Below are 57,671 nucleotides of genomic sequence, written 5' to 3' on the forward strand. Positions count from 1 at the left end.
TAGTGTTTTTAATTTCTGTATAAAAATTATGTTGACCTAATAAGGCTTCATGACCCTTTCTGCTTAATTTATAACCAGATAAATCTATGGTAAAGAATATGGAAAGTTTATCAATAATCCGTTGCAATTGCATATCTCCAAACCCGTAATACCCTTGGTAGTTAAGAGCGTAACCAAGTAAATGGTGATCAGATTTTATGGTATTGTTCTTTACTATTTCAAGAATGTTTTTCTCTAATATATTCAATCCGCTTTTAGAATCTGGAAAACGCTCTAAATGTGCCTTTAAGCAGTTGCTTAAATATACAAAGGATGAACTTTTAACAATAAATGGTTTAAATAAATTATGGTCTGTACCACAGTAAATTTGCCAAAGTGATACAGCAAGCTTTATATCGTCTTCGTTCAGTAAAATTCGTTCATCATAATGTTTTATTATTTCTGCTGAAGACAATTCAGATAGTCCAACTAGGTTTTTATTCCCTTGAATTCTGCCACTACACACAAGGTATATTGGTAAATCTATGTTCTTTTGGTGCATTAAGCTTATGACGGCAATCATATTGATATGACAAAACAAATCATATTCAAACCAAAGGATGATTTCGGAATATGCTTCTTTCCGATTTAATTTTTTTAACTCATTCTTAAATGTGTGCACATCTAATTCCAGCTGATACACAGAAGCAAAAAAAGATTTTCGGGTTTTAAAAAAAGCCTCCGAATCTATATCAACAAAAGTTGGGCCTTCACAGAGCATTTCTCCCCAAGTCAGTATGTCTCCTGCAAAATCCAACTCTAAAAGTTGTTTTGTTAAATGATTTCCATTCGTAATATGAAGCGTTTGTTTGTCCATATATCAACCACCAACACGTTTTACTTTAAATCCTTTGTCTTTAAGAATTTGCATGATTTTATCTCTATAATCACCTTGAATAATGATTTTATCATCTTTAAAGCTTCCCCCAACGTTCAAAGTCGTTTTTATATCTTTAGCCAATAGCTTAAAATCTTCTGTGGCACCTGTGTAGCCCTCCAATATGGTGATGGGCTTGCCTTTTCGCTTTTCATATTTACAAATAATGGGGTCGTCTTGCATCCAAATGCCTAATTCTTCAGAATTATTTTCATCGGAAGGGTCGGGGGTATGGTCTGGAAATAAATTTTTTAGTTGGTCTTTTAAGTCCATAGTCATTTTTTTAGTATACAGTTTCAGTCATAGTCGCAGTAACTGAAAACTGCAACTGTGACTGAAAACTTATTTTTTAATTAAGCCAAGCTCAATCAAACGTTCTGTTAAAAATTCACCCGCGGTAATATCATCGAACTGTTTCGGATTAGTGTCATCAATACAGCCTTCTAAAACATTTAGTTTCATTTCACTGATTGGGTGCATAAAAAATGGAATGGAATATCTCGATGTTCCCCAAAGTTCTTTTGGTGGATTTATCACACGGTGAATCGTGGATTTTAGTTTATTATTGGTGTGTCTGGAAAGCATATCACCTACATTGATCATTAATTCATCTGGTTCTGCAATAGCATCAATCCATTCGCCTTTATGGTTTTGCACTTGCAAGCCACGGCCTTGGGCACCCATTAAAAGGGTTATTAAATTAATGTCTCCGTGTGCTGCTGCACGAACGGCTTCTTTTGGTTCTTCTGTGATTGGCGGATAATGAATTGGGCGCAAAATGGAATTTCCGTTATGTATGTATTGATCAAAGTAGGTTTCTTCCAAATTCAAATGCAACGCCAAAGCACGCAATACGTACTTAGCTGTTTTCTCCAACATTCTATAGGTTTCTTTACCGATCTTGTTAAATTCCGGTAATTCTTCAACCAACACATTTTTTGGGTATTCGGCTTCACGTTTCATATCATTTTCAACATACTGTCCGAAATGCCAAAACTCTTTTAAGTCACCTTCTTTTTTACCTTTGGCACTTTCTTTTCCAAAGGATACATAACCGCGTTGCCCACCGATACCTGGAATTTCGTATTTCTGTTTGGTTTCTATAGGCAAGCTGAAAAAATTCTTTACTTCAGTATACAGATTTTCAACCAAAGAGTCATCTAAAAAATGACCTTTTAGGGCGACAAAGCCAATATCTTCATAGGCTTTACCGATTTCATCTACAAATTTTTGTTTTTTTATAGGGTCTTCAGAAATAAAATCATTTAAATCTACACTTGGAACTAACTTCATCAGGAATTTTTTTTCGATTTCCACAAATGTACAAAACATTGTAAAGATTTTATACCGCATTTTAAACCAATAATCACAAGGAATTCCCTATTTATATTATATTTGAAAAACTTTGAAAAAGTACTGATTAATGAGTAAATCCAATGCCTCACTAGGTATATCATACGATATAAAACATCTGGATCCGAGTTTAATAATGGGTTTGTATAAAAATATGCTGAAACCCAGAATGATAGAGGAAAAGATGCTTGTGTTGTTACGACAAGGGAAAATAAGCAAATGGTTTTCAGGTATTGGTCAAGAAGCCATTTCGGTGGGTGTTACCATGGCCATCAGGAGGGAAGAATATATTTTGCCCATGCATAGAAATCTTGGCGTATTTACCTCTAGAAACATCCCACTACATAGATTATTTGCCCAATGGCAAGGAAAGGCCTCTGGTTTTACTAAAGGCAGGGATCGATCGTTTCATTTTGGCAGTCAGGACTATAAAATTGTCGGTATGATTTCCCATCTAGGCCCTCAACTTGGTGTGGCGGATGGCATAGCACTAGCTTCAAAATTAAAGAAAAAACCATCCGTAACAGTTGTTTTTACTGGAGAAGGCGGCACCAGTGAAGGCGATTTTCATGAAGCGTTGAATGTCGCTTCGGTTTGGAAATTACCAGTTATTTTTTGTGTTGAAAACAATGGTTATGGCTTATCGACACCCACAAATGAGCAATATCATTGTAAAAATATCGCCGACAGAGCCGTGGGTTATGGTATGGAATCGCATATTGTAGATGGTAATAATATTATTGAAGTCTTCACTAAGGTTAATGCGATTGCGAATAACATGAGGGGCAACCCAAGACCAGTTTTGGTTGAGTTTAAAACCTTTAGAATGCGTGGACACGAAGAAGCGAGTGGCACCAAATATGTTCCACAAGACCTTTTAAATACTTGGGAAAAGAAAGATCCACTGATTAATTTTCAAAAATTTTTAATCGACGAAGGTATTTTGACAGATTCACTAGTGGAATCTATTAGAATCGACTTTTCAAGGGAAATAAATAAGCATTTAGATATCGCTTTTGCGGAGGAAGCAATGGCTTCAAATGAAACCAAAGAGTTAAATGATGTTTTTAAACCATTTGAATATAAAGAGGTTAATGAAAATCCCGAATTTAAAAACATACGTTTTATAGATGCCGTTTCAGAAGGTTTAAAACATAGTATGGAGCGTCATGAAGATCTTGTAATTATGGGTCAGGATATTGCGGAATATGGAGGTGTTTTTAAAATCACGGAAGGATTTGTAGAACAGTTTGGTAAAGAGCGCGTAAGAAACACGCCTATATGTGAGTCTGCCATTATTGAAACAGCCATGGGACTCTCCATAGCGGGTATAAAAAGTGTTGTAGAAATGCAATTTGCCGATTTCATTTCTTCGGGTTTTACAGCCGTGGTTAATTATTTAGCAAAATCACATTACAGATGGGGACAACAAGCCGATGTGGTTATACGAATGCCTTGTGGTGGGGGTATGGCCGCAGGGCCGTTCCATTCCCAGACCAACGAAGCTTGGTTTACCAAAACACCAGGACTAAAAGTCGTTTACCCTGCGTTTCCGTATGATGCCAAAGGATTGTTGGCAACCGCTATTAATGATCCGAATCCGGTATTATTTTTTGAACATAAAGGTTTGTATAGAACTATCAGTCAAGATGTGCCTGCCGAATATTATACCTTACCTTTTGGTAAAGCTGCTGTTTTAAGGGATGGCTTAGATGCTACCATTATTTGTTATGGAGCTGCAGTACATTGGGCTTTAAAAACCTTGGATAATAACCCAGATATTCAAGCAGATGTCATTGATTTAAGAACCCTTCAGCCATTAGATACCGCAACTATTTTTGCCTCAGTAAAAAAAACCAACAGAGCCATTATTTTACAGGAAGATTCTTTGTTTGGGGGTATTGCTAGTGATATCTCAGCACTCATTATGGAGAACTGTTTTCAATATTTGGATGCCCCTGTAAAACGGGTCGCTAGTTTAGAGACGCCAATTCCTTTTGCATCTCAATTGGAAGAACGGTATCTTCCGAAAAATCGATTTGAAGGAGAATTAAAATCACTTTTAAAATATTAATATTATTTTTATAATTATAAAAGGTTAATTATTTGAGAATCTCCATACTTATATGTGTTTTGTTATTGCTCAGTTGTAAAGAACAACGCTTTGAAGATAAGTACGATTGGCATACCATTGAGGTGACTGCTTCAGCATATAATTCAACGCGCCATCAAACAGATTCCAATCCATATATTACTGCGTATGGTGATAGTTTAAAACCTGGATTAAATTACATTGCCGTATCAAAAGATTTGGTTAAAAAGGGTTTAAAACACAACACTCCTGTAAAAATAGAAGGTTTTGATAGTATTTATTTTGTAAAGGACCGAATGCATTCACGTTGGAAAAACCGTATAGATATCTATATGGGACTTGATGTAAAAGCAGCTAGGCAATGGGGCAGAAAAAAGGTATCTATTTCTTATGGAATTCCTAAACCCATAGAAGAAAAACACACAAGTAGATAGTTTAGATATAATCCGTCTTTATTTTTTTTCCGTTTCTGATAATATAAAAGGATAGGTTTTAGTAAGTATAAGGTTTAGCGCCTTTCCAAACACCGTCTTTGCTATAATCAAAAGAATTGTTTCTTCTGTAAAACGACACGATTTCTTGGGTAATAGTATCAGTGTGGTTTGATATTTTTATATGTGAGTTCATTTTTTGATTGATGATTATTATTGATGAAATTTTTTGTTTCGAGAGACGTTACTTATCTGTAACGTCTCTTGCTGTTCCAGTTATAATTTTTAGTGTTTACTAAATGACCTGTGTTTTGATTGTTGTTTAAAGTTCTCATGATGTTTGTTTTTTAATTGATTTATATTGTATAGACGATAACAAATTAAAATTGTTACAGTACTATGTATAACATAATATTAAATTAACATAATATTAAGAATAGAGGAGGATTTGATATTATAAATTTATTAGTTGCAAGCTAAAAACAGTTTTAGGAATGGTTTTTGTGTTAAAACAATGCAAAAAGACATGTGCTTAGTTAAACGTTTCAGATAAAGGAATATCTTTGATAACTAATTAAGTTTATGGATTATAAATAAACCCAATTCATTTATAATATATTGAAACTGTGAAACTTTATTTTTCATTTTTTATATTACTGTTTTTCGTAGCATCTATGAATGCTCAAATTGATAGCAGAAATAACTCAATTTCAATACCAGCTATAGAGAGCCCTAAGGATTCTTCAAATTCAAAAAGTATATTGCCATCAAAACCGAATGAAAGCACTAATACCTTTAAAGGCTTATCAACACCAAAAACAACGCGTGAATTTAATTTTCCTAAAAAAGAATTTTCCATGACTGGCGGTGAGGTATTTGGAAATCCCGGGGAATTGTATACCAAGAAACTGGATAATCACATAGAAAGCACAAGGTTGTTAACTCCAGATGAAATTGAACAACGAAACGGTAGTAGAACCGATCAGTTTTTTGGGGATTTTAAAAGTAAGGCCAAGTTTGTGAATATTGCCTATCGTGACCATGGTGCTGTAGATGGGGATTTGATTCAAGTTAGGGTTAACGATGATGTTGTGTTGGCACGTGTATTTTTAACAAATAGCTTTTCTGGATTGAAACTCGATTTAAAGCCCGGAATAAATAAAATAGATTTCGTCGCTCTTAATCAAGGTGAATCTGGGCCAAATACTGCAGAATTCATCGTGGTTGATGATGCGGGGAATGTTGTATCTTCAAACCAATGGAATTTAGCAACAGGCGTAAAAGCAACTATTATCCTTATTAAGGAATAATGTTAACCAACAATTTCATCAATCAATTTTAATTCTTCTACTGTAAACTTTAAGTTATCCAAAGCTTTTACATTTTCCTTTAATTGATTGGTGCTACTAGCTCCAACCAGCACAGAGCTTACTTGTGGCTGTCTTAAAAGCCATGCAATAGCCATTTGCGATAATTTTTGTTCACGTTTCATAGCAATGGCATTTAACGATTTCACTTTTTCAATATTATTTTTTACAGTATCCGTATTTAAAAAGGAAAATGCTTTCTTAGCTCTGGAATCTTCAGGAATCCCATGAATGTATTTATCGGTCAGCATGCCTTGTGCCAATGGAGAAAACGCAATACAGCCAACACCATTTGATTCTAAAGTGTGTAGAAGGCCATCCTCAACCCAACGATCGAACATGGAATAGCGCGCTTGATGTAATATAAATGGTGTATTTAAACGTTTTAATATGTCTGCTGCCTTTTGGGTATCTTCGGGCTCGTAATTAGAGATCCCGACATACAAGGCTTTTCCTTGTCGAACCATATCTGCCAAAGCGCCCATAGTTTCTTCTAAAGGCGTGTCAGGGTCTGGTCTATGATGATAAAAAATATCAACATAATCCAATCCCATGCGTTTTAAACTTTGGTCTATACTGGCGATTAAATATTTTCTAGAACCCCAGTTTCCATAAGGTCCTGGCCACATATCATATCCCGCTTTACTGGCAATAAACAGTTCGTCTCTATAAATTTTAAAATCCTTTTTATAAATCGTTCCGAAATTTTCTTCGGCAGAACCATAAGGAGGGCCATAATTATTGGCTAAATCGAAATGGGTTATGCCCAAATCAAACGCACATCTCAATACCTCTCGAGCTTTTTGTAAATTATCCACAGACCCGAAATTATGCCATAAACCAAGCGAAATAGCAGGTAGAAGCACACCACTGTTCCCAGTTCTATTATAGGTCATTGTTTGGTAGCGTTCAGATGATGCTAAATACTGTTTTTGGTCGGTTTTGTCGTTAATTTGCATAGGATGATTTAAAAAGTAATTGCAGATAAAAGTATAAATTTATTAATTCAAAATGCATCACCAATAAAAAACTCTCGTAATTCATTAGATTTTAAATAAAATTTTAGCATCAATAATTCGTCATAAACCCTTTAAAGGTGTTATTTTTGCACGCTACCAATTAATAAATATGTCCGTATCAAAAACAGAATTAGAGGAAAGAATAGCTGGCAAAGATTTATATAGTTACCAAAAAGGAGCTATAGATAAAATTTTTAAGGCTTTTGAAGAATCTCCAGACGATTACCACTTATTATACCAATTACCAACGGGTGGAGGTAAAACCGTTATTTTTTCTGAAATTGTTAGACAATACCTAAAACATCATAAAAAAAAGGTGCTGGTAATGACGCACCGTATTGAGCTTTGTAAGCAAACATCTAACATGCTTACGGAATTTGAGGTTGTCAATAAAGTGATTGATAGCAAGGCCGATTTAAGTGATCAAGGTGAGTATAGTTGCTTTGTTGCTATGGTTGAGACCTTGAACAACAGACTTAACGATGATAAATTGGATATTTCTGATATCGGATTGGTCATTATTGATGAAGCACATTACAATTCCTTTACCAAACTATTCAAATTTTTTAGTCAGTGCTTTATTCTAGGGGTTACGGCAACGCCTTTAAGTTCTAGTATCGAATTACCTATGACCGACAATTACGATGAATTGATTGTTGGTGAAAGCATAGAATCATTAATAGAAAATGGTTTTTTGGCACGTGCCGAAATGTTCTCATATAACGTTGGTTTGACATCTTTGGTTGTTGGAGCCAATGGTGATTATACTGTTAAATCATCAGAAGATTTGTATACAGCTAACGATATGTTAACCAAGTTGATACAAGCATACGAAGAACGTTCCAAAGGCAAAAAAACCTTAATTTTTAATAACGGTATCAACACCTCGTTGCACGTGTATGACACGTTCAGAAAGGCAGGATATCCCATAGCCCATTTGGATAATACAAATACCAAAAAGGAAAGAGCCCAAATTTTAAAATGGTTCAAAAAAACACCAGATGCCATTTTAACATCCGTTAGTATTTTGACCACTGGTTTTGATGAACCTACCGTAGAAAGTATTATTTTAAATAGAGCCACAAAATCGTTGACGCTTTATTATCAAATGATTGGTAGGGGTTCTCGTGTTTTAAAAAACAAAAAGACTTTTGATGTTATTGATTTAGGTAATAATTTTCACCGATTTGGACCTTGGGGTGATGATTTAGATTGGCAACGTATCTTCAGGTCGCCAAATTATTACTTGGATTCGCTTTTAAGCGATGAGGATTTGGAAAGTAATTTTAGGTACGAAATGCCAGATGAATTGAGAGCCGAGTTCTCAAAATCCCAAAATGTACATTTCGATGTTCAAAAAACATATGTGGAGTCCATAAGAAACGGGGAGTCTTCAAAAGTGGTTTTGGAGCGTTCCATAGAACAGCATGCTAAAATTTGTATTGAAAACAGTGAAGATGTTTATGATGCGTTGGCATTGGCAAAAATGTTGGGTGATGATATAGATTTTAGGATTAATCGCTATACCAAGTGCATTAGTAAAAGTACCTTCAATTTTGTTGAGTGGCTAAAGGGCGAATACCGAAAAAAATTAAACGCTTATTTAAGGTCTAATTTCGATACTGTTTTTGAATCCATCCACGGATATCCTCCAGAAGACTAAATCCATAAGCCAATTTTTTTTATAATATTGCCTAAATAAGCGTATATTTGTGTCGTATATGCATGTTCAAGCATTTTCTATAATTTTTTGACAAACAGTTCCTCGTTGATAAGATTTTATATAAAATTAATTGCAGTGCAGTAAATTTTTAATAATTAAAAACCTTTACCGTAAACTATGGCAAAATCACAAGTAACTTTTAACAAGATTGAAAAAGAAAAAAAGCGCTTAAAAAAACGAGAAGACAAGCAAAAAAAGAAAGACGCTAGAAAAGCTGAAGCCAAAGAAAACCCCCAAGGTATTCAATTTGCTTATGTAGATTACAATGGTAATTTAACAGATACGCCACCAGATCCCTCCATGAAAATTAAGGTTGAGGCAGATAGTATAGAAATTGGCATTCCTAAGAAAGAAATCGGTGATGACGAACCTACTGCAAAAGAAGGCAAAGTGTCCTTTTTTGATACCTCAAAAGGTTTCGGATTTATTTTAGACAGTATCAACCAAGAGAAATATTTTGTTCATGTTAGTGGCTTACTTCAGCCAATAGCAGAAAACGATAGAGTCACTTATGAACTGGAACGAGGACAAAAAGGAATGAACGCCGTTCGGGTTAAAAAGATTTAATTTTTATCAAATTCATTACTTCCTAAGTTTTTATTCATTTTGAGAAATCATAGTGCCTTATGAGTTTGCATGCCATAGAAGAAGATCAGGAATATATCAATCTACAAACCGAATTAGTTAGGTTACAGCAACATATTAAAGGTACCAATCAACGTGTACTCATATTATTTGAAGGCAGGGACACTGCTGGAAAAGGGGGTGCTATCATGCGTTTCATACGTTTTTTAAATCCTAGATTATTCAGAGTCGTTGCCCTTTCCAAGCCGACCGAACGAGAATCAGGCCAATGGTATTTCCAGAGGTATATCGAGCATTTACCAGGACCGGGAGAAATGGTTCTTTTTGACCGTAGTTGGTATAACAGGGCTGTTGTAGAACCTGTAATGGGTTTTTGCACTAAGAAGCAATATAGTTTATTTAATAAACAAGTGGTTCAGTTGGAAAAAATGCTCATTGAAGATGGTATACACCTTTTTAAATTTTGGTTTTCCATTGATGCTGAAGAACAAAAAAGGCGTTTGGAAGACCGTGTTCATAATCCCTTAAAGCAATGGAAATTGAGTAGCGTAGATGTGGAAGCCCAATCTAAATGGGCCGATTTTACAAAATATAAGGAAGCCATGTTTAAAAAAACAGGAACACCACAATCGCCTTGGGTCGTTATTAAAGGAAATGAGCGCGATGTTGCTAGAAAAGAAGTGATTCGTTATGTGGTTAACAGATTTGAATACGACAAAAAAGGAGATACCAACGAACGTTTATCACTTGATAAATCCATAGTAACAGAAGTTTTCGATTTAATTACTTTAAAAGAATGTATAAATAAATAATTATAACATTCTATCCTTAAAACATCATGGCAATTCCACGTAAAACCATTCTTATTGTTTTAGCCTTTTTTGCTATTTATGTTATTTGGGGTTCTACATATTTGCTAAATAAAATCGCCGTTGGAGAACTTCCACCGTTTTTTTTAGCGTCATTCCGATTTATAACAGCAGGTATCATTATTTTTGTCATTGCTAAATCGATGAAGCTTAGGTTATCAATCAGCCGTAAACAACTTATAAATTGTGTGTTTTCTGGATTTTTATTCCTTGTGTATGGAAATGGCGTGTTTGTTTGGGCTTTAAAATATATTGATAGCGGCTTTGCTGCTTTAGAGGCATCCACACAACCGTTGTTTGTTTTATTGCTAATGCGCCTTATCGATAATAAAAAAATGAAAGCTAATGCTTTAATAGGTATAGCTTTAGGGATTATTGGCATGTACATTTTGGTAAGCCAAAAGGAGTTGGTTACTGAAGAAGGGTCCCTTTTGGGTATGTTTATGATTTTAACCTGTGTATTGAGCTGGAGCTATGGCAGCGTTTTTGTTTCGAAAGCAGATTTACCAGCCAATTATTTTGTGAGTACGGCCTATCAAATGATAAGTGCTGGAATCCTTTTGGCCATTACAAGTTTGGTCTTTGGCGAAACTTGGATATCTCCTTTAGAGTGGAGCGTGTCTGTAAAATGGTCCATGCTGCTTTTAAGTGTCTTTGGAAGTGTGGTCGCTTTTACCTCTTTCAATTATTTATTAAAAATGGTTTCCCCAGAAAAAGTATCGACTTCTGCCTACGTCAATCCTGTGATTGCTATAGTGCTTGGGTGGTATATTCTTGATGAAGCTATCTCTTTACAAACCATAATTGCTGCTTGTATTCTTTTAACAGGCGTGTATTTTATAACAACCAAACGGAAAATTAAAATAAGACCTTTTGGACGTTAAAAAAGCTATACAATTCATGTTTATAAGTGCGTTTGCATTTGCATGCATGAACAGTGCTGTGAAATACCTAGTGCATATGAATGCCTTTGAAATTGTTTTTTTCAGATCAATCGGTACACTTTTTTTAACCTTTGGCTATTTATACAAAAAAAAGATTCCAGCTTTTGGCAACAATAAAAAATTATTGACACTACGAAGTTTGGTCGGACTTATTTCCATGACGCTTTTTTTCATGTCAACTAAATACATCCCCATAGGTACTGCCGTATCTTTAAGATATCTAGCACCTATTTTTGCGGCTATTTTTTCTATTTTTTTATTGAAGGATAAAATTAAGCATTGGCAATGGCTTTTCTTTTTGATTTCATTTTTAGGGGTCTTGGTTTTAAAAGGATTGGATACACAAATAAATAACTATGGATTATTTTTGGCTGTTGCTTCAGCGGTTTTTAGTGGTTTAGTGTTTATTACCGTTAGCAAAATTGGTAAAAGCGAACATCCTGTGGTAGTGGTTCATTTCTTCATGTTTATTTCAACAATTGTTGGAGGGATATTGGCAATCAATAATTGGACAAACCCTGAGGGGTGGTGGGAATGGTTGCTATTGTGCAGTTTAGGGTTTTTTGGGTATTTCGGCCAGGTGTTTATGACAAAAGCATTTCAAGTAGCAACCACTAATCAGGTAGCCCCTTTAAATTATTTGGAAGTTATTTTTACGGTATTGGTAGGGATCTTTTTATTTGATGAAATTTACACTCTGTGGAGCATCGTTGGGATACTCATGATTATTTTAGGACTCGTTTTAAACTTTAGGTACAAAGCAAATACATTGGATTAAGTTGTACACCATGATGTGTATTTGTACTTTTGTCCGCCATTATACAAACAATAAATGACCTTTAAAACCCGAATCAACCAACTAAGAAGATGGTTTATGCAAAGCATAACCAAGCATATAGGCAGGAAGTATTCTGAACCAAACCTTGGTGACCTTAACATTGTTGATATAAAAAAAGTGTTGATTATAAGGCCGAATCACCGATTAGGCAATCAACTGTTATTAACACCCATTGTTCAGGAAGTCATTAATACCTTTCCCAATGGTGAGATCGATCTATTTGTTAAGGGTGGTGTGGCAAATCCGGTGTTTGAAAATTATAAACAAATCCATAGAATCATACAATTGCCCAAAAAACCATTCAGTAATATATTCACCTATGTAAAAGGGTGGGTGTCCATAAAACAGACCCAATACGATTTGGTTATCAACGGGGATAAAAATTCATCATCAGGAAGGCTGTTGACCCAGCTTTCTAAAGCAAGATTTAAGATTTTTGGAAATAATTATGAAGAATTAGAGTCAAAATACGATGACTACGAGCATATTTCAAAATACCCCGTTTATAATTTAAGACACTATCTAAATAAACTAGGTTTACCAGAAACCAATGCACCTATGCCATTATTGGATATCAAATTAAAGGATTCTGAAATAGCTATAGGCAAAACAATGTTAGATAGAATTGTAAAGAACCATAAAAAAACCATATGTTTATATACCAATGCTACGGGAGATAAATGTTATTCTGAAGAATGGTGGCATACCTTTTACTCACGTTTGCAGAATGAGTATCCAGATTATAATATCATTGAAATGCTCCCTATTGAAAACATCTCAAAAATCAACTTTAAAGCCCCTCACTTTTATAGTAAGGACATTCGTGAAATGGCTGCCATCATTAAAAATACATCTATATTCATAGCTGCCGATAATGGCGTCATGCATTTGGCAAGTGCTTCTTTAACGCCAACTGTTGGATTCTTCTCGGTGACAAGTATTACAATGTATGCGCCTTATGGTAATGGCAGTGTGGCATTACATACCAACGAAACATCTATAGATGATTGGTTTAAAGCCATAGGTAATATCCTCATTTTTTAACAAATCCTTATCACAACATTCTTTAGTTTACTTGAACATATTCGTAAATTGTCAAAAAAATTAAAGTTACATTAAATAATATAGATTAATATAAATCAAAGTCACCCTGAGTAACTTTGAGGCGTGTTAATTAATCCAAAAACAAAGCATACAAATATGAGTAAACAAGCATTATTAAACCCTTTTAGCGGTAAAAATTTAAATCTTAAAAACAGGATAGTGATGGCGCCTATGACGCGCAGTAGGGCCAATAATGAAGAAAATGTACCAACAGAGGAGCTTCAAGGTATTTATTATGAACAACGGGCTTCGGCTGGTTTAATCATTACTGAAGGTGCGCAGGTGTCGCCAAGAGCTGTTGGTTATATCAATACCCCAGGTATCCACACCAAAGCACAAGTAGAAGGTTGGAAAAAAATAACCAAACGTGTCCACGATAAAGGCGGGAAAATTTTCATTCAATTGTGGCATGTAGGTCGTGTCTCTCATTCCGATTTTCATAATGGTGAATTGCCTTTGGCTCCTTCACCAATCAATCCCCATGAAGAAGTATATACTAGCGAGGGCCTTAAAAAAACGCCTACGCCAAAGGAAATGACTTTGTCTGATATTAACGAAACCATAAATGACTTTAAAAATGCCGCAAAAAATGCCGTAGAAGCAGGATTTGATGGTGTTGAAATACATTCTTCAAACGGTTATTTATTCCACCAATTTTTTAGTGGGACTACAAATAAAAGAACCGACAATTATGGTGGCAGTACAGAAAACAAAGCTCGTTTTTTCTTTGATGTGCTAGATGCTGTTAAAGAAGTGATTCCTGAAGAAAAAATAGGAGCCAGGTTTAATCCGTCGTTAAACAATGTATTTGGTATGACCATGGATGAACAAACCATTCCAACATTTGAATACATTATTAAAAGATTAAACGATTACAATTTGGCGTATGTGCATTTATCAGAGCCGTTTACCGATGTTTCAAATATTCCGTATGCGGTAACAGAAATTGCGAAACATTTCCGACCTTTATATCATGGAACCTTAATGATTAATGCTGGGTTTACACAAGAAAAAGGAAATGCTGTGATAGAAGCTGGTGACGCCGATTTAGTTTCTTTTGGAAAGTTGTATATTTCTAACCCCGATTTGGTGGAGCGTTTTGAAAACAATATGCCGTTGGCAGACTGGAACCAAGACACGTTTTATACGCCCGGAACAGAAGGCTATACCGATTATCCAAAAGTAACAAACACACAATACGTATAACTAATAAATTGAATATTATGAAATTTACAAGAAAAGCAAACGCACAATGGAACGGTGCAGGAAAAGACGGTAAAGGCTATTTAACCACAGCTAGTGGTGTGCTAAGCAAGACACCATATTCATTCCACACCCGTTTTGAAGATGGTGAAAAAGGAACGAATCCAGAAGAATTAATCGGTGCGGCACATTCAGGATGCTTTGCCATGCAATTAAGTTTTTTATTGAATGAAGCAGGCTTTACTGCGACCACTTTGGATGTAGCTGCTGTGGTGACTTTTGAAGACGGCAATGTGACTAAAGTTGCTTTAACTTTGGAAGGTGACGTCCCAAATATTGACGCCACACAATTTCAAGAGATTGCAACAAAAGCGAAAGAAGTATGTCCGATTTCCAAACTTTTAAAAGCTGATATTGAATTAAATGCGACTTTAAAGTAGTAAATTAATTAAATATATATAACAGTCAATATATTAATAAGTTGGCTGTTTTTTTGTACATATTTTATGTAAAATACTAGGCATAATTTAAATAAAAAAACCTGACACAAAACATGTTGCATCAGGTCCTCCCTCTAAACTAAAATTAAAAAATAGACAAATTTTTATATTGGAAGTTCCAAATTTTTTATTAAAAATGTATCAATCGGCACCATCCAACCTCGCTCTATTCACGGCATATTCCGCAACCGTTTTCCCTTGTTCCATGCCCACGTTAGCATCAAACGTCCAATGGATACCCCCATACACTCTCGAGTTAGCTGCTTCTTCTGCCCAAGTCCATACTTGATCAGATTCCTCTGGAAACACATAGGACAGCACTTCGGCTGCCGCCGCAGAAAATGTACTGTGACCCGAGGTATAGGCAGGGAAATTTGGTGTCCCAATAATGGTTTTAAACCCATCAATCATTTCAATCGGTCTAGGGTAGTGGTAGTAATATTTGGCATCCCAACAGCTAATCCCAGCATCCATGATAGCCATATTTAAATAAGCAAAAGTTCGTGCCGAACGCAAGGGGTTAAATTCATAAGCCACTAAATACTCCTTGGTAATCCTGTTCCAGTGCCCTGGTGGTGTAAAGGTGGATAAACCATCTTGCCAAAAATTAGCTATACGTCTACGTTCACTGGTGACATTGGCAGCATAATCCTTTAAAATTTTAACATCTTCCAGATACTCTACGGAACCAATGGCAGGTGGGGGGCCTGGGCGAACCTCTTCTACATTTGCAACATTCCACATACGTACTTTGCCGTAAAGAGGTGTGAGTCCCACTGGTCTCACGGGATTTTCTTGATTGGTCCATTGCCAGCCAAATCTTTCAAATGCTGCTGCCTTTATAGAATCCGAAACTGGTTTTGGTGTCTGTGCTTTACTCATACCATCTGTAGCCGCTCTCGATAATGCTCTGGTCGCAATCTCATTTCCTATAAGTTTACCAGCATCAATGTCGCTTTGTACATTGCCACCTGATAAAAAAAGACTTTCCAAATGTTCGTTTTCTTTTTGTTGTAAATACTCCACTTCTAACGGGAACATGGCACTTAGGATTCTTCTTGAAGCACTGGCAATAACAGCACCATCAGAAGGATAAGAAGGAATGGTATTGACTGGGTAAGCGAACGCTATGGTGTTATCGTGTTGATAAGGTGCTGCTCTGTTGTATGCATATTTAAAATTCCAAGCCGATATCATTCCGTCATATTGCGCCACTGATAAATAGGCTAAGGCCCGAATAGCATAAGGCGGATTGGCAAATGGGAATGGGGGTGGCCCATTAGGATTTCCGGCGTTAGGCAAGGTGTAGGTACCATCAGCATTCGGGCCTGGAATGAGGTTGTATTTGGAAATTAATTCAACCGCTATCTCATTCCAGCGAATAATGGGATTGTTGGTCCAATATTCAATGGCTTTTTTCTGTTCAGGGGTTGTTTGTTGCATCGCTGATTTCATTGCTGCGATTTCTGCTAAGTATTCAACTGAATTTGTAGCACTTGGAGCATCTATAGTAATGTCGCCCGCAGTTGGCAGTATGTGTGACCAAGTGCCACCATTTTCATCTGTAGATGTAAAAGCATAACTATCAAAATTCATATAATAGGGGATATCCCTTTCACAAGCCGTTGTTAATATGGCCATTGCAAAAATTATGACAGCGATTTGTTTGTTTTTTATAATCTTATTGTACATGCTCGTTCTTTTTAAAATTAAACTGGTAAGTCACACCAAAACCTGTATTGTTGATTTTCCCGGTATTCATGCCATCAAAAACACGATTGTGATATGCCAACACGCCTAAACCTTTAATGTCCTTAAAATAGTATTGGGCAAATAATCCCCATCGGTCAAAATCAACCCTATTGGTAGGCTGTGGGGCATTATAAGCCCTAATGTTATCACCACTGGAAGAACGTTGTGCGGCATAAATTAATTCCAGTCTTAAGGAATTCCCTAATGCTCTAAAACCAATGACGCCTTCAAAACTCCATGCGTCGGGAACATCCATATACTTAGAATAGCGACTTCCATCACTGTAATAATAGTCTCTTTCAGCCTCCGCATAACCTCTCCATAAATGGGCAATACTGGTTCTAAAATACATATTGTTGTTCCATTTATGTTCCATGATACCTCTTACGGATAATTCTGGAGCACCAAAACCCAAACTATAAGGCATATAATCCGCTAGGTAATTGGAAGCAGGGGTAGAGAAGCCCACACTGGATAGTAAAAACAGTTCGCCGCCCGGCATCTTTTTTCTTAAAGCTTGATATTTTAACGATATTCCTAAATCTTGAAATCCTTCAACGCCTGCAAATTTACCTCCATTTGGTTCCGTCGATCTAGTGCTAACATGTGGAACGCCTACGTATAAGTTAGCATTCTTAAAAATCCCGACAGCAACCATAGGCAATATCGTTTTTCGTTGAACCTCTGCTATGGTGGCATTCTCCCGTAATTTAGAGCCTTCCCAATATTCATCGAAACTGCCAAAATCATAGTTTAAAAGTATGCAGATATCTCCCAAAGGCATCATAACCGCATCATTAGGCGTTTGGGCATAAGTATCATACACAGTAAATAATGGTAGAAAAAGGAAAATACCTCGAAAAAAGGGATGAGATGGCTTCATTGGAGCGGAAATTTTTTTAATCCAATGGTGAATTTTAAATGGTTGGTTCATTTAAAGTAATTAGTTAGTTGGTTTTATAGATAATTAAAAATCAAAGGATTTCTATTTGAGATTTTAATTATTCTAACTGCTAATATTATTATTTTACCGAGTACTCATAAAAAAATTATGTGAATGAACCATTTGGATTGATGAAACCTTTATTTTAATGGATAGGACGTTTTGTTAACTTAATCATTTTTGTTGTTTTCAATCATCCTTTTACGCGGGTTGTCCGTTCGAGTGAATGTTAGCAATGGAGTGACTGAAATTTGTATCGAGAGCATGAGTTAAACCAGCTTCTCGATACTATTTTCTCATGCTTCGAAAATCACTCGAAGTGACATTTAGGTTGTTAATTATGTTTTTTTAGCCTATCAGTTCGAGTGAAATAACGAGCACGAGGTATTTTATATCGAGAACTTTCGTTATAAAAACCAAGTCATTCATCGGTAATTTTTACATTTTAAAACATCTTATCGTAAAGTTTTGGCGTTCATAAGATTTTTATTGCTTAGTAAACCTAAACCACTAATTTTAAACAAATTAAAACCAAGACCCCCATGAAAAAACTAACAACTCTACTATCCATAACCAGTTTGTTAAGCATTTGCTTCACATCCATGGCTCAGGATACTGCTAGCAATACCAACCTACTTGCAGACGACTACAAAAACCGTAGTGCCATTTACGATTATTCAGAAAAAAACCTTAATAATACAGATACTATTGCCGATTTTCAATCAAAAACAGGAAAACTAAAAATAACTGGAATCATTTACCATAATGATGGCATAACCCCTGCCAAAGATGTTATTTTATACATCTCCCAACCTGACGAAAATGGTAATTACCAAATGAAAAGGGATGCCAACCGCAAACGCTATGTACACCACAGGGCTTGGATAAAAACCGATGCTGATGGCAGATACACCTTCTATACCTTTATGCCCGGTAAATTATTCCGCACCAAAGAATTAAAACAAATACACCGTACCGTTAAAGAACCAGGGAAACCAGAACAAGAATTGGCAGCCTTCTTTTTTAATGACGACCCTTTAATACCAGAATTAACATTGGCATGCCGTGCTGAGGCCGCTAAAAGCATGCTTAGGATAGAGGAAAAAGATGGTATGTACATTGCGACAAGAGATATTAGATTAAGCAAAACAGACGCTATAGAATTTTAATAATATTTAAGTTGCTATTTTTGAACTCACCAGTATACTTTTAGTATGCTGGTTTTTTTTATGGGTTTTATTAGCCGATAGTTACATTAACAAAAAATTAAACAGCTTATGTCAAAAATTTGGTATATTTAGATAACTGCCACCAAGTTTATAACATCCTAAATTTTTTAAGTATGCTAAAGATTTTATTACTAGGTACCATACTAATAGTTTTTGTAGCTTGTGGTTCAGGGAATCCGAAATATAGCGAAGAAAATAGTAGAGCGCTACGCAGCATGATTGAAAACCAATCATTGGAAATAATATCCAATCGCGCGCTACCGATTATGACGTCCGCCATGCAACAACTCGGTAATGCTGGGCTGTTTATTAATGGAAGTACTGCGGGTAGCATCGATATATCTACACACAGCAATTATCTAAGAATGAAAAAAGATTCCGTGATAGCGAGTTTGCCATTTTATGGAGAGCGCCAATTTGGAGGGGGCTATAATACCTCATCTGGCATCGAATTTGAAGGCGTTCCAGACGATTTACAAATAAATAAAGGCAAGGAGTCTTCTTATGAAATTCGTTTTAATATGGCAGACAAAAACTCAAATACCGATAATTATCGGGTGTATATCAAATTGTTTCCTAATTTGACCAGTACCATCAGCATCAATAGTTCGAGTCGTAGCAACATCCAGTATAGAGGGAATGTTCATGCGATAGATAGTGACAAACAATGATTAAAAATCAGTTCTTTATTTCAGTAATCTTCATCGCCCAATCAATGATAGATGGATGTTGTTTATCTGGAAATAGCGGTAACTCCAAAACACCTTTTTTATTCGTTTTTACATGAATAGGTTGTCCCCATTCGCCATTAAGTGGGTTGAACCAAACCAACGCATAGGATGTATTGGGTTTAAATCCTTTCAACTCAGGTAAAACGGACTGGTTTTCAAAATACAATAATGCAAAATCTTTGTTAGGCGTCCGCATCATATATGACCATCCGTCCAATCCCATCTCGGGACTACCGGGCGCTTTGTGTGGATTCATACCTTTAGTGGCGGGTTGCAAATTCTGATAATAATGTCCTTCCGACATGATAAACGTATGGAGGTGCTGCATGTGATGTCCAGAGTCATATTTCAAGGCTTCCCAAAAATGAGGCCGAGCTCCTGAAGGCTCTCCAGTACTTGTCATATCGTAAGCTGCCGTACCATGTACATGGCCAGACAGTGCGCCTGAAAGTACCGAACCATACATTTGGGCCCGTGCAAAATAGTTATCCCGTACCGAATTGGCTGGTGGCCGTTCGCCATTTGGTTTGTTAATGGAATGGTCCCAACCCGTATAATAAGGCTCAAAATTGATGGCTGGATACGCTGGACTCAGATTAAAAAGGGTGTCTATGGCAGTAGTGACACGGTGGTCTCTTGGTTTATTGCCCACACTATGCATCATTAACCATGGAACATCCTTATCATGTCCAAATGCTTTATAAGTGGATCGATCGATTAATGTGGTAACCACTTGACCAAATGGCATGGGGCCATATTTTTCTAAATGATAGGTGAGGGCCTCATTAAACTTATCGGCCGTTAGGCTAAAATCCTTTGGAATCCAATCCAAATGAATGCCGCTAAAGACCATATTATAAGCGCCATACCTCGAAATAAGATATTGAACGTAACGTGCAAAACTTTCCTTAAAATTAAAATAGGCATTCCAAGAAGGACCAACATCCCGCCGTACCGTTTCCAATAAGGGCACCAGACCTTGTTCGGACATGTATGCCATTTTTTTATCCAAGCTTTTAAAATATTCTGGATTGATGGTATTAAAATCGGACACACCTTTATAGGTATCGGACATAGCAAAGGGTAAATTTCCATATTCGTCCCGCATGTTTTTTGAAGTAAAAGTACCCCAATAACTCAAACCTCCAGAAGCATCGGTGCCTATGGCATCTGAGACATCATAACCAAACTTTTCCCAAGCATTTCTTAAGAATATACCACTGGAATCGGCGTAGGTACTCGGGTGGTTATCGGCCTCCCAGTTTGGAAAGGCAGCTATCATACTTACCGAATTATACCCTTGGTTTTTACGATAATTGATGGCATCTTCAAATCCTATTCCTGTGTCGGGGATATAATTATCTTGAGTAGTGGCATTTCTAAAAGGCAATCGCCACGTAGATCCTGCAAGCCACGTATCGCCAATCATAAAAAAAGGTGTGCCATCCGTATATTGTAAGGCACGGCCATTTTCAGTGGGTATTACAAAACCATGGCGGTTGGGGTTATCTTCTTTTTCCTTATCTGTCCATTCCACAGCTTTAAACGCCCCGCTTTTAGTGTTCAATCCGTTATCATTAGGTTGGTTCGAACCACTTTTCCAAGTCCACATACCCGCTTTTGTTGCCACGACGCGGACTAAAAATGTATTAGCTCCATTCCAGAACCCATAAATGCGTTTGGAAAAACCAGGCCCTTCCAAATCTACCCAACAGGTAATCTCAGTGTAATAATTGGTGTAGGTATTTTCGGTTTTTAGCTCAATTTCCAACAGTTCCCAAGTATGGATTTGTGGCGTCCCATTGGTTTGAGCTGGCATGATAAACACATGGCAAACCATGAATAAACCTACTAAAAAAAGGCGACAGGGTATAAATTTATAAGTCATAATGGATGTATCTATTCCATAAATATAATAAGATTTTAGCATTAAAAACTTTTGTTCTTTTTAGAAGGAGCAACGGGAATTGCAAACGTCTACATTTACAGGGATTTATAATTATTTTGCATGATAACAGGCAAACGTTTAATCATTTTTAGAGAAATTTTATTAAATTACGAGTTCAACTAACTATCCATAACTAATCAAGACAACTACCATGAAAAACAAATATTCCTTTACGCTTGCATTAGCTTCGACCATTGCCATATTATTAATTTTTATAACGGGTTGTGGAAACGGTAAAGTGCTGCCCCGAAGTGAAGGCCCAGGCGATATTTATACGGCCGCAGGTTTTCCTCCAGTTACGGCGCATAGTACTACACGGGCTTTGTTTGCTGCCTATAACGGACCACTTTATCAGGTGTCTCGGGAGTCCGACGAAAAAACTTTAGACATAGGCGTAGTGCAACCCAGTGCTGGTGATGCCGGAGGCTATGCCGACGCCGCTGCCCAAGACGCATTCTGTGCGGATGCCACATGTTGGATTAGCATTATTTATGACCAATCTGGACATGGAAATGATTTAAAACAGGCACCTCCAGGAACGTTTAGGGGACTAGCCAAAGGCGGATTTAATAGCCTTCCCTTGGCGGATATGGCTCCCGTAACGATTAACGGTCATAAAGTCTATGGCACGTATGTCATGCCGGGTTCTGGTTTACGAAATAATAATGCCGTTGGTCTTCCCATTAATGATGAACCAGAAGGCATTTATATGGTACTTGATGGCACACACTATTCCAGTGGTTGCTGCTTTAACTATGGAAATACATCCACGAACAGTAGGGCAGTGGGTACGGGCACCATGTCAACAGTGTATTATGGTACGGCTACCGCATGGGGAAAAGGTGAAGGCGAAGGTCCATGGATCATGTCGGATATGGAAGCTGGTCTTTTTTCAGGTTATGAAACCAAAGAAAATGCCGCGAACCCCACCATTGATTCTTGGCGTTTTGTGACAGGCATGGTGAATGGTGGTGGTGGCAACCAATGGGAAATATGGGGTGCCAATGCACAGGAAGGTGACTTATTGAACTTCTACAAAGGTGTTCGTCCGCAATCAAAAGAGAATGATACCTATTTTCCCATGAGCCGTAAAGGTTCTATACAAATGGGGAATGGTGGCGATAATGGTAACGGTTCGGCTGGTACCTTTTATGAAGGCATTATGACTGCAAGTTACCCTACTGAAGACGTTGTAAAAGCCGTGCAGGCTAATATCGTCGCTGCCAAATATGATGTACCAAGTGTTAGTTTATCACGACTTACAAGCTTTACGCCGGGTGCCGTTCAGGAACTTAAAGTATCTTTTACCAACACATTAGCAGAAGCGGTGTCAGACGTCAAATTGACGTTGGATTTACCACAAGGTTGGTCTTCTGAAGCAACTACAACCCTAAGCGAATCCATAGCAGCGGGAAGTACCGTAGAAGCAGTTTTTAACATCACATCACCAACCTCTGTGGATGCGGGTTATCTAAAAGCCAAAGCAGTGTGGGGAGACAAAACCTATGAAACAGCCCAACGCGTAAGAAACGTTCTTCCCGTGAAGATTAATGAAGCAAGTTTTAGTGGCGGTCCCAATCCCACCAATCAGTTTTTGGAACTTTATAATAGCTCTGATGCCGATGTGGATATTTCTAACTGGTCAGTTATCAATACACCAGGGGAATGGTCGCCTTTACAATTGGCTAAAATTCCACAAGGCACCATATTGGGTGCTGGTAAATTCTATCTTTTTGGTTTGGCACCATCTGGCTTGGTAACAGCGACAAATACGGGTGATAAAATCATCAATGTGCGCAGTACTGAAGGGATGCGCGTGGGTCAGCATATTGATATTAATGGCGAAAAAGCCATCATTGCCAGTTTGGGCACGCCGGCAACGGATAAAACCATCGTTTTTGTCCCGGTAACCACAGGACCATGGCTTGATTTTCCTGTTGGGACTACCAATTTACCTGTGGCCAATGCTGAAGGTTTTAAGGTAGGAGATAAGATAGGTATTGATTTAGGCGGTAATTATGAGATTGCTACAGTTACCAAAGTAGGTAAGGGTTCGACTCAAAGTAGCCTTGCGGAAGAAGCAAAAACTGGTGACACCATCATCAAAGTATGGCAAAATGCTAACATGACTCCGGGCGATACGTTAACGATCAATACTGGGGCTCGTGTAGAGTTGGCTGTTGTAAAAAACATCATTACGGTGGTGAATGCACCATTGCGTGGCCGATTTACAGGCGACCCGGGACAGGTGGAGTTAACCGCACCGCTTAAAAATGATCACATTTTGGCTGCGGATGTCGCATCACCAGGTACGGGGATTAGCTTCACGCCAGCAACACGTTTTGCCCATAAAAGTGGCGATGCCGTTCAGGCACTTGGTAGTGGTGTTACCCTAAAAGAAGGATTGGCCAAAAACCATGAATTAGGCGCACCGATTGTGCTTTCTGGAAATACAAGTATTGGCTATCAAGGTACGGTGCAAGCGAATCAGTATTACGGACTTCCCATGTCTATTTATGCAGGTTCAGTGGCGTTGATGGATGCCAGTGGCAAGGTACTCATGGATGCCATCATTTATGGTTCCCAACAGGGCAACTCTAGTTCCAGAGGTTCGGTAGCCACACCACAGATAGCGACGTTGGAAGGTGAACAAACCCAAGGTGGTTGTATTGCGGTACTTCCCGGTTCTAGCCAAGGCTCGTTTACGGATTCATACGATCCCATGATACGAAGTTTGGGACGTTTCCCCGATGGTGCTGATAGCGATAGTAATTGCGAAGATTTTAAATCGCAAGCTGTCATCACCTTGGCAAGTGCATCCACCATTGGTTCTAAAAATATTAAAGTGATTAGTGTGGAAGGTTTAAACGTGGGTCAACAAATCGTTATTGGGTTAGGTGCTAACGCAGAAAAAGTGACCATTACAGACCTCGGAAGCACAGGAGCAACCACCCTAAGGTCTGCCACTGCTGCTGGTGCTACCAGCATTCCAGTAGCTCATATTATTGGTTTTAGTGAAGGCCAAACCATTACTATTGGTAGTGGCTCAAAACAGGAAACACTTGTTATCGCTTCCATTACCAGACCACGCCGTAATTTTGAAAACCCTTCCGAAAGTCAGGGGGCGTCTATTACCGTGAATAAAGGATTGAGCCATGCACATGCGGCAGGCGAATCGCTTTCTGGTAGTGGAATTACCCTTAGTGCCGCTTTGACTAAAAACCATGCACAAGATGAACAGGTGTCTAGTAGTTTGCCAACCCCAGGGGAAGCGAATCAGTATTAGTGAGGCTAGATCTAGAAAACGAAAAGTACAGTTTTTATCTTTTATGAAGATGGGAACTGTACTTTTTTGAATATATATAGAGGGTGAATGATGCTAAGAATTTAAAAAATCAATTAAAAGCTTATTAAGTTCGTGTTTGTGGGTGATGTTCAATCCATGTGGGGCACCTTTAATAACATGATACGCATTGTTTTCAATGCCTTTGGCAGCTTGGTCACCCGAAGTTTCTATTGGGACTATTTGATCCTCGTCGCCATGAACAATCAAGCACGGTACATTAATATTACCGAGTTCTGGTCTAAAATCGGTTTCGGCCCAAGCTCGGGCTGCTTGTATGGTCGCTCGGGGAGAGGCATGGGCAGCGATGCTCCAATCGTAATCCAATTGCGCTTTACTTACCAAGTTTCCCACAGGGGCATCCACAAAATTGTAAAAGTTTTTATGGAAATCTGTTAAAAAACCCACGCGATCGGTCTCCAAAGCGTCCAAAATAGTATCCAATTTGCTTTGAGGAACGCCATTTGGGTTATCCTCTTTTTGTGCCACTAATGGAATAATAGAACTTATTAAAGCCACTTTACTAATATTTTCGGTTCCAAAATCGGTGCAATAGCGAACCACTTCGCCACCGCCCATAGAAAAACCGACAAGCACCACATCTTTAAGTTCCAATTGAGTGATGATTTCATGTAGATCGGCTGCCAAGTTAGAATATTCATAACCGCTCCAAGGCTCGGAAGACGAACCAAAACCACGGCGATCGTAGGCAATGCATCTGTAACCGGCTTGTATCACTGCCCAAATTTGTTGCTCCCAAGATTTATGCGATAATGGCCAACCATGAATTAATATGACGGGCTGTCCCGTACCATAATCCTTAAAATATAAATCGACTAATGCGTCTGCGCTATTGTTTGTTATAAACATGATGTATCTCTTTTTAATTACAAGCGACAAATTAGTATTTGTTATAAAAAAGTAGGTGTTGTGTTGAATATTTTTTTAACTCAAATAGTAAAGGAGGCTTTTATGAAAAGCATCATACTTTTTAAGTATACTTTTTAGTTTTAAATAAATTGAGGAAATACATCTTTAAATTGAATGTTTCAAAGAATCCTGGCTATTTTTGGGTGATATACCAACTTGCGACGACTGTAGATTATTAGTTATTTACAAATGATTGTCGGCTTATAAATTTATTTTATTTTTGTGCCGATTCCTTTTAACTCAGTATGCAAACAACCACCACCATCAATCTGGCAGTTTTGCCTTTCGAGGATTTATCTTCCAAAAAGGAATTGGGTATATTTTGTCGCTCCTTTAGCTCAGATCTTATTACGGGACTTTCCCGCTTTCGTCAGTTTCGGGTGTTTAAATTTCCCAATGAAATTTCTATTGAACAAATCCTAAAAACCTTAAAGGAAGGCTATTTTGTACAAGGTGATTTTCGGTGTAAAAGCGAGATGGTCCATCTGAATGTCCAACTCTATAATACAGAAACACGGCATTTGGTATGGGGCTATCGGTTTGAGGGGCAGCTCACAGAGCTAAACGACATTCAGGACGACCTGCTAAAGAGTGTCGTTGCCGTACTTCAACAACAAATAGACTATGACCTTTTATCCGAATTAAGACAAAGCCCCAAAGTGGCATTTAGCGCCTATGAGCATTGGCTTTATGGTATTGAGGAGCTAAAAAAAGGATCTATACAAGCCGATTTGTTAGCCCGAGAGCATTTTGAAAAAGCTTTGAAAATACAACCGGATTACGCCTTGGCCTGTACTGGCATGTCGCTTTCCTATTTTAACGAATGGACCTGTCAGCTATGGGATCGCTGGGAAGTAAGCAAATCAGGGGCTTTTGAATGGGCACAAAGAGCGATTGAGCTGGACGACCAAAATCACATCATTACCATGGTACTGGGAAGGATTTTTTTATACGAAGGTTCTTATGATACCGCGGAATATTATTTTAGAAAATCTTTAATGCTGAACTCTAATGACCCAGATACGCTGCTCCCCATTGCCCTATACATTGTATATCTGGGATTGGGCAAAGAAGCGTTGAAGTTATTTGAAAGAAGTTTGGAGTTAAACCCGTTTAATGCTGATTATCAACTTCGCATTGGAGGTTTTATCTATTTTGAGTTGGGCGAATATGAAAAAGCAGCCTCCTTCATCAAACATAAACCCAATGGGATCGCTAAAATTGCAGATACGGATGCCTATTGTGCTGCTATTTACTATCACCTTGGGCAATTTGACCAAATGCAAACCTATTGGAATTCCTATCTGGAGACTTACCGAGTTCTTATCGCTAAAGGAACCGATTTTGACCCGCAGGATGCTATCGATTGGATCTTTAAACTCAATCCGCATCGGCATGTATCCCATCTGGAAGATTTTCTCAAATTTATAAGCAAAGGGCGTTTCCAACATGCTCCGGTTAAAAAAATACCTGCGAAAGAAAAAGGGCTTATTGTAAATTCTTTTATAAAAGAAGCAGGGGTGTGGAAATTTTCCTTTGATAATTCCGTAATTCAGATCCCGGAAGTAAAAGGATTTTATGATCTTCAGAAATTGCTGATGCAACCCGGACAGGTTTTTCACTGTGCCGAACTCATGGGGAGTTCGCTGGAAGATAAAAGTGAAAAGCTTATCGACGAAAAATCCCGGAGAGACTATCAAAAAAGGATTTTGGAGCTGCAAAGTGCCATAGAAGAAGCGGAAATGCAGAATGATTATAGCAATATACATACACTGCATGAAGAATATGACATGCTAATAGAACATTTATCCAAATCGTTGGGTTTACAAGGAAAGATTCGGGAAACTGGCAGTGTGGTAGAAAAAGCCCGATCGGCTGTGACCTGGCGCATCCGCAATGCCATAGCTAAAATAGAATTGCACCATCCTTTTATGGGAGCACATCTTTCCAATGCCATTAAAACAGGTACCTTTTGTTCCTATAAACCGGACAGGGACATACACTGGGAAACCGTGTAAGTCCGCTTGCCTCACATTGTAAGGCACATACTTACGTCTATATCATTGTACTTAAAAATTAAATGTATAATGAAAAAAATGATGTTTACAATGATTGTTTTAACCTGTTTGAATTCGACAGGATGTAGTAATGGTCAGGCTCAAGAGCCTGAAGTAGAAACCCTTTCCAACAAGGTGATTCTAGAATGGAACGCTGTTGCTTATGAGGCCTTCGGTGGTGAATTATACCAGAATTCCGTTATGGCGTCACGGATTAATGCGATGGTGCATCTAGCTATGCATGATGCTATAAATGCCATTTACCCGAAATATGCCACCTATGCCTTTACCGGAAAAGATGCCAGTGCTGACCCAACAGCTGCCGCGGCAAGTGCTGCCTACGAAGTGTTAGTTCATGAAATTCCTAATCAAAAGGTTTTTCTGGATACAGCATTAAATCTCACACTTTTATGGATTCAGAATGGCGAAGCAAAACAAAAAGGCATAGCATTGGGTAAACAAGCTGGACAGGCGATCCTCGATAACCGTGCGAATGATGGTTCCGCAGGCGACCCGATCCATCCGATTGCGGGCATCAACATGCCCGGTGTTTACCAGACGGTTCCACCTTTTGATTTTGTATTCGCACCGTTTTGGTCTGATATGAAGGCATTTGGTCTACAAAAAAATGACCAGTTCCGTTCCGTTCCACCGCCATCGCTGGAAAGTGAGGCATACACCGTAGCCTTTAATGAAGTAAAAAGCCTTGGAAGAACGGGGAGTACCCTTCGCACGGAGGAACAGACTTTCTATGCTAAATTCTGGTATGAATTTTCAGAAGCTGGGTGGAATCGGGTAGCGCGCACCATTGCCACGGATAAGAACCTGGATTTATATGAGACTGCCAGATTATTTGCTTTGGTAGATATGGCCATGGCAGATGCCTATATTGCGGGATGGGATTCCAAATTCCATTATAATTTGTGGAGACCATACACAGCGATACGCTATGCAGATCAGGATGGTAATTCCGGTACCATGGGAGATTTGGAATGGGAAGCCGAAATGCCAACACCACCAGTACAAGATTATCCATCAACCCATAGTGCCTTAGGTAATGCCGCTGCTACAGTGATAGCAAACCTTGTGGATGGCTCAACATCGTTTACTATGATATCACCAACGGCAGTACCAGCTAATAGCAGCCGAAGTTTTAACAGTGTAAAGCAAGCCGCTGATGAAAATGCTGACTCCAGAGTTCAGGCAGGCATTCATTTTCGCTTTGCTTGTACAGCTGGACAAGACATGGGTGACAAAATCGGACTTTGGTTAGTGAATAATTATCTTCAGCCGCTTAGCGCAGATCAAGTCGCGAACACTAAAAATTAATTAACGAATTATATTAATAAGAAAGGACAGATTATATTACATAATACTGTCCTTTCTTATTAATATATGTGTACTATAATGTTCCGCGTTATGTAACTTTGCTTTGGTAAAAGCGAAGTTTTAACTACTATATTTTCATGTTTTTTTATTCTAAAATGTTTATTTAAAAATGTAATGGAATACTTTTTGCCCGAAGCGACGATAGGAGTGAAGTGGGAATATGTATGGAATGGGATTATATTTTCTAATGCTAAATTTATTAGAATATTATGCAATAATTTACTTGTTAAATTTGGTATATTGTAATTGTTTATAGATTTACTCTCTAACTATAAATTTCATTTAAATTTTGAAAGAAATATGCAAGAAACACCTATTTCGGATAGGATTATGTCCATTTTATATAAAGATTACGCAAACCCTTTTTCTAGCAAATTTGATTTCGAAAAATTTGATAAAGAGATTGGTAACGACATTAATAAAAATGAAGAGGATATATTAACATTCATTGTTATATGCAATCAAAAATTCAAAGAAATACATGAACATTTTTCGCAGGTATTCTCTGAATTAAACTTAACTCAAAGAGAATTAATAGAGTTTCTACACAAAGCATTAAATAAAAACACGCTTGATTTGGCTCCATTAATTGTAGAGCAAATGAAGGGTAATAAAAAAATCTCTTTTCATATGGGAGATTTAAATTTTACAAAATTTTTATTTGAAAATGGAAATGAAGCAAATATTCAACAAGTATTTGAGTTAGGTGGAGATATTTTGAATGTATTGATTTCTGCTGCTAACAATTGGGAAGCAAATCTAAACAAGATTTTCCCAAGGCATATGCATAGTGAAGAAGAATTGGGTCAGTTATTTAGCTATTTATGGAATCCATCCAATATTCTCTTAAACATACAATCAGCATATAGAGTTTTAATTTTTGAACATGGACAAATAGAGAACAATGAGAATTTTAAATCATTAAAAATTACTACTGGTGATAAATGGCTAAGGATTCTTAGACAAGCTTCTGAAATTCGGTCTGCAAATAATTTGAGTGAGTTTTTATATCCACTACTTGAATTATATAAAAAATTTAATCCAAATAAGCCAGGAATAAAAAGCTATAAGTCAATTAATGGGTTAATTACTTTATCATCCAATACTATAAAAGAATCTAGTAGCAGAGCTCTTGCTAATGCAAATTTAATGATTAGATATTATCATTATGATTCAGAAAAACTGAAGTATTATAACAACTTAACTCTTAATGAATTAACTGAGGTTTTAATTCAAATTGTAGACTTCGTAAGTTTTATATATGGGCAATCTGTTGAAAATGGAAATAATAATTCAATTTATGATACACCATCTCGAATTAAAAAAAATCATCTGATTAAATACTTGATAGATTGTACAAGTTATTCTAAAGATATAATAGATAAAGTTCTATCATCACTTACGTCGAATGATAAAACTCCAAATTTATGGAGAAAACCATTCTATGAAATAGGTGAAAATTTATGTTTCTGTATTGCGACGCTAAATGCCCCTAATTATTCAATCCTTTGTGAAGGAATACTTAATCAAGCAGGTTATTTCCCTAAAAAAAATGAACTTTTATTAATTAAAACCATTGATAATGAACTAGATGAAAAGCGTATAAAGTATAAATTCAACAAAATTAATATTGAAGAATTACTTGATGAATATTCTGATTATGAAAATAATTTAATTTATGAATTAAACGATTATTATCTATTTATTCAATCAAAGAGTTATCCCCATCCATTTGAGTCCGATGAAATAAATGCGGTTATTAAAGATATGGAGGAAACAACTTTTCAAATATTAGACAAATTAGAAAATTTACCTAAAAATATTAAAGACAAACCTATTTTACCTCTAATAGTAACTAATTATATAACATTTACATCTTTAAGTATAAATAATATCTCAATAATTGATTTGCAATTATTGAAGAATTATTTTTTAACAGGTAACTTTAGGAGAGGTCAAATAAGTTTTGAAAAAAAGATAAAAATACAAAGGGAATATGCGAAAATTGATTACTACAAAGGAGAAAAAGAATTCAATAATAACTTTCTTAATTTTTTAGTAAATCCGATTCCTTTATCTACAATCTATGAAAGACTTTGTTGGAAAGAAGTTGTTATAACACCTCCCAAGTTTACTCCAAAAATAACGTTGGATTATGTTGACCAAATAAGTACTGATGATACTATTTATAATCACTTAAATATTTTAGAAAACGCTCTTAATAACAAATATTTTTATGACCGAGATAGTAGAACGAAAGAACTTTATGACAGTTCTATTTCATACTCTTTGACAAATGTTTTACATTTTATAGCTTTTGGAGATTATGAATTGTCAAAAACTAAGATTAATTTATATAATATATTACAGAAATATAGAATAGAAGGGTTTGGACATATTTTAGTTAATTTAAATAATGCAATTGGAAATATCTCTTATTCTAAAATAAAAAAAGATAAAACATTTAATATAACTGCATTAGATGAAGATGATGAAGCTTTAAAGCTATATTCAAAAATTTTTGAGGACAATGGCTCCCCTAATCATATTCGTTTGAATGGTTATGAAATAAAAAATGGGCTTTTTTCTAAAAATGAAGAGAAGAAATTAATTTCTTTAGCTCTATCAGTACTTTCAACACTTGGTCCTCATAATATTAGTGATGACAATTTTGAAGACTATTTTTTGCAACTTGCAATAATTAAAGGGTTTAAAACCAAATATCAACTCGATTTTGAATTCTATGCGACTTGTGACAATTTAATGGATACATTAAACTTTAATAATAAATATCAAAGAGCAAGAAATTTTGGAGAAGAAATTTTAACAATCGCCATAGATGAAAATAACCACCATTATGGTTGGGGAATTTTATTTAGATGCTTTACATATCAAAATAGCGTTTTCGAAGCAAGCATCTATGGAGCATTATATTTTACTTCATTATCGAGAGTTGGAGTAATGAAGTATAGCATTATAACTGAATTATTATATAACGCATTAAAGTTTTTTAGAAATTTCAAGTTATATGATATGTTGGAGGATATAAATAAAATTGTTAATGAAATCAGATTAAAAAAATATGACCAACAAAAATTTAAGCTAAGTTATTACCTAAGTTCAATACATGTTATAAAAAGTAAACCCGAAATTTTTGATGAATCATTACAATATTTAGAAGAGAACTTCAAAGATATTATTGCATTCGATGATAAAGGAACATTGCCTTGGCTTAACTATCTGTATAATATAAAAAGGTATAAAGACGCTGGTTTTAATGAATTTAATAAACCAATTGAGAAACATATTAAAAGGCTAGAATCTTCAACAGATTCTGATAAAGTTGATAAATTAAAATCAAATCATTTTGGTGATAAGGCAAGTAGTAAAACAAAATTAATAGATTCGTTAATAGGCGTTTTTGAAACTAATACAATTATTGATTTTAAGTTTGAAGTTAAGCATTTAGAAGTACGAATCAATATATTATTGCCTGAAGCAATAAAAGATAATGATATTGAAAGCATATTACTTTCGGGAATTGTCCTTAACGATAATAGTCTTACTTACAATAACAAATATTTTTCACAGAACACGGTTGTTAAGGTTACTCCAGAATTTAATGAAGAATTAGAGAAAAAATTAAAAAATTACAAAGATTATTTAGTTAATTCCATTACCATTGAAGAGAACCAATTATTTGTTTGGTTGTTTAATGTCCATAAAAAGGTATATGTTTTGACTATTAATAATGTAAAAGACATTAATTTTAAAGAATTAGTTCAATGGGATTATGACCTGATGCAAAATTGGATTAAATCTAAAGAAAATTTTTATTTTGATTCAGGAAAGTATTTTGACATTGCTGAACAAGAATCAAGATATTTAGAAGTATTAAAATCTCTTAGTTTTTCAAATTTAGACTTAGATAAAAATTTTGATGAAATATTATTTACGAGTAGTATAGAGTTAGCAGAGTTTCCAACTAATTTAATTGTTAACAATAATGATTTCCTAAGTTCTTTAACTTCTATAAGCAATGTAATTTCTGCAGAATGGTATATTCAAAATGGTAATGAAATTCTATTAAAAAGCAATTTTACATCTACAGCTTGGATTCCTATTGATGATGGAGATTTACGAATAAATAAGAGCTTTGATAAATTTAAACCAATATTAAAAAAGAATAATGTTGAAGTAATTACTTCTAGAAATTTCATAAATAAGATTAATACTAATCTTAATATTTTTCTGGCTCATGGAAAACTGGGCTTTAAAAACTTTAAAGGCATATACACTAGTAATGATTCAGAAAGTGCAGTTATTTACCCTAAAGAATTATTTGGAAATGGCGAAGTTGCTATACTTTTTATATGCAATTCTGGTGTTTCTAATGAAGATTTTTTTGCTAATAGCGTTACTTCCTTATGTTATGATATTTTAGAACTAGGGTATAAAGCAGTAATTGCTCCATTTTGGCCATTAGAAACGACAATACCCTCGTATTGGTATAGTGAATTTATTAAATGTTTTAAAGAAGGTTATAAGCTATCAGAAGCTGTTTATTTAGCAAATTTGTCACTTGCGGTTTACAAAGATGATATTTCTATGGGGTTTGTAGTTCCTGAAGGTAAACTCGCTATGCATATTTATGGTAATCCCAATATTAGAATTGAATAATGAATGATTTAAAAGTATTATTTGCGGATATTGGTTTGAAACTCGTACCAAACTTAAATGGGAGGGAAGGAGTTGATTATTTTATTGAAAACAATCAAATATATCTAAAATCTATAGATTTAGATACCACAGAGCGTAGTATAAAAAATTTCCAAACTAGAGTTAGGAGAATTAAATGCTAATTTATTTATAGCTTTAATTTTAATAATTGATAAAGAACCTATGGTTGTTTACATAATTCCATCGAAGGATTTGCTGACGGTTGATAACAATATATTTGTAGATAACGAAGTGAGTTTAATGCCCAGTCTATCAAATTGGGAAATTAAAGTTTCTAGTAATACAATTCCAGAATTGGCAAAATATGCCTTAGAAAATATGGTTCATAAACTAAAAGTTTAATTTTATAACATTATGTATAATAGAAGTAGAGGGTTTTTTACCCAGATGAAGCGCCGGCTAAAAGGCCTCAGAAAACTTTGGTTAAAACAATAGGTGAAATGAGCGTCCATATTTTAGAGGTCTAGTAAGGCAGTTTCTTAAGAGTAACAACTTTTCATTGGATTTCAAAGCTATGTAAACTAGTAACAATGTTTTCTAAAATATAGCGATTGAGCCGTATATTGTTTCCAAAGTTTTGTGCAGCCTTGATTTTTTTGTTTCTTTTTTTATCAAGAAAAAAAGATAATAAAACATTTTTACATAATGGCAAATTATAGCTACAAATGTGTAAATGTGAAGTTTCTTGAGAATCGCGTATTTAAAAAATGTTGAACGATTATACAGAATATTAAAAATAAACGAAAAGCCAAACACGAATGTTTAATGACCCAAGTACTAAACATCCTATATAATGCTATAAACACTCTGGGATATTTTACATAATATTGAATTATAGCTATACAATGATATGAAATACATTTGTACCATAATTTATATTATGTAAAATAGAATATTTTAAAGCAGCTTAATTCCATGTAAACGTTACCACCTCTACCAAATTATAATATATGGCAAAAAAAGGTGATAAAATATGCATTAAAACAGATTGTGAATTCATATTTATTGTATATTGTCCTCATTAAACACCAACTAAACTTTATTTGATATTGAAGGCTCGAGATTTATATTCCGAGCCTTTTTTATTTAGGGGGTTTAGCGTATTAAAAGTTTGTTAATAAAAGTTTCATAAACTATAAAGAACCTATACTAAATACTATCTTTGCTGCTCAATTTAGGTGTCCCCAGTGATGAAACCAAAAGCAAAGCCAAAAGCAAAAGAAAAACCCAATGCAGGAAAATCGCGTTCAAAATTATTGCACCAGTATTATAAATATACTGGTTTTTACTCGTTTGTATGGAAAAGCGTTTTAAAAGCGTTGCCTTACATTATTATTTTGGTAGCTGCCGTATTTGTGTTCAATCATTTTTTTAGTATCAACAACATCTTGGTACGCATGACTGAAACATTGCCTATTTGGGGTGTTTTAGGAGTGTTTTTTGTTTCAGAAACCTTATTAGGTTTGGTGCCACCGGAAATTTTTATTGCTTGGGCCGCAAAAATGGACATGCCTTGGTTGTTTCTTAGTTTTCTTGGGTTTATCTCTTATTTCGGTGGACTCATATCCTATTGGATTGGTATTGCCATTACTAAAATACCAGTGGTACACAATTATTTAGAGGTTAAAATGGCAAAACAGCTTAAAAACTCTAAAAAATGGGGTGGGTTTTTAATTGTTGTGGGTGCGTTGCTCCCCTTGCCTTTTTCCATATCGTGTATGGCTGCCGGCATTATTGAGTATCCGTTTAAAGGCGTGATTTTATTTGGGTCGTTGCGATTGTTGCGGTTTGCCATTTACGGACTCATCTTGTTTCAAGTATTTTAAATATTATTTCGTAAATTAAATTAAAACGGTATGTTTTCATTACTAAATATCTTTCGTGTTGTTGCCTTTTTAGAAGGTGTATCTTATATCTTATTATTGTTTATTGCTACGCCTATTAAGCATTTTGGAGGTGATGAACAATATGTCAAATTACTGGGCATGCCACATGGTTTGTTATTTGTAACCTACATCGTTTTGGCCATCATGCTGAAAAATGAATTGAAATGGACTCCCAAACAATTCGCCATCGTTTTAGTGGCATCTATCATTCCGTTTGGAACGTTTTATGTTGAAAGGGCTTATTTGAGAAGAGTTAATAATTAATAATGAATAATTATTAGTTAAACATTTAATTTATAGGTTTTTAAATTATTTTAAATTATTCATTGCTTTAATATAATATATGTGCCAGTTCGAATGAATTTCAGGAATGGAAAGACTGGAATTAGTATCTAGAACCATAACTAAAAAGCTTCTCGATACAATTTTCTCATGCTTCGAAAATTACTCGAAGTGACATTTCAGGTTTTCGATTATGCTTTTAAACAAAAAAGGTGACTCATTTAGAATCACCTTTTTGTTTATAATAAAATCGTTATGATTAGATGTTAGCAGCTAACCAGTCACCAACTTCTTTAGTTCCAAACGCTTTTCCGCCATCGGCTAAATCTTCAGTCACCATGCCTTGCGCTAATGCTTTATTCACAACGTTACGAATGGCAGCACCTTCTTCCTGTAAATTAAAAGCCATTTCAAACATCATCGCAGCCGATAACACAGTCGCCATTGGGTTTGCTATATTTAAGCCTGTTGCTTGTGGATACGACCCGTGGATAGGTTCGAACAACTGATTTTCAGTTCCAATGGATGCCGATGGCATTAAACCCATAGAACCAGAAATTACAGAAGCTTCATCCGTTAAAATATCCCCGAACAGGTTTTCAGTAATCAATACATCATAACTATTTGGCCATTGTACCAAACGCATGGCAACGGCATCTACAAATTCATATGATACTTTCACTTCTGGATAGTCTTTTTCCATCGCTTGCACGGTTTCTCTCCATAAACGTGATGTTTCCAAGACATTGGCTTTATCAACACAACATAATTTTTTGCCTCGAGTCATCGCCAATTCAAAGCCCTTTTTAGCCAAACGCTTTACTTCTTCCCTGGTGTAAACACAATTGTCATAAGCGGTTTCTCCACCATCTCTTCTACCTTTTTCACCAAAATAAATACCACCGGTCAATTCACGTAAAATCACCAAATCCGTCCCTTCAATACGCTCTCTTTTTAATGGGGATTTATCAATCAACGATGGAAATGTAAAGGTCGGACGAATGTTAGCAAACAAGCCCAACGCTTTACGCATTTTAAGTAAGCCTTGTTCTGGTCTTACTTTGGCTGATGGATCGTTATCGTATTTCGGGTGACCAATAGCACCAAACAATACGGCATCGGCATTTTTACATATTTCGTGTGTAGAGTCTGGATAAGGCTCTCCAACGGCATCAATGGCAGCGGCACCTGTTAAGGCTGGTATCCAAGTGATTTCATGTCCGAATTTCTTAGCAACCGCATCACTTACTTTTACTGCTTGATCAATAACTTCTGGGCCAATGCCATCACCTGCTAATAGGGCTATATTTAATTTCATAAGTAACTATTTATTTTTTTTTATCGGTCTTATGCAATCGCTTAATTTTTATTTATGGTTGTTTAAGACAAACATTTTATTTAGAAGCGATTTCATATTCTAATTTATAATAATATTTAACATTTTTTCGGTGGCTTTAATAGCAGAAACCGTTTGATCGGAGTCTAAACCACGCGTTTTAAATTCTTTCTCTGGGCTTTTCCAAGTAATGATGGTTTCACACAAGGCATCTGAATGACTTCCGGGTGGGATTCGAACGGCGTAATCTATCAAATCTGGCAAGACTAATTTTTTCTTTCTGAAAATGCTCCTGATGGCATTCATAAATGCATCAAATTGGCCGTCACCTTGCGCATTTTCCTCAAAGGTTTTGCCTTCTATCGTGATGGAAATACTTGTAGATGGCCTTAAGCCCTTCGCATGTGTTAGCACATAAGAATCTACTTTTATTTTTTCCTCATAGGAATGACTGTCCAATACATCGGAAATGATATAAGGTAAGTCCTCTTTGGTCACCACTTCTTTTTTATCGCCCAATTCGATGATACGTTGGGTGACTTTTTTTAAATCCTCATCCTTAAGCTGTAAGCCTAATTCTTGTAAATTCTTTTGGATATTCGCTTTTCCAGACGCTTTTCCTAAGGCATATTGTCTGGTTCTACCAAAACGTTCTGGTAATAAATTACTGAAATATAGATTTTTTTTGTTGTCGCCATCTGCATGAATACCCGCCGTTTGTGTAAATACATTGGCGCCAATCACCGGTTTGTTGGCAGGAATCATGATTCCTGAAAAAGTCTCTACTAATTTGCTAACCGTGTACAGTACTTTTTCATTCACGCCAATTTTTAAATTAGGCATAAAATCGTTTATAACCGCAATCGTACTGGCCATAGGTGCATTTCCAGCACGTTCGCCCATACCGTTTACGGTTAAGTGCAATCCATCAGCCCCCGCTTTTAACGCTTCCACTACATTGGCAACACCAAAATCATAATCGTTGTGCGCATGGAAATCGAAATGTAAATGCGGATATTTTGTTTTGATGACAGAAACAAATTCATAAGATTCCCAAGGCGTTAAAATACCAAGGGTATCGGGAAGCATGATGCGTTCCACTGCTTGCTTAGAGATAAACTCTAAATATTCAAAAACATAGTCTTTGGAATTGCGCATGCCATTGCTCCAATCTTCTAAATACACATTGGTTTTGATGCCTTTTTGTGTCGCTAGTAAAATGGATTCCGAAATTTCCTTAAAGTGCTGACTAGGAGTCTTTTTTAACTGATAAGTTAAATGATTTAATGAACCTTTGGTTAGCAAGTTTTGCACCTTGGCTCCTGCTTCCAACATCCAATTGATGGACACGCCATTATCAACAAACGTTAATACTTCAATCTGGTTTAAATAGCCATGAGCATTGGCCCAATTGGTAATGCCCTTGACGGCTTGAAATTCGCCCTCAGACACTCTGGCTGAAGCAATTTCAATACGATCCACTTTTAATTCTTCCAGTAAAAGCTTGGCGATGTTTAGTTTTTCAGAAGCAGAAAACGACACGCCTGAGGTTTGCTCACCATCGCGCAATGTCGTATCCATTATTTCAATTTTCTTGAGGGTCATTTAGAGCAATAGTCCATTAGCAAATGATTCTATCTCCGATTTCATGCTTTGTAAGTAATCAATATCATCAAAACCATTCAGCATATTGTCTTTTTTATAACTATTGATTTCAAAAGATTCTTGTGCCCCTGTTGAAAGAAGGGTTATGGTTTGATTCGGAAGATTTACTTCTATTTCCGTATTTGGATCGTCATAAATAGCGTTGAAAATTTGCTCGGAGAATTCAGCACTTACTTGAACTGGTAATACACCAACATTCAAGCAGTTATTTCTGAAGATATCAGCAAAAAAGCTTGATACCACACAACGGAACCCATAATCATAAACCGCCCAAGCTGCGTGTTCCCTAGAAGAACCAGAGCCAAAATTTTTGCCTCCGACTAAAATTTTACCTGAATAAATAGGGTTGTTTAGTACAAAGCTTTCTTTAGGAGAATTATCGTTGTTATATCTCCAATCACGAAATAAATTATCGCCAAAACCTTCACGCTTGGTTGCTTTTAAGAAACGAGCTGGTATGATTTGATCGGTATCTACATTTTCCAATGGTAATGGAACCGCTGTACTTGTTAGTATATTAAATTTATCGTATGCCATCTTTTTAAGTTAAAAGTTAAAAGTTAAAAGTTAAAAATTTTTGAATTCTTTACTTTATTTTTTTAACTATTCATTATTAATTGTTAATTACAAAAGAGTTCTTGGGTCTGTAACCACGCCAGTAACCGCAGCGGCAGCAGCCACTAACGGACTTGCTAACAACGTTCTGGAACCTGGTCCTTGACGACCTTCAAAGTTTCTGTTAGAGGTGCTTACCGCATATTTCCCAGCAGGCACTTTGTCATCATTCATTGCCAAACAAGCTGAGCAACCTGGTTGTCTCAATACAAATCCAGCCTCGTTAATGATGTCTAAAATACCTTCTTCCTTGATTAAGGCTTCCACTTCATGAGAACCAGGCACTAACCAAGCGGTCACATTATCTGCTTTTTTTCTTCCTTTTACAATAGATGCAAAGGCTCTAAAATCCTCAATTCTACCATTGGTACAACTTCCTAAGAACACATAATCGACTTTTTTGCCAATCATTTGATCGTTTTCGTGGTAACCCATATAGTCTAAGGACTTTTTGTATGTTGCCACGCCACCTTCAACCGCTTCAGCATTTGGGATGTTTTTGGAAATACCCATGCCCATACCCGGATTGGTTCCGTACGTAATCATCGGTTCAATATCACTAGCAGAAAAGGTTAATTCTTTATCAAATTTCGCATCAGCATCGGTTTTCAAGGTTTTCCAATGTGCCACGGCTGTATCCCACGCCTCACCTTTCAGCGATAATGGTTTGTCTTTTAAATAAGCGAAGGTTGTTTCGTCTGGTGCAATCATACCACCACGTGCACCCATCTCGATGGATAAGTTACAAACGGTCATACGTCCTTCCATGGTCATGTTTTCAAAAACATCACCAGCATACTCCACAAAATAACCTGTAGCGCCAGAAGTTGTTAATTTTGAAATGATATATAAAGCTACATCTTTTGGAGTAACACCTTTGCCTAATTGCCCATTGATATTAATACGCATTTTTTTAGGTTTTGGCTGCATGATACATTGTGTAGAAAGTACCATTTCCACTTCAGATGTTCCAATACCAAAAGCAATGGCACCAAAAGCACCATGTGTAGAGGTATGCGAATCACCACAAACAATAGTCGCTCCGGGGAATGTAATACCGTTTTCTGGACCTACGACGTGAACAATACCATTTTTTTGATGACCAAGACCCCAATGGCTAATGCCATATTCGTTTGAGTTATCCTCCAACGCTTTTAATTGGTTGGCAGACAACGGATCTTCAACAGGTAAATGCTGATTAATGGTTGGTGTATTGTGATCGGCCGTAGCAAAGGTACGCTCCGGATATAATACTTTTAATCCTCTACTTTTTAATCCAAGAAACGCCACAGGGCTAGTTACTTCGTGTATAAAGTGTCTATCAATAAAGAATATATCTGGACCACCTTCAATCTTTCTTACAACATGTGAATCCCACACCTTATCAAACAATGTTTTACTCATATAGTATTTAATTTAGTATTGTAGCTTTATTACTATTATAGATATGTATTTTTCTAAGCTATTTTGGACAACAAATTTACGAAAAACTCTATTTTATTGAAGACTTTTGAAACTATTAGATTCATTTTATGATATTTTTATAAAATAACCAATAGATATGAAATATTTTATATTTAATGCAATAGAATATGATAATCACTTATAAATTTTGAACTTACTAATTCCAAAATAGTATCAAGTACTTGGTGTGATACTGACAACTTAAGTGTTGCTTGGTTTTATAATAGGAAATGAAGCTTGAAAATTACTGTATAATGAAGCTCATATAGGTATTGTTGATGTTTTGCACTATAGAATCATTGGCTTTTAAATCCGTGTCAAAAAGATGGTTTAAGTTGTTTCCTGCTAGATCTTCCAAGCGGTTTTCAACGGATATGGTATAAGTTCCCGATTTCCAAGTTTGATTGGGATAAAAATGAAGTTCATGTTCTTTATTTGCTAATGAAAACGTACCTACTATATTATTTTTATCTGAATCCAAAATAGTAAAGCCTTCCATCGCTACAAAATAATCCATGGCTTCATTAAAATCTATATTTAATAGTTCTTTAGTATCTTTTTTTGGAGATTTAATCAACCAATTTGCGGTATTTGGTTTTTCATTATCCCTACTGCCAACACTGAGTGTTTTAGTATATGCCGAGTCAATGGGTTGTCCTCGGGCATCTTTCCAATTGGAATTAATAGTAATGGTATAATTATGACCTTTTTGGATTGGTAAACCTAGTTCTTTATTGGGAATTAAATCCGTTTTAACCCGGCCAGGATCTAACCAAAGTGTCAACGTGTTGTGATCTTTATTCCAAAGCTCCGATTGTAATTCTAAGAACACCGTTACCTCTTTGTTGGAGGTATTATCATAAATGGTTATATAATCCAAGGAATTCCCAAGTTCCTGCATGGGTTTTGAAAACACTAAATACATTTTAAGCAAATTCTCAGGTACAGAATCCGTCGTTGGATACATAGCTATTAATTCGGTGGTATGTATGTCTTCTGGCTCAATCTTAAAAACATATACAGCTTCTCCTCTATTCTTTATGCTATAGGTTTGTCCGACTGTGAATGGTAAAATCGGAATAAAAGTAATAGTATCACCCTCAATCGACCAATCCCCTAAAATGGGAATATCGGGTTGATTTTCTAATACGATACTTAAATCCTCTAATGCACTTGTAGATTCAAAAGAAATATATTCCCTATTGTTGGTTTCAATAAGGACTAGAGCTGTATTGCCTTCTTTTGTTTTTTTACAATTAAAAAATAGTAACACACAAAAAAAGACCAAGTACATCTTGATCTTTTTTAGGTATATAAATCTACTTTTTTTCTTCATTAAATAGAGCTACTTTTCAATGTCAATGAACCATCAGCGGTTTTTTGAAGATAAGCGATGTTTTCAGCATCTAAATTATCCAATTGCACGACATCTTTCATATCGGCTAAAGCTTCAAAAGCAATACCATCGGTTCCTTCCACTTTTGTTGTAAGCGATGCTTTTGTGGATGCAATGGACTCAAAATCAAATTTCACAGTTGAGTGTCTTGTATTCGCCATCAATACATAAGATTTACCATCTTTTTCCATAGCAATCATATCCAAAGGTGTATTACCAGCACCAATTTCGGCTATGGTTCTACCTTTCACATGATTCGTACCTTTTAACTCATCCATAGGAAATAATACTAAGGGCGTACAGGTATAGCTAGCCAATAAATACTCTTTTTTATCAATATTTACGACATCAAATGTTTTAATGGGCGAATAGGTTTCGTAACGGCCATGTGCTGCATGGTACATTTCTAAAGACGCATAATCTTGATTATTTGTAAACGGGAAAGGCATACTTCTAAAAGTTGAACTAAATTCTTTATTGGATAAACCAGCAACCATAACCCTTCCATTGTGATATTTTAAGTCGGCTATAGCCCAAACTCTTTGATCTCTACCCCTATCATCTTTTTTGTCTTCCACGACATCAACTAATTCAATTTTAGAGTAACTGGCATTTTTTAAGGAGACATTTTCAAATTTACCATCTTTTAATGTCATTAATAATGGTGTTCCATCCGCACTATTCACTGAGAAATAAATAGCTTTTGAAATGGGGTTGACTGCCATATCCGTAATTTTGATATTTTCGGCAGTGGTACCCAAAGATGCCGCTAAATTGGTATCAAAGTTTGCCATGCTTACTTCTGAAGCGTTCTTAGTTTTCGTATCTTTGGTATCCAACGCATAGATCGTCGCATTTTTAGAATCGCCCAAGAATAGGATGCCTTCTGGGCCAAAACTAATGGCATTTATGGAAGCTACTTCAGGATTTCCTGTAACAAAATTTGAAGTTAGAGTGCTGTTTGGTTTATTCATATAAGAAAGCAAGGTAACCGCTAGTCCTACACCAATGATACTGAATACAATTTTTTTCATGAGGGTTTTATTTTAGTTTCCTTTAAAATTATCATAATAATTACTTCTATATAACTAATTAACAAAGGATTAACGATACTTTAACAAAAGTAAGAGGCTTTAGTTTTCAATAAACTCCATCAAACCAAAACGGTTTGGTGGATGTACATCTAAAATCACATCATAAGTTGGGAATAGTGTCGATGTGGAACGAAATGTATCATCTACCAAATTCCTATCCTGTCTTACAGCCTGAAAAGCCCATTTTTTTCCTGCCAAATTGCGAGTGTTAAATCCACGAAAGGCCGTTAACGGAATAATGTATTCCATGGTCCAACCCTTGTCTATATCAGTATCGTCATTTAAGGTACCGTCATAAGTTACGCCTACTTCATATTGTGGATCATAACTAGAAATGAAAATACTTCTGTTGTTGTGAAATTGCCATAGCACGATATAATCGTACTTCACTTTAGGAATATTGACCTCAAAGCCAAAATGCATGTCTAAACTATCTGGAATTGGGAGACAGAAAAACTCGGCGCAGTCATCTAGATAAGTTCGCCCATCATGTTGCGTTTCACGAGCGGTTAGTGATGAATCCTCGAATTCATAAAAAAGATAGAGGTTTTTATCATCCCAAAGCATCCTAAATTTCGTCTTTTGTTCATCGGCAGGTTTATCTCGTCTAAAAAAGTAGTCAAATGTTCTGATTTCAGCATTTTTCCAGCTGGGCTCATCCATTTTTCCATCGGCAATAATGGAGTCTTTCGTTTTAGCAACCTTATAGATGGGTTGCTCCCCTAGAACCAATTCTTTTTGGGTTTGGGAAAAAGCCAAAGTGGAACTAAAGAAAAACACGAATACTATAATCCTTTCACACTGTAATTGATATAAAAAACGGAGTGTTGTCATTGGTATTTAAAATAAGGTATCACCATTTCCCTCACCTGGGATTTTAAGAGAATAACCAAGCTCTGAATTTAATTTTTTAATAAAATAAGCTGATAGTAAAGGCGATTCTTTTTCAATATTTTGATGGATAAAGAAATCTACTTCTTTAATGCCTTGGGTTTTCCAATCTTTTAATCGCTCTATCCAATCATCCAAACGGTTGTAGTCACTGGCATGGTTAGCGCCCACATACCTAACGAATGCGCTGGCATTGGTTAATCGCATGTGCAACAAATCACGTCTCCCCGCCGTATCTACGATGACATTCGAAACGTTGTTAGTTTCCAAAAGTTGATATAATTCACTAGCTACAGTTGTATCGTTATACCATTTGGTATGTCTGAATTCCACCGCCAACGGAATCTCCTTTGGCCAGGATTCGACAAATGTTACGACCCTGTCAAAATCCTTAGGAGCGAAATTATCGTGCATTTGCAAAAATACTGTGCCTAATTTTTCCTTTAAATTGGAGGCATTGTACAAATAAGTTTCCACCACGTCCTTGGTATCCTGTAGACGTTTCCAATGACTTATTTCTTGATTCAGTTTAGGGAAAAACTTAAATCCCTTTGGCGTTTTTTCATACCAGTTGGCAAATTGTTCTGCAGGAAAAATTCTGTAAAATGTGGCATTTAATTCAATAGAATTAAATTGTCTAGAATAATATTCCAACTCATCTTTAGTCCCTTTTGGGTAAAATCCTTTTAAATCGGCTTTGTTCCATTTAGCACAGCCAACATACATTTCGGGGATATTATCATCTATAAATTTGTATAGTACCCTTCTTGTTTCCGGATGGTCTGGTGGTAATGTAAAGTCTATATTTTCAGGATTATCTGTACTTCCAAATTTCATTTCATCGTATTGTTTGTAATGGAATTTAAAGATAAAATTTTAATTGTTAATAACCTCGTTAACAATTAATAAGTTCATACACTTTTTAAAGGTTCATAAATCTATAATTTTATTAAAACTCTTAAAAACCATGGACTCCAGACAACACAGTTTAAGCAGTATTCGTCCCGAAATTTCTTCGGCCTCCATTCACGAAAATATGAGTAGTGACGAACGTTTTCAAAACTTAGTATTACGACCAATTACCAAACTACAAAACGATTTATTGGTAGCTGTTTTTAAAAATTATATAGAAAAGCATAAATGTGTATTTTATGGATTATCTTTGGAAAAGCGTTTGGATTACATAGAAAATGCTATTACAAAAGATATGAAATTTCGTAACTCTCTGAAAGGTATTATTATAGGTCTGTTTACGGTGGAAGAATATTCCATTTATATACAAAATTCTTCTGCTTTAAATAAGCGCATGATGCATATTGTTAAAGAACGGCTAATTAGTAATATACTTCTTTTTGAGAGACCCGAAGTGCTAAAAGCCGTTTAATTTTAATGACTACAAAACAGAAACTATTGCAAAAATGTAATGAATACGTTGATAAACGAATTGCAGATTACAAAAATGAAATTCAATTAATTAAAGAATCAATTGCCAGTAATGACCAAGGAAACTCAGAAGATGATGATGCCGGGAATGGTAAATTATTTAATGATCTTGAAAAAAACATGGAGCATCTTAACGATGCCACAAAAACCAAGGAACATTTAAAACTTATAAAAACCAATATTGATTCTACGGATGCCATTTTGGGCAGCATTGTAAAAACCGATATCATGAATTTTTACATTTCAACAAGTATTGGTAAGATTGAGATTGATGATGAAGCGTATTTCGCTATTTCTTTAAGTTCTCCAATCGGACAATTACTAAAGAATAAATGTGAAAAGGATGTTTTTGAATTCAATCAAAAGAAATATCTCATTACTGAGATTATATAATAGAAACACCATTTAAATCCGTTGTAAGCACATCGCTCATATAATTAAAATATGGGCGAACGGCTTTAAAAGTGTTATCCACGTCACTTAAGAAATCAGGACTTAAAACCTGTTCGTCGGTATATTTTTTAGTAAAAATGTATTGCTTTTTTTTTATTAAGTCGATGGCCTTATGGTCTTTACTAAAGCCTTTTGGCGACGATTTTACTTCGTCTCCAACAAAACCGCCCCAAATACTTTTAAATGCTTTTTCATTTAATATGGAACGAATTTCTTGGTCGTCCATTTCGAATTCCTTTCTAATGCGCAATAAATCCGCTGGAGCCGGTTCCCAAAACCCTGTTGCAATAAAGCTTTCGTTATTGGGCTGTATGTGAAGATAGTACCCGCCTCTTAAGTGTGGTTTCGTTCTATGAAAAGACCCTCCAAAATGTGTTTTGTAAGGAGCTTTGTTTTTTGAAAATCGCACATCTCTATAAATCCTGAACATTTTCAATCCGTCAACATCATCATGGAGTTTTAAATTATTTAAAACAGTCGTGTATATTTTTTTAGCCTCTGCCTCCATTTTTTTGAATGCTGCTTTATGGTCGTTAAACCAATCACGATTATTATTTTGTTCTAAATTTTTAAAAAACTCTAAAGTATCTTTTGAGAATGTTGGATTCATAACTTGTAAAATAAGTTTCTAAAATACAAAAAAGTCCTTTTTATCAAAGGACTTTTTATTGTTTAATTATATTTTAAATTTACTTTTTAAGGTATGTTTTAACTTCAACTTGTTTGGTAGCTTTGTTATAATACTCAGTAACAAAATTTCCGTTTTGGTCAAAATAACCAATGCCAGATTGTGATGCTCCATCAACAATATAGTAACCTTTCAAACTAGTTGGCCAAGATTTGCCTATGATGTTCTGAGGTTGATTATCGCCTTTAGTATGCGATATTTGAAACCCTTGTTCACTTGGGGAAAATACATAATTTCCATCATCCATTCTGTAATACGTTTCAGTAGTTAAAATGTTGTATTTGTCACTAGCATCATTGTCCACATATGTCTTTTTTTCAACTTTAGTAGTGCCAGGCACACGATTTTGGTTGGTTTTATTTTTATCATTTTCATCTAACTCAACATCGGATGTCTCTCTTGTAACTACTTTAACTTTGTTTTCGGTTGTTTTTTCATTGTCTTTCACTTTTACCGTTTTCACTTCTACCTCTTCCTTAACTTCTTTAGGCTTTTGTTGTGCGAACACAGTTCCAGCAAACAAGAATAAACAAATATAGATTACATGTTTCATTTTTTAGAGTTTTAATTATTAATATGAAGTAAATATAGGTTACACTAAAACCAACTTAATTACAAAGTTTTTTAAATAAGTTGCAAAATTCACATATATACTAATTGAGATATTAATTTAATTAATTACGCTAATTCTTTAATCAAACTCTATGTTATTGAGAATAAGCCCTGAAGCAGGTGCTATGTAATCCATTTTTATGGTGCTTTGAGGAAGCAAACTGTTTTTGATATCTTCTAGAGACTTGTTACCCTTTCCTAAATCAATTAACGTACCCATCATCAACCGTATTTGGTTACGCATAAACCCTTTGCCCCTAACTCTTAATATATAGGTTTTATTAGGAAAATAATTGGCAGTATACATGGTGTTTTCTACCAATTCACAAGTTAAAATCTCTCGATTGTAAATACCGTTATCGGTCGCCCGAAAGCAATAGGATTTAAAAAAATGCTCACCCTCAAAAAGTTTGGCGCCTTGCTTCATGAGGTCAATATCCAAGTCTTCAAGAATGGTTGTCATGATAGGAGCACAAAACGGATGGCATTTTTCACCATAAGTAAACAAATAAATGTATTCCTTGATTTTGGAATGTTTGATGATGTTGAATTTTTTATCAACTTCCTTGATGGCCAAGGCGCGAATATCCTGGGGTAAATTATGGTTGAATAATTGTAAGAAAGCATCTAAATCTAAAATAGGCTCTTCCAAAAACAGCTCAAAAGCCGCAGCTTCTGCTGACACCATGGCATCGGTCCTGCCCGATCCTAGACTTTTAAAAGGCTTTCCTTCTAATATGAAATTCAAGGTTCTATCAACCATTAAATGCAAGGTTTTTACATCGGGTTGTTTTTGCCAACCGTGAAATCGGTAACCTAAATACTGAATGGTAACTAAATAAAAATACTGCTTCATTAACATCTATATCGTTGGGGTAAAATAAGTTATTTTATTAATTGTGACAAAAAAATTATAAATTGTATTTCTTTTTATGTAACCAACTAATTAAAAACTAACTATTATGACAAATTACAAAGTTAAACCACCTGTTTGGTTTTGGGTTGTGAGCGTAATTGCTCTTTTTTGGAATGTCATGGGCGTTGACCAATATTTGGGACAAGCTTATAAAACAGATCGTTGGCGTTCGGCACTGACTGAGGCACAATTGGAGATGGTTTCCAATCTCCCGGCATGGTTAACAGCCGCGTTTGCCATTGCTGTATTTACCGCCGTTTTGGGCTCTATCGGACTTTTGTTGAGAAAAAAATGGGCATATTTTTTGTTTGTTATTTCATTAATTGCTGTGATTGTTCAAATGGGTTATGTGTTGGCTCAGGGACATTTTGATGGTATAGCAATGACCATTAGTATTATTGCATTTGCCATATTTCTGGTGTGGTTTTCTAAAAAATCCATTTCAAAAAATTGGATTGTCTAGATTTTCTGAAAAGGCATTAAGTAAATTAATGCCTTTTTCTTTTGTTAGTCCCACTGAAAAGCAAAATACATAGCTTGATTACTTCCCATATTTTGAATGGCATGTGGTATATTAGAAGCTAAAAAATAAATATCGCCCACATTTGCTTTATATATTTTGTCACCAATTTCCATTTGGGTATTACCATCAATCATTAGCACTATTTCTGCTGCACGGTGGGTGTGCGGCTCGTGGCTTTTAATGCCCCCATTTAAATTGGTAACATGCATTTCGTAATAATTAAGAGTAGCTGTTTTGGTATTAAAATAATTTCGGATGCCACCTCTATCGTGTTGATTGTATTCTAAATCCGTAAAATTTATGATAAAAGAACCAGCATTGTCTTTACCTCTTTGTAAATCCATTTCATCTTTGGAGCTATATAGCATATAATAAAGAATGGCAGGGGTTTCCAAATTATTTTTAATTTTAATTTGATCTTTTGGCAATACAAAGGCTACACTATTTGCCCCTATAATTTTTGTTTCTTTACCAATGGTTACTTCTATTTCACCTTCTTTCACAATAAAAATTTGTTCTTTATTATCAAAGGCTTTATCATGAATGGAATCATTACGATTCAACTTAATGGTTGATAATTGCATATCTTGAAAATGGGTTGTTTCTCCACTTATCATCAATTTATTTATCCCAAATTTATACACACCAGAGTCTACTTTTCCTTGGGAAAAAGTAATTGTTGTCAATAAGCAAATACAAAATGTAATTATATTTTTTATCATCTTAATTAGATTTAGCCATTTCTAAGGCTTTTGTGGTGGTGTAATATTTTGTAATCATATTTGGGATTTCCCATTCTGGGAGATTTCTCTTGGTAAGGTATTCAATAAACTTTTCCGTTACTTGTGAAAAATGGGCTTCATGTCCGTTTTTATAAGATTCAGGTATCATAACTTCCCAGCCTAATGGGGTAGATCTTAAAGATATTCCAGGATATTTTTCTTCTAACTTTTTAAATTCTACTATTACATTCTCAAGGTTGGCATCAGATAACGCTCTAGTTTCAATGTATAAAGTTGGTTTAAAATTTTCTTCTTTTCCTTGTTTAATTATGAGGTTGACTTTTGTCCCCCTCATTTTAGAAAAGTGAGTATCTGTAGTGCCTTCAGGCGCCATATAATTCCATTTTACAGACACTTTAGCATGAATATCTTTTAACTTATAATTAATTTCTCCATTGCAAAATACAGCCAAGAGAGAATCGTTTACGATGGCGTTTTGCAAATAATCAGGAAAATGGTTAAGTTTTGTGACAGCTTCGAATTCAGATTTGGATATATGTGTTGGCGTTCTAGTTGCTGAATTAATATTTACATCTTCTTCATGTAAAATTTGATTAGGAAAACATTGCCATTGAATTAAATCAACCAAATGTGTGGTAACATCAACAATGCCCTCCCCTTGTTGATTGACATCAAAAAACCATGGCGGACGCGTTAAAATATTTCCAGAAACGTATTTATAAAAATGATGGATGCTTTCCTTCGTTATGGCTGGATCTTCTGGAGAACCTATTTCAAGGTCACCAAAAATGGTTTTATTCATTGATAACTCACGCTGTAATATGGATGTGATTTCAAATCGCTCGGTCATAACATCATATAAAAACATATTCTTTTGTGAAGCCAATTCAAAGGTTTTTTTTAATAACTTAAAATCATCCATATTGATTGCCATTGGTTTATCGGCAAGAACATTCAAGCCATTAATCACGGATTGATTGATGTATTCTGATTTCTTACGATTGTTTCCTGATAAAACAACGACGTTTCCCTTCTTTTCAGATAACATTTTTTCAAAAAAATCAGGACCTTCGTACAAAATGGTATTCCAATTTGTGGGGTTTTCTTCACGGGAGTTAAATCCTTCTATTCTATTTAAATGCAAAGTAACATCATCACCTTTCGGAGCATAGATATAAACTGTTGAATCCACTTCTGGGTAATTATATTTTTGAACTAACGCAGCATGGAAATGTCCAGGATCAATGGTGATAAATTGAATGTTTTTTTTTGAAACCTCTTTTGTTTCTGTTTTACAGGAGACCATTAAAGCCAATGTTATGGTTAGGTATAAAAATGGTTTAATACTTATTCTATTCATATTTTACAGCATATTTTTCCCGTTGTGGTCTTGAGAGCATAGCATTTGCCTCATCATCATTTTTAAATTGTTCGGTTTCTGGATTCCAGTATAATTTCCTATTTAATTTCATGGCCATATGATGAATTAAGCATGCAGAACAAGAACGATGTGCAGCTTCAATTGGAGCTATAGGCTCTTTACGGGATTTGATGCTGTCAATCCAATTTCTATGATGATTTTCACTAATGGGTAAATGGATTTCATTAGCTCCAATTTGGGATGTAATAATTTTTGGGTCACTTGCATCCAATGGTTTTACCCCATTGGAATCAGCCACAGGGTCACTTGCTGTAACACGATAATCTCCTCTTGTAACAAATATCCAGCCTTCGGTGCCTTCAAATTTAACACCATTAGGTAATTCGTTTGATACAACCATTTCAACGCCATTGGCATATTTTGCGTAAGTTGTGAAAATACCATGGACATCCCATAAACCAGATTTTGGAAATTCTGCCTGTCCCCAAACCTCAATAGGACCCGTATATTCTGTGTTCATTCCCCAATGTGCGGAATCAATATGGTGCGAACCCCAACCTGTAATCATACCGGCACCAAACTGTTCACAGCGTAACCAACCTGGGCGACCATAGTTTGATTGTGGATGGACGCGCTTTTCTGTATAATAAACCTCAGGTGTAGCTCCCAACCACATATCATAATCCAAGTTTGTTGGAATTGGCATTTCAGGCTCTTCATTTCCACTGGGATCACCCGGCAACCCAACATGGACTTTTTTAAGCTCGCCTATTCTGCCATTTCTTACCAATTCTGCCGCATAACGGAATTGAGGTGAAGAACGTTGTTGACTGCCAATTTGAAATATCCTATCGGTTTTTCTAACTTCATCACTTAAATAACGACCTTCTTTAATAGTCAATGATACTGGTTTTTGCATAAAAATATCTTTGCCTGCGCGTACAGCATCAACACCTATTTTTGTATGCCAATGGTCTGGTGTACTTATAATCACGGCGTCAATATCTTTATTAAGAAGTAATTCACGGTAATCGGTGTAAACATTTACACCGTTAAAAGGCTTGCCTGATTTTTCAGTATAATATTTTTCAACCAACGCTTTGGCATCTTTGGCACGATTGGAGTCTAAATCACAAACAGCTAGTATTTGTACATCCTCGGATTGCCATACCTCTGGCATGTCATAAATCCTTGAAATTCGGCCATTACCAATGGCGGCAATATTGATACGGTTACTGGGTGCATTTTTACCAAACACACTTGCTGGAACTATTGATGGAACTCCAGATAACAATATAGTTGCTGCTGATGCCTTTGAAGTTGTTTGGATAAACGTTCTTCTTGAAATGTTTTTTTTCATGCTATAGTCTAGTTTTGGTTGTTATTGCTTGGTAAATTCTTCCCAAAATGTTTCTGCATGAGTTGGTGTAAACTCATTATCAAAAACTACCAACCTATATTTTAATGTATAGGTTTTACCAGGCTCAAATACCCAGTCTTTGGTCTTGGTTGGTGAAAAATTTATAAAAACAGAACCTTCATGTTGACCGATAGGCCAAACCCTGATAGGTTCAGGATGGTTGTAATTTTGTGTATGTGAAAGCATTATAATACCCCCTTTATCATTTCCCAACTTGCCTTGGTATAGCATCCATTTGGCAGTTGTATTATCGGCGTCTTTTCGTGTTTTGCCTTCGGAAGTCATAATGCTACTATTGGCATCATTCCATTCTTCAGTGGCACGCCAACCTAAACCTTGGTAGCGATATGCCAAAATTTCAAATTTGCTATCAGTTGCACAGGTATAATCAAACTGTAAGTCAATGATATAATAATCATCTTTTGGATTATGGATTTTTACGGTTTGTATTTCATTTAATGCTACTTTATTTTTGTTGTTTTTTAAAACGACGTGTTCATGAAGCATTTGGTATTCCGCAAACTCATGTGTTACATTCGTGTTTTTGAAACCTGCATGGCGAATAGTGGCTTGTTTGCCACCAATATTCCAAAAATCAAGGGTATCGCCTTCAAACAAGGTCTTTGTCCACGGATTCCACATTCCAAAATGGTGGTAATGGTCTGTTGCATGAATACGCGTTAACCGATGTCCTTTTAAGGTATTTATTGGATGGAAAAAACCACTGCGTTTGAATGCTGGATCGACACCTTCTGGCGGATCCAGGACGGCATATTGATACCCAATAAGTGGCTGGTTTTTATGGACAATGGATAATATCCCCTTTTCCTTTAAAATGGATAATACTTTTTCATTTTGAGAAGATACTTTGTATGAAAAAGCAAGCAACACCATAAGTGTTAAGATAGACAGTTTAGTTAATTGCATTAGTTTAAAGAATAGTTAGTTTCCTTAAAAATACAAATTAATTACTGATTTATAAATGAGCTTATGAAGTTAATATCTTTTATTTATGTCTTGACTTCAAAACCTTTATGATATCATCTATTTTGAAACCTTTAGCTTGTAGCAGGATTAAATAGTGGAACAATAAATCAGCACTTTCACTTAAAAATAAATCATCATTACTGTCTTTGGCTTCAATAACCACCTCAACAGCTTCCTCTCCTACTTTTTGTGCGATTTTATTAATCCCTTTTTTAAAGAGTGAAGCTACGTAAGATGTTTCAGAATCGGTATTATTTTTTCTGTTTTCAATAACCTGTTCAAGCTGCGATAAAAATCCATAAGTTTCATCATTCGATTCACCCCAACACGTATCTGTTCCAGTATGACACGTTGGTCCGACTGGATTTACTTGAATTAGAAGCGTATCGCTATCACAATCGTTTTTTATATCCACGAGATTTAAAAAGTTGCCACTTTCCTCCCCTTTTGTCCATAACCTATTTTTACTTCTACTAAAAAAAGTAACTTGTTTGGTTTCTATTGTTTTATTGTAAGCGGCTTCATTCATATAGCCCAACATCAATACATTTTTTGTTGTGATATCTTGGATGATGGCTGGAACTAGAGCCCCCTCTAACTCCCCCCAAGGGGGAGAAATGGCACAAGTATTTTTTTTATTTGACATATTTTAATTCTTTATTTATTTCCCCTTTGGGGTTAGGGCCTAAAGCCGTACTTCTATATTATTATTTTTTAATGCTCTTTTTAATTCAGGTATGGGTATTTCTCCAAAGTGAAACACACTAGCAGCTAAAGCCGCATCTGCTTTGCCTTCTTTAAAGGTATCAATAAAATGCTGGATATTCCCTGCACCACCTGAAGCTATTATGGGGATATTCAATTCACTTGATAATTTAGCTAAGGCTTCATTGGCAAACCCATTTTTTGTACCATCATGATCCATGGACGTGAATAATATTTCACCAGCACCGCGTTGCTCGACTTCTTTGGCCCACTCAAATAAATCAATATCCGTTGGGATACTACCACCTGCTAAATGTACTTTCCAATGGCCGTCGATTTGTTTGGCATCAATGGCAACGACAATACACTGGCTTCCAAATTTATTGGAAAGTTCGTTAACCAATTCAGGTCGTTTTACCGCCGAAGAATTGATGGAGACTTTATCAGCGCCACATTTCAACAAATCGTCTACATGCTCTATAGACGAAATACCACCGCCCACCGTAAACGGAATATTGACTTGTTCAGCGACATGTAAAACCATATCTAAAGTCGTGGCTCGACCCTCTAAAGTAGCTGAAATATCCAAAAAAACCAATTCATCAGCACCAATATCCGCATATTGTTTTGCCAGTTCTACCGGGTCACCTGCATCACGTAAATCAATAAAATTAACGCCTTTTACGGTTCGTCCGTTTTTAATATCCAAGCAGGGTATGATTCTTTTTGTTAACATTAATAAAAGTTAAAAGTTAAAAGTTAAAAGTTAAAAGTTATTGGCTTTTAAGTCTTAACAAGTAACTGGTTAAACAAAAGCTTCTAATTGTTTTAAACTGATTCTATTCTCATAAATAGCTTTTCCAATAATAACCCCTTCGCATCCCAGTGCTTTTAGTTTGGGTAATTCATCAAATGTTGAAATTCCCCCAGATGCAATCAGCTTAATGGATTGACCGCTACTATTATTGGTACATTCTTCTATGATTTGCTTATACAAATCATACGATGGTCCTTCTAGCATGCCGTCTTTAGCAATATCTGTACAAATGACATACTTGATGCTTTTCTTTTGATACTCTTTAATGAATGGAATAACCTCGTCTGCACTATTCTCCAGCCAACCGCTAATCGCTATTTTTCCATTATTGCTATCCGCTCCTAAAATGATTTTTTCACCGCCGTATTTAGCAATCCAACCTTCAAAAGTCTTTGGGTTTTTAACCGCAATACTGCCTCCAGTGATTTGTTTTGCTCCCGAGTTGAAGGCAATATGTAAATCCTCATTCGTTTTTAAGCCACCTCCAAAATCGATTTTCAACTTCGTCTTTGTTGAAATTTGCTCTAAAACCTTATAATTAACAATGTGGTGTGCTTTAGCACCATCTAAATCCACCAAATGTAAATATTCAATGCCGGCAGCTTCAAACATTTTAGCGACTTCCAAAGGATTCTCATTATAAATCTTTTTGGTATCGTAATCGCCTTTGGTTAATCTCACGCATTTGCCGTCTATGATGTCTATGGCTGGTATGATTCTCATTATTTATGGCTTTTGGCTTTTGGCTTTTGGCTATTAGTTTCCCAATATCTACAAACCATCAACTATAATTTTAAAAAGTTTTCTAATATTTTTTCTCCTGCAAGGCTGCTTTTTTCTGGATGAAATTGTACACCGTAAAAATTATTGTGTTGCAATGCTGAAGCATAATTGATTCCGTAATCGGTTTTTGCTATGGTTTGCTCACAATGTTCGGCATAATAACTGTGAACCAGATACATATATGCTCCTTCCTTGATGCCTTCAAATAAATCAGATTTTAAATCCTTAATCACGTTCCACCCCATTTGAGGGACTTTCACATCATTAGAAAACCGTTTCACATCCGTATTAAAAACACCCAATCCTTTGGTATAACCTTCTTCTGTGGACTTGCAAAGCAATTGCATACCCAAGCAAATACCCAAAACAGGTTGCTTTAATGTTGGAATCAAAATATCCAATCCACTTTCCTTTAGCATGTTCATGGCTGTACTAGCTTCACCAACCCCTGGAAATATAATTTTATCCGCCGCTACTATCTCATCAGGATTATTTGATAAAATAGCATCAACCCCAAGGCGTTTAAAAGCAAATTGTATGCTTTTGATGTTTCCCGCTCCGTAATTTATAATGACTAATTTCAATTGATTTACGATTTACGATTTACGATTTACGATTTACGATTTGAATTCGTAATTCTAAAATCTGAATTCTTAATTTATTAAAGCATCCCTTTCGTGGAAGGCAAAATCATTTTTTCAATATCGCGTTTTACTGCCATTTTAATTGCTTTAGCAAAAGCTTTGAATATTGCTTCAATTTTATGGTGTTCATTTGTGCCTTCTGCTTTAATATTCAAGTTGCATTTAGCCCCATCTGTGAACGATTTAAAGAAATGATAAAACATTTCCGTTGGCATTTTGCCTACCATTTCACGTTTAAATTCAGCTTCCCAAACCAACCAATTTCTACCACCAAAATCTATGGCGACCTGCGCTAAACAATCGTCCATTGGCAAACAAAATCCATAACGTTCTATACCCAATTTATTTCCTAAAACATTATTGAATAATTCGCCTAAGGCTATGGCCGTATCTTCAATGGTATGGTGTTCATCAACTTCCAAGTCGCCATCTACTTTTATTGTTAAGTCCAATTGACCGTGACGTGCAATTTGATCCAGCATGTGGTCAAAAAAAGCAATGCCTGTATCTATTTTACTTTTTCCTGTGCCATCAAGGTTTATTTGAATCGCAATTTTAGTTTCATTAGTATTTCTTATAATACCTCCCGATCGATCATCAGCCTTTAAAAACCCATAAATTTTAGACCAATCATTGGTTTCTAAAGCAATGTATGCGTCTAATTCTTCACGTTTTACGGTGATTTCATTGGTTCCTAAATGTGTGTTATCGTTTATGTAAATCCCTTTAGCCCCAAGATTTTTGGCCAATTCAATGTCCGTTAACCTATCACCAATTACAAAAGAATTTACTAAATCGTAATCCTCGGAAAAATATTTGGTTAATAATCCCGTATTTGGTTTTCTTGTTGGCGCATTATCTTTAGCAAACGTTCTGTCTATAAATTGCTCCTTAAAAACAATCCCTTCATCTTCAAAACAT

Annotated in this window: 52 protein-coding genes (2 of these 52 cut by a window edge); 23 read left to right on the top strand and 29 right to left on the bottom strand. The window is 35.7% G+C overall.

Going from position 1 to position 57,671, the window contains the following annotated elements; all coding sequences use genetic code 11:
• From CDH49_RS11885 to CDH49_RS11895, 3 genes are all read right to left on the bottom strand, one after another.
• Positions 1 to 856: the 5' portion of a DUF1835 domain-containing protein gene (locus CDH49_RS11885; protein WP_100615754.1), read on the bottom strand. It extends 86 nt beyond the left edge of the window; only the first 856 of its 942 coding nucleotides appear in the window; the start codon lies at positions 854 to 856; its stop codon lies beyond the left edge, outside the window.
• A gap of 3 nt (positions 857 to 859) precedes the next feature.
• A complete protein-coding gene (locus CDH49_RS11890) occupies positions 860 to 1,189 on the bottom strand; it encodes a translation initiation factor (RefSeq protein WP_100615920.1) in 330 nt (109 codons plus the stop codon).
• Between the two features lie 69 nt (positions 1,190 to 1,258).
• On the bottom strand, positions 1,259 to 2,209 hold the full coding sequence (locus CDH49_RS11895; protein ID WP_100615755.1) for an isopenicillin N synthase family dioxygenase: 951 nt from the start codon (positions 2,207 to 2,209) through the stop codon (positions 1,259 to 1,261).
• Positions 2,210 to 2,339: 130 nt separating this feature from the next.
• Between CDH49_RS11895 and CDH49_RS11900 the strand changes: the two genes are divergently transcribed.
• Positions 2,340 to 4,343 (top strand): alpha-ketoacid dehydrogenase subunit alpha/beta, encoded by a 2,004-nt coding sequence (locus CDH49_RS11900; protein ID WP_100615756.1) that lies wholly within the window; start codon positions 2,340 to 2,342, stop codon positions 4,341 to 4,343.
• A gap of 38 nt (positions 4,344 to 4,381) precedes the next feature.
• The gene (locus CDH49_RS11905; protein ID WP_239970662.1) at positions 4,382 to 4,795 is read left to right on the top strand and encodes a 3D domain-containing protein; all 414 of its coding nucleotides are present in this window, start codon (positions 4,382 to 4,384) and stop codon (positions 4,793 to 4,795) included.
• A 58-nt stretch (positions 4,796 to 4,853) separates the two neighbouring features.
• On the opposite strand, the gene CDH49_RS15885 is transcribed toward CDH49_RS11905, so the two are convergent.
• A complete protein-coding gene (locus CDH49_RS15885; protein ID WP_262496635.1) occupies positions 4,854 to 4,988 on the bottom strand; it encodes a hypothetical protein in 135 nt (44 codons plus the stop codon).
• A 478-nt stretch (positions 4,989 to 5,466) separates the two neighbouring features.
• On the opposite strand from CDH49_RS15885, the gene CDH49_RS11910 reads away from it, so the two are divergent.
• Complete coding sequence (locus tag CDH49_RS11910) at positions 5,467 to 6,102, top strand: hypothetical protein (protein ID WP_100615758.1); 636 nt, start codon at positions 5,467 to 5,469, stop codon at positions 6,100 to 6,102.
• A gap of 2 nt (positions 6,103 to 6,104) precedes the next feature.
• Here CDH49_RS11910 and mgrA read toward each other — a convergent pair whose 3' ends face one another.
• The gene (gene mgrA / locus CDH49_RS11915) at positions 6,105 to 7,118 is read right to left on the bottom strand and encodes an L-glyceraldehyde 3-phosphate reductase (RefSeq protein ID WP_100615759.1); all 1,014 of its coding nucleotides are present in this window, start codon (positions 7,116 to 7,118) and stop codon (positions 6,105 to 6,107) included.
• 169 nt (positions 7,119 to 7,287) lie between these two features.
• Here mgrA and CDH49_RS11920 point away from each other — a divergent pair, with 169 nt between their 5' ends.
• From CDH49_RS11920 to CDH49_RS11955, 8 genes are all read left to right on the top strand, one after another.
• Positions 7,288 to 8,841 (top strand): DEAD/DEAH box helicase, encoded by a 1,554-nt coding sequence (locus CDH49_RS11920; protein ID WP_100615760.1) that lies wholly within the window; start codon positions 7,288 to 7,290, stop codon positions 8,839 to 8,841.
• A gap of 177 nt (positions 8,842 to 9,018) precedes the next feature.
• Positions 9,019 to 9,468, top strand: a complete 450-nt coding sequence (locus tag CDH49_RS11925; protein ID WP_100615761.1) for a cold-shock protein — start codon at positions 9,019 to 9,021, stop codon at positions 9,466 to 9,468.
• Positions 9,469 to 9,527: 59 nt separating this feature from the next.
• Positions 9,528 to 10,298 (top strand): polyphosphate kinase 2, encoded by a 771-nt coding sequence (gene ppk2 / locus CDH49_RS11930; protein ID WP_100615762.1) that lies wholly within the window; start codon positions 9,528 to 9,530, stop codon positions 10,296 to 10,298.
• A gap of 26 nt (positions 10,299 to 10,324) precedes the next feature.
• Positions 10,325 to 11,239: an EamA family transporter gene (locus CDH49_RS11935; RefSeq protein WP_100615763.1), complete on the top strand. Its 915-nt coding sequence runs from the start codon at positions 10,325 to 10,327 to the stop codon at positions 11,237 to 11,239.
• Positions 11,229 to 12,077 (top strand): DMT family transporter, encoded by an 849-nt coding sequence (locus tag CDH49_RS11940; protein ID WP_157805308.1) that lies wholly within the window; start codon positions 11,229 to 11,231, stop codon positions 12,075 to 12,077. The genes CDH49_RS11935 and CDH49_RS11940 overlap by 11 nt, the downstream gene beginning before the upstream one ends.
• Before the next feature lie 54 nt (positions 12,078 to 12,131).
• The gene (locus CDH49_RS11945) at positions 12,132 to 13,181 is read left to right on the top strand and encodes a glycosyltransferase family 9 protein (protein ID WP_100615764.1); all 1,050 of its coding nucleotides are present in this window, start codon (positions 12,132 to 12,134) and stop codon (positions 13,179 to 13,181) included.
• Between the two features lie 156 nt (positions 13,182 to 13,337).
• On the top strand, positions 13,338 to 14,447 hold the full coding sequence (locus CDH49_RS11950) for an alkene reductase (protein ID WP_100615922.1): 1,110 nt from the start codon (positions 13,338 to 13,340) through the stop codon (positions 14,445 to 14,447).
• A gap of 17 nt (positions 14,448 to 14,464) precedes the next feature.
• Complete coding sequence (locus tag CDH49_RS11955; protein ID WP_100615765.1) at positions 14,465 to 14,884, top strand: OsmC family protein; 420 nt, start codon at positions 14,465 to 14,467, stop codon at positions 14,882 to 14,884.
• A gap of 201 nt (positions 14,885 to 15,085) precedes the next feature.
• Here the strand turns inward: CDH49_RS11955 and CDH49_RS11960 are convergent, their stop codons facing one another.
• Both CDH49_RS11960 and CDH49_RS11965 read right to left on the bottom strand, forming a co-directional pair.
• Complete coding sequence (locus CDH49_RS11960) at positions 15,086 to 16,636, bottom strand: phosphatase PAP2 family protein (protein ID WP_100615766.1); 1,551 nt, start codon at positions 16,634 to 16,636, stop codon at positions 15,086 to 15,088.
• Complete coding sequence (locus tag CDH49_RS11965; RefSeq protein ID WP_100615923.1) at positions 16,626 to 17,579, bottom strand: transporter; 954 nt, start codon at positions 17,577 to 17,579, stop codon at positions 16,626 to 16,628. Before CDH49_RS11965 ends, CDH49_RS11960 begins: the two co-directional genes overlap by 11 nt.
• Before the next feature lie 602 nt (positions 17,580 to 18,181).
• Here CDH49_RS11965 and CDH49_RS11970 point away from each other — a divergent pair.
• Both CDH49_RS11970 and CDH49_RS11975 read left to right on the top strand, forming a co-directional pair.
• The gene (locus tag CDH49_RS11970; protein ID WP_100615767.1) at positions 18,182 to 18,808 is read left to right on the top strand and encodes a hypothetical protein; all 627 of its coding nucleotides are present in this window, start codon (positions 18,182 to 18,184) and stop codon (positions 18,806 to 18,808) included.
• Between the two features lie 173 nt (positions 18,809 to 18,981).
• Positions 18,982 to 19,539, top strand: coding sequence for a DUF4251 domain-containing protein (locus CDH49_RS11975; protein WP_100615768.1), 558 nt, complete (start codon positions 18,982 to 18,984; stop codon positions 19,537 to 19,539).
• A 7-nt stretch (positions 19,540 to 19,546) separates the two neighbouring features.
• Here the strand turns inward: CDH49_RS11975 and CDH49_RS11980 are convergent, their stop codons facing one another.
• Positions 19,547 to 21,529 (bottom strand): DUF5060 domain-containing protein, encoded by a 1,983-nt coding sequence (locus tag CDH49_RS11980; protein WP_100615769.1) that lies wholly within the window; start codon positions 21,527 to 21,529, stop codon positions 19,547 to 19,549.
• Positions 21,530 to 21,698: 169 nt separating this feature from the next.
• On the opposite strand from CDH49_RS11980, the gene CDH49_RS11985 reads away from it, so the two are divergent.
• A complete protein-coding gene (locus CDH49_RS11985) occupies positions 21,699 to 24,833 on the top strand; it encodes an arabinofuranosidase catalytic domain-containing protein (RefSeq protein ID WP_100615770.1) in 3,135 nt (1,044 codons plus the stop codon).
• A 93-nt stretch (positions 24,834 to 24,926) separates the two neighbouring features.
• On the opposite strand, the gene CDH49_RS11990 is transcribed toward CDH49_RS11985, so the two are convergent.
• Positions 24,927 to 25,760, bottom strand: a complete 834-nt coding sequence (locus CDH49_RS11990) for an alpha/beta fold hydrolase (RefSeq protein ID WP_100615771.1) — start codon at positions 25,758 to 25,760, stop codon at positions 24,927 to 24,929.
• A 719-nt stretch (positions 25,761 to 26,479) separates the two neighbouring features.
• On the opposite strand from CDH49_RS11990, the gene CDH49_RS11995 reads away from it, so the two are divergent.
• The 6 genes from CDH49_RS11995 (at position 26,480) to CDH49_RS12025 (ending at position 36,156) form a co-directional block, all read left to right on the top strand.
• Positions 26,480 to 27,838, top strand: a complete 1,359-nt coding sequence (locus tag CDH49_RS11995) for a tetratricopeptide repeat protein (RefSeq protein ID WP_157805309.1) — start codon at positions 26,480 to 26,482, stop codon at positions 27,836 to 27,838.
• A 69-nt stretch (positions 27,839 to 27,907) separates the two neighbouring features.
• Entirely contained in the window at positions 27,908 to 29,206 is a 1,299-nt protein-coding gene (locus tag CDH49_RS12000; protein ID WP_100615773.1) for a vanadium-dependent haloperoxidase, read from the top strand.
• A 360-nt stretch (positions 29,207 to 29,566) separates the two neighbouring features.
• The gene (locus CDH49_RS12005; RefSeq protein ID WP_100615774.1) at positions 29,567 to 33,946 is read left to right on the top strand and encodes a hypothetical protein; all 4,380 of its coding nucleotides are present in this window, start codon (positions 29,567 to 29,569) and stop codon (positions 33,944 to 33,946) included.
• Positions 33,947 to 34,168: 222 nt separating this feature from the next.
• A complete protein-coding gene (locus tag CDH49_RS12015; protein ID WP_100615776.1) occupies positions 34,169 to 34,348 on the top strand; it encodes a hypothetical protein in 180 nt (59 codons plus the stop codon).
• Positions 34,349 to 35,196: 848 nt separating this feature from the next.
• On the top strand, positions 35,197 to 35,832 hold the full coding sequence (locus tag CDH49_RS12020; protein WP_100615777.1) for a YqaA family protein: 636 nt from the start codon (positions 35,197 to 35,199) through the stop codon (positions 35,830 to 35,832).
• A 30-nt stretch (positions 35,833 to 35,862) separates the two neighbouring features.
• On the top strand, positions 35,863 to 36,156 hold the full coding sequence (locus tag CDH49_RS12025; protein WP_100615778.1) for a DUF3817 domain-containing protein: 294 nt from the start codon (positions 35,863 to 35,865) through the stop codon (positions 36,154 to 36,156).
• A gap of 277 nt (positions 36,157 to 36,433) precedes the next feature.
• Here CDH49_RS12025 and leuB read toward each other — a convergent pair whose 3' ends face one another.
• The 8 genes from leuB to CDH49_RS12065 all read right to left on the bottom strand — a co-directional run bounded on the left by leuB (position 36,434) and on the right by CDH49_RS12065 (position 45,472).
• Positions 36,434 to 37,492: a 3-isopropylmalate dehydrogenase gene (gene leuB / locus CDH49_RS12030; RefSeq protein WP_100615779.1), complete on the bottom strand. Its 1,059-nt coding sequence runs from the start codon at positions 37,490 to 37,492 to the stop codon at positions 36,434 to 36,436.
• Positions 37,493 to 37,591: 99 nt separating this feature from the next.
• Complete coding sequence (locus tag CDH49_RS12035; protein ID WP_100615780.1) at positions 37,592 to 39,115, bottom strand: alpha-isopropylmalate synthase regulatory domain-containing protein; 1,524 nt, start codon at positions 39,113 to 39,115, stop codon at positions 37,592 to 37,594.
• The gene (gene leuD, locus CDH49_RS12040) at positions 39,116 to 39,712 is read right to left on the bottom strand and encodes a 3-isopropylmalate dehydratase small subunit (RefSeq protein ID WP_100615781.1); all 597 of its coding nucleotides are present in this window, start codon (positions 39,710 to 39,712) and stop codon (positions 39,116 to 39,118) included.
• Positions 39,713 to 39,799: 87 nt separating this feature from the next.
• Entirely contained in the window at positions 39,800 to 41,194 is a 1,395-nt protein-coding gene (gene leuC, locus CDH49_RS12045; RefSeq protein WP_100615782.1) for a 3-isopropylmalate dehydratase large subunit, read from the bottom strand.
• Positions 41,195 to 41,498: 304 nt separating this feature from the next.
• A complete protein-coding gene (locus tag CDH49_RS12050; RefSeq protein ID WP_100615783.1) occupies positions 41,499 to 42,548 on the bottom strand; it encodes an Ig-like domain-containing protein in 1,050 nt (349 codons plus the stop codon).
• 41 nt (positions 42,549 to 42,589) lie between these two features.
• Entirely contained in the window at positions 42,590 to 43,684 is a 1,095-nt protein-coding gene (locus CDH49_RS12055; protein WP_100615784.1) for a hypothetical protein, read from the bottom strand.
• 99 nt (positions 43,685 to 43,783) lie between these two features.
• Complete coding sequence (locus CDH49_RS12060) at positions 43,784 to 44,578, bottom strand: carbohydrate-binding family 9-like protein (RefSeq protein ID WP_100615785.1); 795 nt, start codon at positions 44,576 to 44,578, stop codon at positions 43,784 to 43,786.
• 6 nt (positions 44,579 to 44,584) lie between these two features.
• The gene (locus CDH49_RS12065; RefSeq protein WP_100615786.1) at positions 44,585 to 45,472 is read right to left on the bottom strand and encodes a DUF72 domain-containing protein; all 888 of its coding nucleotides are present in this window, start codon (positions 45,470 to 45,472) and stop codon (positions 44,585 to 44,587) included.
• Between the two features lie 130 nt (positions 45,473 to 45,602).
• On the opposite strand from CDH49_RS12065, the gene CDH49_RS12070 reads away from it, so the two are divergent.
• Positions 45,603 to 46,019 carry a glyoxalase gene (locus CDH49_RS12070; protein ID WP_100615924.1) on the top strand — a complete coding sequence of 139 codons (417 nt, stop codon included), beginning with the start codon at positions 45,603 to 45,605 and terminating at the stop codon, positions 46,017 to 46,019.
• Between the two features lie 5 nt (positions 46,020 to 46,024).
• Positions 46,025 to 46,471 (top strand): hypothetical protein, encoded by a 447-nt coding sequence (locus CDH49_RS12075; protein WP_100615787.1) that lies wholly within the window; start codon positions 46,025 to 46,027, stop codon positions 46,469 to 46,471.
• Here CDH49_RS12075 and CDH49_RS12080 read toward each other — a convergent pair.
• From CDH49_RS12080 to CDH49_RS12090, 3 genes are all read right to left on the bottom strand, one after another.
• On the bottom strand, positions 46,464 to 47,141 hold the full coding sequence (locus CDH49_RS12080; protein WP_100615788.1) for a DUF2461 domain-containing protein: 678 nt from the start codon (positions 47,139 to 47,141) through the stop codon (positions 46,464 to 46,466). The two genes, CDH49_RS12075 and CDH49_RS12080, sit on opposite strands and share 8 nt — an antisense overlap.
• A 79-nt stretch (positions 47,142 to 47,220) precedes the next feature.
• Entirely contained in the window at positions 47,221 to 47,772 is a 552-nt protein-coding gene (locus CDH49_RS12085) for a hypothetical protein (protein WP_100615789.1), read from the bottom strand.
• A 138-nt stretch (positions 47,773 to 47,910) separates the two neighbouring features.
• Positions 47,911 to 48,693 carry a tRNA pseudouridine synthase A gene (locus tag CDH49_RS12090; RefSeq protein WP_193434735.1) on the bottom strand — a complete coding sequence of 261 codons (783 nt, stop codon included), beginning with the start codon at positions 48,691 to 48,693 and terminating at the stop codon, positions 47,911 to 47,913.
• Between the two features lie 100 nt (positions 48,694 to 48,793).
• On the opposite strand from CDH49_RS12090, the gene CDH49_RS12095 reads away from it, so the two are divergent.
• Positions 48,794 to 49,210 (top strand): hypothetical protein, encoded by a 417-nt coding sequence (locus CDH49_RS12095; RefSeq protein ID WP_100615791.1) that lies wholly within the window; start codon positions 48,794 to 48,796, stop codon positions 49,208 to 49,210.
• Between the two features lie 44 nt (positions 49,211 to 49,254).
• Here the strand turns inward: CDH49_RS12095 and CDH49_RS12100 are convergent, their stop codons facing one another.
• The 9 genes from CDH49_RS12100 to hisB all read right to left on the bottom strand — a co-directional run.
• On the bottom strand, positions 49,255 to 49,992 hold the full coding sequence (locus CDH49_RS12100; RefSeq protein WP_100615792.1) for a cupin domain-containing protein: 738 nt from the start codon (positions 49,990 to 49,992) through the stop codon (positions 49,255 to 49,257).
• Between the two features lies 1 nt (position 49,993).
• Positions 49,994 to 51,373 (bottom strand): putative oxidoreductase C-terminal domain-containing protein, encoded by a 1,380-nt coding sequence (locus CDH49_RS12105; RefSeq protein ID WP_100615793.1) that lies wholly within the window; start codon positions 51,371 to 51,373, stop codon positions 49,994 to 49,996.
• Positions 51,366 to 52,754 (bottom strand): Gfo/Idh/MocA family protein, encoded by a 1,389-nt coding sequence (locus tag CDH49_RS12110; protein ID WP_100615794.1) that lies wholly within the window; start codon positions 52,752 to 52,754, stop codon positions 51,366 to 51,368. The genes CDH49_RS12105 and CDH49_RS12110 overlap by 8 nt, the downstream gene beginning before the upstream one ends.
• Positions 52,755 to 52,775: 21 nt before the next feature.
• Positions 52,776 to 53,741 carry a DUF6807 domain-containing protein gene (locus CDH49_RS12115; protein ID WP_100615795.1) on the bottom strand — a complete coding sequence of 322 codons (966 nt, stop codon included), beginning with the start codon at positions 53,739 to 53,741 and terminating at the stop codon, positions 52,776 to 52,778.
• Between the two features lie 79 nt (positions 53,742 to 53,820).
• A complete protein-coding gene (gene hisIE, locus CDH49_RS12120) occupies positions 53,821 to 54,447 on the bottom strand; it encodes a bifunctional phosphoribosyl-AMP cyclohydrolase/phosphoribosyl-ATP diphosphatase HisIE (RefSeq protein WP_100615796.1) in 627 nt (208 codons plus the stop codon).
• Between the two features lie 39 nt (positions 54,448 to 54,486).
• Positions 54,487 to 55,242, bottom strand: a complete 756-nt coding sequence (hisF, locus tag CDH49_RS12125) for an imidazole glycerol phosphate synthase subunit HisF (RefSeq protein WP_100615797.1) — start codon at positions 55,240 to 55,242, stop codon at positions 54,487 to 54,489.
• A 69-nt stretch (positions 55,243 to 55,311) separates the two neighbouring features.
• A complete protein-coding gene (gene hisA, locus CDH49_RS12130; protein ID WP_100615798.1) occupies positions 55,312 to 56,046 on the bottom strand; it encodes a 1-(5-phosphoribosyl)-5-[(5-phosphoribosylamino)methylideneamino]imidazole-4-carboxamide isomerase in 735 nt (244 codons plus the stop codon).
• 62 nt (positions 56,047 to 56,108) lie between these two features.
• Entirely contained in the window at positions 56,109 to 56,690 is a 582-nt protein-coding gene (gene hisH / locus CDH49_RS12135) for an imidazole glycerol phosphate synthase subunit HisH (RefSeq protein WP_100615799.1), read from the bottom strand.
• 77 nt (positions 56,691 to 56,767) lie between these two features.
• Positions 56,768 to 57,671, bottom strand: partial view of a bifunctional histidinol-phosphatase/imidazoleglycerol-phosphate dehydratase HisB gene (gene hisB, locus CDH49_RS12140; protein WP_100615800.1) — the 3' portion only. It continues 230 nt past the right edge of the window; 904 of the gene's 1,134 nt are visible here — the last part of the coding sequence; its start codon lies off the right edge, out of view — the gene reads right to left on this strand; the stop codon is at positions 56,768 to 56,770.

The organism is Confluentibacter citreus (genome assembly GCF_002807055.1).
GTDB lineage: Bacteria > Bacteroidota > Bacteroidia > Flavobacteriales > Flavobacteriaceae > Confluentibacter > Confluentibacter citreus.

What these genes read in the sequence shown, in the direction of transcription:
- CDH49_RS11890 (WP_100615920.1), bottom strand. Translation starts at nt 1,189, where the DNA reads ATGGACTTAAAAGACCAACTAAAAAATTTATTTCCAGACCATACCCCC.
- CDH49_RS11895 (WP_100615755.1), bottom strand. Translation starts at nt 2,209, where the DNA reads ATGAAGTTAGTTCCAAGTGTAGATTTAAATGATTTTATTTCTGAAGAC.
- CDH49_RS11900 (WP_100615756.1), top strand. Translation starts at nt 2,340, where the DNA reads ATGAGTAAATCCAATGCCTCACTAGGTATATCATACGATATAAAACAT.
- CDH49_RS15885 (WP_262496635.1), bottom strand. Translation starts at nt 4,988, where the DNA reads ATGAACTCACATATAAAAATATCAAACCACACTGATACTATTACCCAA.
- CDH49_RS11910 (WP_100615758.1), top strand. Translation starts at nt 5,467, where the DNA reads ATGAATGCTCAAATTGATAGCAGAAATAACTCAATTTCAATACCAGCT.
- mgrA (WP_100615759.1), bottom strand. Translation starts at nt 7,118, where the DNA reads ATGCAAATTAACGACAAAACCGACCAAAAACAGTATTTAGCATCATCT.
- CDH49_RS11920 (WP_100615760.1), top strand. Translation starts at nt 7,288, where the DNA reads ATGTCCGTATCAAAAACAGAATTAGAGGAAAGAATAGCTGGCAAAGAT.
- CDH49_RS11925 (WP_100615761.1), top strand. Translation starts at nt 9,019, where the DNA reads ATGGCAAAATCACAAGTAACTTTTAACAAGATTGAAAAAGAAAAAAAG.
- ppk2 (WP_100615762.1), top strand. Translation starts at nt 9,528, where the DNA reads ATGAGTTTGCATGCCATAGAAGAAGATCAGGAATATATCAATCTACAA.
- CDH49_RS11935 (WP_100615763.1), top strand. Translation starts at nt 10,325, where the DNA reads ATGGCAATTCCACGTAAAACCATTCTTATTGTTTTAGCCTTTTTTGCT.
- CDH49_RS11945 (WP_100615764.1), top strand. Translation starts at nt 12,132, where the DNA reads ATGACCTTTAAAACCCGAATCAACCAACTAAGAAGATGGTTTATGCAA.
- CDH49_RS11950 (WP_100615922.1), top strand. Translation starts at nt 13,338, where the DNA reads ATGAGTAAACAAGCATTATTAAACCCTTTTAGCGGTAAAAATTTAAAT.
- CDH49_RS11955 (WP_100615765.1), top strand. Translation starts at nt 14,465, where the DNA reads ATGAAATTTACAAGAAAAGCAAACGCACAATGGAACGGTGCAGGAAAA.
- CDH49_RS11960 (WP_100615766.1), bottom strand. Translation starts at nt 16,636, where the DNA reads ATGTACAATAAGATTATAAAAAACAAACAAATCGCTGTCATAATTTTT.
- CDH49_RS11965 (WP_100615923.1), bottom strand. Translation starts at nt 17,579, where the DNA reads ATGAAGCCATCTCATCCCTTTTTTCGAGGTATTTTCCTTTTTCTACCA.
- CDH49_RS11970 (WP_100615767.1), top strand. Translation starts at nt 18,182, where the DNA reads ATGAAAAAACTAACAACTCTACTATCCATAACCAGTTTGTTAAGCATT.
- CDH49_RS11975 (WP_100615768.1), top strand. Translation starts at nt 18,982, where the DNA reads ATGCTAAAGATTTTATTACTAGGTACCATACTAATAGTTTTTGTAGCT.
- CDH49_RS11980 (WP_100615769.1), bottom strand. Translation starts at nt 21,529, where the DNA reads ATGCTAAAATCTTATTATATTTATGGAATAGATACATCCATTATGACT.
- CDH49_RS11985 (WP_100615770.1), top strand. Translation starts at nt 21,699, where the DNA reads ATGAAAAACAAATATTCCTTTACGCTTGCATTAGCTTCGACCATTGCC.
- CDH49_RS11990 (WP_100615771.1), bottom strand. Translation starts at nt 25,760, where the DNA reads ATGTTTATAACAAACAATAGCGCAGACGCATTAGTCGATTTATATTTT.
- CDH49_RS12000 (WP_100615773.1), top strand. Translation starts at nt 27,908, where the DNA reads ATGAAAAAAATGATGTTTACAATGATTGTTTTAACCTGTTTGAATTCG.
- CDH49_RS12005 (WP_100615774.1), top strand. Translation starts at nt 29,567, where the DNA reads ATGCAAGAAACACCTATTTCGGATAGGATTATGTCCATTTTATATAAA.
- CDH49_RS12015 (WP_100615776.1), top strand. Translation starts at nt 34,169, where the DNA reads ATGGTTGTTTACATAATTCCATCGAAGGATTTGCTGACGGTTGATAAC.
- CDH49_RS12020 (WP_100615777.1), top strand. Translation starts at nt 35,197, where the DNA reads ATGAAACCAAAAGCAAAGCCAAAAGCAAAAGAAAAACCCAATGCAGGA.
- CDH49_RS12025 (WP_100615778.1), top strand. Translation starts at nt 35,863, where the DNA reads ATGTTTTCATTACTAAATATCTTTCGTGTTGTTGCCTTTTTAGAAGGT.
- leuB (WP_100615779.1), bottom strand. Translation starts at nt 37,492, where the DNA reads ATGAAATTAAATATAGCCCTATTAGCAGGTGATGGCATTGGCCCAGAA.
- CDH49_RS12035 (WP_100615780.1), bottom strand. Translation starts at nt 39,115, where the DNA reads ATGACCCTCAAGAAAATTGAAATAATGGATACGACATTGCGCGATGGT.
- leuD (WP_100615781.1), bottom strand. Translation starts at nt 39,712, where the DNA reads ATGGCATACGATAAATTTAATATACTAACAAGTACAGCGGTTCCATTA.
- leuC (WP_100615782.1), bottom strand. Translation starts at nt 41,194, where the DNA reads ATGAGTAAAACATTGTTTGATAAGGTGTGGGATTCACATGTTGTAAGA.
- CDH49_RS12050 (WP_100615783.1), bottom strand. Translation starts at nt 42,548, where the DNA reads ATGTACTTGGTCTTTTTTTGTGTGTTACTATTTTTTAATTGTAAAAAA.
- CDH49_RS12055 (WP_100615784.1), bottom strand. Translation starts at nt 43,684, where the DNA reads ATGAAAAAAATTGTATTCAGTATCATTGGTGTAGGACTAGCGGTTACC.
- CDH49_RS12060 (WP_100615785.1), bottom strand. Translation starts at nt 44,578, where the DNA reads ATGACAACACTCCGTTTTTTATATCAATTACAGTGTGAAAGGATTATA.
- CDH49_RS12065 (WP_100615786.1), bottom strand. Translation starts at nt 45,472, where the DNA reads ATGAAATTTGGAAGTACAGATAATCCTGAAAATATAGACTTTACATTA.
- CDH49_RS12070 (WP_100615924.1), top strand. Translation starts at nt 45,603, where the DNA reads ATGGACTCCAGACAACACAGTTTAAGCAGTATTCGTCCCGAAATTTCT.
- CDH49_RS12075 (WP_100615787.1), top strand. Translation starts at nt 46,025, where the DNA reads ATGACTACAAAACAGAAACTATTGCAAAAATGTAATGAATACGTTGAT.
- CDH49_RS12080 (WP_100615788.1), bottom strand. Translation starts at nt 47,141, where the DNA reads ATGAATCCAACATTCTCAAAAGATACTTTAGAGTTTTTTAAAAATTTA.
- CDH49_RS12085 (WP_100615789.1), bottom strand. Translation starts at nt 47,772, where the DNA reads ATGAAACATGTAATCTATATTTGTTTATTCTTGTTTGCTGGAACTGTG.
- CDH49_RS12090 (WP_193434735.1), bottom strand. Translation starts at nt 48,693, where the DNA reads ATGTTAATGAAGCAGTATTTTTATTTAGTTACCATTCAGTATTTAGGT.
- CDH49_RS12095 (WP_100615791.1), top strand. Translation starts at nt 48,794, where the DNA reads ATGACAAATTACAAAGTTAAACCACCTGTTTGGTTTTGGGTTGTGAGC.
- CDH49_RS12100 (WP_100615792.1), bottom strand. Translation starts at nt 49,992, where the DNA reads ATGATAAAAAATATAATTACATTTTGTATTTGCTTATTGACAACAATT.
- CDH49_RS12105 (WP_100615793.1), bottom strand. Translation starts at nt 51,373, where the DNA reads ATGAATAGAATAAGTATTAAACCATTTTTATACCTAACCATAACATTG.
- CDH49_RS12110 (WP_100615794.1), bottom strand. Translation starts at nt 52,754, where the DNA reads ATGAAAAAAAACATTTCAAGAAGAACGTTTATCCAAACAACTTCAAAG.
- CDH49_RS12115 (WP_100615795.1), bottom strand. Translation starts at nt 53,741, where the DNA reads ATGCAATTAACTAAACTGTCTATCTTAACACTTATGGTGTTGCTTGCT.
- hisIE (WP_100615796.1), bottom strand. Translation starts at nt 54,447, where the DNA reads ATGTCAAATAAAAAAAATACTTGTGCCATTTCTCCCCCTTGGGGGGAG.
- hisF (WP_100615797.1), bottom strand. Translation starts at nt 55,242, where the DNA reads ATGTTAACAAAAAGAATCATACCCTGCTTGGATATTAAAAACGGACGA.
- hisA (WP_100615798.1), bottom strand. Translation starts at nt 56,046, where the DNA reads ATGAGAATCATACCAGCCATAGACATCATAGACGGCAAATGCGTGAGA.